The 53,123-nt window shown below is 38.7% G+C and carries 54 protein-coding genes and 1 pseudogene; 10 read left to right on the forward strand and 45 right to left on the reverse strand.

Translation table 11 applies throughout. The features are described 5' to 3' along the window. Nucleotides 1–227 precede the first annotated feature (227 nt). Nucleotides 228–842: an HD domain-containing protein gene (locus tag EP58_RS08825; RefSeq protein WP_036092574.1), complete on the reverse strand. Its 615-nt coding sequence runs from the start codon at nt 840–842 to the stop codon at nt 228–230. Nucleotides 843–930: 88 nt separating this feature from the next. Between EP58_RS08825 and EP58_RS08830 the strand changes: the two genes are divergently transcribed. Next, the gene (locus EP58_RS08830; protein WP_036092577.1) at nt 931–1,704 is read left to right on the forward strand and encodes an ABC transporter ATP-binding protein; all 774 of its coding nucleotides are present in this window, start codon (nt 931–933) and stop codon (nt 1,702–1,704) included. Nucleotides 1,705–1,763: 59 nt separating this feature from the next. On the opposite strand, the gene pepT is transcribed toward EP58_RS08830, so the two are convergent. Beyond that, nucleotides 1,764–2,996, reverse strand: a complete 1,233-nt coding sequence (gene pepT, locus EP58_RS08835; RefSeq protein WP_036092579.1) for a peptidase T — start codon at nt 2,994–2,996, stop codon at nt 1,764–1,766. A gap of 13 nt (nt 2,997–3,009) precedes the next feature. Further along, nucleotides 3,010–3,537: a DUF1697 domain-containing protein gene (locus EP58_RS08840; RefSeq protein ID WP_036092582.1), complete on the reverse strand. Its 528-nt coding sequence runs from the start codon at nt 3,535–3,537 to the stop codon at nt 3,010–3,012. A gap of 75 nt (nt 3,538–3,612) precedes the next feature. Here EP58_RS08840 and EP58_RS08845 point away from each other — a divergent pair, with 75 nt between their 5' ends. Further along, on the forward strand, nt 3,613–4,368 hold the full coding sequence (locus EP58_RS08845; protein ID WP_036092686.1) for an exodeoxyribonuclease III: 756 nt from the start codon (nt 3,613–3,615) through the stop codon (nt 4,366–4,368). A 101-nt stretch (nt 4,369–4,469) separates the two neighbouring features. On the opposite strand, the gene EP58_RS08850 is transcribed toward EP58_RS08845, so the two are convergent. The 7 genes and pseudogenes from EP58_RS08850 to EP58_RS08870 all read right to left on the reverse strand — a co-directional run bounded on the left by EP58_RS08850 (nt 4,470) and on the right by EP58_RS08870 (nt 8,885). After that, on the reverse strand, nt 4,470–5,537 hold the full coding sequence (locus tag EP58_RS08850) for a glucosaminidase domain-containing protein (RefSeq protein WP_052171411.1): 1,068 nt from the start codon (nt 5,535–5,537) through the stop codon (nt 4,470–4,472). Nucleotides 5,538–5,757: 220 nt separating this feature from the next. Further along, nucleotides 5,758–6,057: a GW domain-containing glycosaminoglycan-binding protein gene (locus EP58_RS17805; RefSeq protein ID WP_273625648.1), complete on the reverse strand. Its 300-nt coding sequence runs from the start codon at nt 6,055–6,057 to the stop codon at nt 5,758–5,760. Further along, nucleotides 6,046–6,339, reverse strand: a pseudogene (locus EP58_RS17810) (glycoside hydrolase family 73 protein); the annotation flags it as partial. The pseudogene EP58_RS17810 and the gene EP58_RS17805, both read right to left, overlap by 12 nt. A gap of 12 nt (nt 6,340–6,351) precedes the next feature. Continuing rightward, the gene (locus EP58_RS16990; RefSeq protein WP_052171413.1) at nt 6,352–6,609 is read right to left on the reverse strand and encodes a glucosaminidase domain-containing protein; all 258 of its coding nucleotides are present in this window, start codon (nt 6,607–6,609) and stop codon (nt 6,352–6,354) included. A gap of 94 nt (nt 6,610–6,703) precedes the next feature. After that, on the reverse strand, nt 6,704–7,252 hold the full coding sequence (locus EP58_RS08860) for a DUF3267 domain-containing protein (protein WP_036092586.1): 549 nt from the start codon (nt 7,250–7,252) through the stop codon (nt 6,704–6,706). A 195-nt stretch (nt 7,253–7,447) separates the two neighbouring features. Next, nucleotides 7,448–8,062: a GyrI-like domain-containing protein gene (locus tag EP58_RS08865; RefSeq protein ID WP_036092589.1), complete on the reverse strand. Its 615-nt coding sequence runs from the start codon at nt 8,060–8,062 to the stop codon at nt 7,448–7,450. Next, complete coding sequence (locus EP58_RS08870) at nt 8,052–8,885, reverse strand: MerR family transcriptional regulator (RefSeq protein WP_036092591.1); 834 nt, start codon at nt 8,883–8,885, stop codon at nt 8,052–8,054. The genes EP58_RS08865 and EP58_RS08870 overlap by 11 nt, the downstream gene beginning before the upstream one ends. A gap of 202 nt (nt 8,886–9,087) precedes the next feature. Between EP58_RS08870 and EP58_RS08875 the strand changes: the two genes are divergently transcribed. Then, nucleotides 9,088–11,049, forward strand: coding sequence for an endo-beta-N-acetylglucosaminidase (locus EP58_RS08875; protein ID WP_052171414.1), 1,962 nt, complete (start codon nt 9,088–9,090; stop codon nt 11,047–11,049). Nucleotides 11,050–11,436: 387 nt separating this feature from the next. On the opposite strand, the gene EP58_RS08880 is transcribed toward EP58_RS08875, so the two are convergent. Then, on the reverse strand, nt 11,437–11,634 hold the full coding sequence (locus EP58_RS08880) for a hypothetical protein (protein WP_036081825.1): 198 nt from the start codon (nt 11,632–11,634) through the stop codon (nt 11,437–11,439). A gap of 69 nt (nt 11,635–11,703) precedes the next feature. Here EP58_RS08880 and EP58_RS08885 point away from each other — a divergent pair, with 69 nt between their 5' ends. The 4 genes from EP58_RS08885 (at nt 11,704) to EP58_RS08900 (ending at nt 14,329) form a co-directional block, all read left to right on the forward strand. Next, a complete protein-coding gene (locus EP58_RS08885) occupies nt 11,704–12,345 on the forward strand; it encodes a uracil-DNA glycosylase (protein ID WP_036092593.1) in 642 nt (213 codons plus the stop codon). A 39-nt stretch (nt 12,346–12,384) separates the two neighbouring features. After that, nucleotides 12,385–12,855: a DMT family transporter gene (locus tag EP58_RS08890; RefSeq protein ID WP_373862724.1), complete on the forward strand. Its 471-nt coding sequence runs from the start codon at nt 12,385–12,387 to the stop codon at nt 12,853–12,855. A 13-nt stretch (nt 12,856–12,868) separates the two neighbouring features. Beyond that, nucleotides 12,869–13,336: a DMT family transporter gene (locus EP58_RS08895; RefSeq protein ID WP_036092597.1), complete on the forward strand. Its 468-nt coding sequence runs from the start codon at nt 12,869–12,871 to the stop codon at nt 13,334–13,336. 84 nt (nt 13,337–13,420) lie between these two features. Continuing rightward, nucleotides 13,421–14,329, forward strand: a complete 909-nt coding sequence (locus tag EP58_RS08900; protein ID WP_036092598.1) for a magnesium transporter CorA family protein — start codon at nt 13,421–13,423, stop codon at nt 14,327–14,329. Between the two features lie 45 nt (nt 14,330–14,374). Here EP58_RS08900 and EP58_RS08905 read toward each other — a convergent pair whose 3' ends face one another. From EP58_RS08905 to EP58_RS17590, 6 genes are all read right to left on the reverse strand, one after another. Beyond that, the gene (locus EP58_RS08905; protein WP_036092600.1) at nt 14,375–15,175 is read right to left on the reverse strand and encodes a Cof-type HAD-IIB family hydrolase; all 801 of its coding nucleotides are present in this window, start codon (nt 15,173–15,175) and stop codon (nt 14,375–14,377) included. A gap of 246 nt (nt 15,176–15,421) precedes the next feature. Then, nucleotides 15,422–17,509, reverse strand: a complete 2,088-nt coding sequence (locus EP58_RS08910) for a DEAD/DEAH box helicase (protein WP_036092602.1) — start codon at nt 17,507–17,509, stop codon at nt 15,422–15,424. Beyond that, the gene (locus EP58_RS08915) at nt 17,502–18,647 is read right to left on the reverse strand and encodes a Hachiman antiphage defense system protein HamA (RefSeq protein WP_036092605.1); all 1,146 of its coding nucleotides are present in this window, start codon (nt 18,645–18,647) and stop codon (nt 17,502–17,504) included. The genes EP58_RS08910 and EP58_RS08915 overlap by 8 nt, the downstream gene beginning before the upstream one ends. A gap of 301 nt (nt 18,648–18,948) precedes the next feature. Then, complete coding sequence (locus EP58_RS08920; protein WP_036092608.1) at nt 18,949–19,209, reverse strand: hypothetical protein; 261 nt, start codon at nt 19,207–19,209, stop codon at nt 18,949–18,951. Then, a complete protein-coding gene (locus EP58_RS08925) occupies nt 19,209–19,505 on the reverse strand; it encodes a hypothetical protein (RefSeq protein WP_036092611.1) in 297 nt (98 codons plus the stop codon). Before EP58_RS08925 ends, EP58_RS08920 begins: the two co-directional genes overlap by 1 nt. Beyond that, nucleotides 19,495–19,671 carry a hypothetical protein gene (locus tag EP58_RS17590; protein ID WP_167333279.1) on the reverse strand — a complete coding sequence of 59 codons (177 nt, stop codon included), beginning with the start codon at nt 19,669–19,671 and terminating at the stop codon, nt 19,495–19,497. Before EP58_RS17590 ends, EP58_RS08925 begins: the two co-directional genes overlap by 11 nt. Before the next feature lie 136 nt (nt 19,672–19,807). Here EP58_RS17590 and EP58_RS08935 point away from each other — a divergent pair, with 136 nt between their 5' ends. Then, complete coding sequence (locus EP58_RS08935) at nt 19,808–20,050, forward strand: helix-turn-helix domain-containing protein (RefSeq protein ID WP_036092617.1); 243 nt, start codon at nt 19,808–19,810, stop codon at nt 20,048–20,050. A 185-nt stretch (nt 20,051–20,235) separates the two neighbouring features. Here the strand turns inward: EP58_RS08935 and EP58_RS08940 are convergent, their stop codons facing one another. The 9 genes from EP58_RS08940 to EP58_RS08980 all read right to left on the reverse strand — a co-directional run bounded on the left by EP58_RS08940 (nt 20,236) and on the right by EP58_RS08980 (nt 28,496). Beyond that, entirely contained in the window at nt 20,236–22,026 is a 1,791-nt protein-coding gene (locus EP58_RS08940; RefSeq protein WP_036092619.1) for an ATP-binding protein, read from the reverse strand. After that, nucleotides 22,019–23,425, reverse strand: coding sequence for an SIR2 family protein (locus EP58_RS08945; RefSeq protein WP_052171415.1), 1,407 nt, complete (start codon nt 23,423–23,425; stop codon nt 22,019–22,021). Before EP58_RS08945 ends, EP58_RS08940 begins: the two co-directional genes overlap by 8 nt. Before the next feature lie 86 nt (nt 23,426–23,511). Further along, a complete protein-coding gene (locus EP58_RS08950) occupies nt 23,512–24,228 on the reverse strand; it encodes a helix-turn-helix transcriptional regulator (RefSeq protein ID WP_036092622.1) in 717 nt (238 codons plus the stop codon). Then, nucleotides 24,213–24,890, reverse strand: a complete 678-nt coding sequence (locus EP58_RS08955; protein ID WP_036092623.1) for a helix-turn-helix domain-containing protein — start codon at nt 24,888–24,890, stop codon at nt 24,213–24,215. The genes EP58_RS08950 and EP58_RS08955 overlap by 16 nt, the downstream gene beginning before the upstream one ends. A 215-nt stretch (nt 24,891–25,105) precedes the next feature. After that, the gene (locus tag EP58_RS08960) at nt 25,106–26,428 is read right to left on the reverse strand and encodes a relaxase/mobilization nuclease domain-containing protein (RefSeq protein WP_036092625.1); all 1,323 of its coding nucleotides are present in this window, start codon (nt 26,426–26,428) and stop codon (nt 25,106–25,108) included. Next, nucleotides 26,377–26,718: a plasmid mobilization protein gene (locus tag EP58_RS08965; protein ID WP_036092628.1), complete on the reverse strand. Its 342-nt coding sequence runs from the start codon at nt 26,716–26,718 to the stop codon at nt 26,377–26,379. The genes EP58_RS08960 and EP58_RS08965 overlap by 52 nt, the downstream gene beginning before the upstream one ends. A 186-nt stretch (nt 26,719–26,904) precedes the next feature. After that, on the reverse strand, nt 26,905–27,219 hold the full coding sequence (locus EP58_RS08970; RefSeq protein WP_036063424.1) for a plasmid mobilization protein: 315 nt from the start codon (nt 27,217–27,219) through the stop codon (nt 26,905–26,907). Nucleotides 27,220–27,221: 2 nt separating this feature from the next. After that, a complete protein-coding gene (locus EP58_RS08975; protein ID WP_036092631.1) occupies nt 27,222–28,301 on the reverse strand; it encodes a site-specific integrase in 1,080 nt (359 codons plus the stop codon). 18 nt (nt 28,302–28,319) lie between these two features. Beyond that, the gene (locus EP58_RS08980; protein ID WP_003736261.1) at nt 28,320–28,496 is read right to left on the reverse strand and encodes a phage-related protein; all 177 of its coding nucleotides are present in this window, start codon (nt 28,494–28,496) and stop codon (nt 28,320–28,322) included. Between the two features lie 179 nt (nt 28,497–28,675). On the opposite strand from EP58_RS08980, the gene EP58_RS08985 reads away from it, so the two are divergent. Next, nucleotides 28,676–29,179 (forward strand): helix-turn-helix domain-containing protein, encoded by a 504-nt coding sequence (locus EP58_RS08985; RefSeq protein WP_036092632.1) that lies wholly within the window; start codon nt 28,676–28,678, stop codon nt 29,177–29,179. A gap of 74 nt (nt 29,180–29,253) precedes the next feature. Here EP58_RS08985 and guaA read toward each other — a convergent pair whose 3' ends face one another. The 15 genes from guaA to EP58_RS09060 all read right to left on the reverse strand — a co-directional run bounded on the left by guaA (nt 29,254) and on the right by EP58_RS09060 (nt 45,386). After that, nucleotides 29,254–30,798 (reverse strand): glutamine-hydrolyzing GMP synthase, encoded by a 1,545-nt coding sequence (gene guaA, locus EP58_RS08990; protein WP_036092633.1) that lies wholly within the window; start codon nt 30,796–30,798, stop codon nt 29,254–29,256. A 64-nt stretch (nt 30,799–30,862) separates the two neighbouring features. Next, the gene (locus EP58_RS08995; RefSeq protein ID WP_052165083.1) at nt 30,863–31,285 is read right to left on the reverse strand and encodes a PTS sugar transporter subunit IIB; all 423 of its coding nucleotides are present in this window, start codon (nt 31,283–31,285) and stop codon (nt 30,863–30,865) included. Nucleotides 31,286–31,342: 57 nt separating this feature from the next. Further along, entirely contained in the window at nt 31,343–31,651 is a 309-nt protein-coding gene (locus tag EP58_RS09000; RefSeq protein ID WP_036092636.1) for a putative quinol monooxygenase, read from the reverse strand. A 19-nt stretch (nt 31,652–31,670) separates the two neighbouring features. After that, nucleotides 31,671–32,498 carry an ammonia-dependent NAD(+) synthetase gene (gene nadE / locus EP58_RS09005; protein WP_036092638.1) on the reverse strand — a complete coding sequence of 276 codons (828 nt, stop codon included), beginning with the start codon at nt 32,496–32,498 and terminating at the stop codon, nt 31,671–31,673. 21 nt (nt 32,499–32,519) lie between these two features. After that, nucleotides 32,520–34,007, reverse strand: coding sequence for a nicotinate phosphoribosyltransferase (locus tag EP58_RS09010; protein WP_036092641.1), 1,488 nt, complete (start codon nt 34,005–34,007; stop codon nt 32,520–32,522). A 169-nt stretch (nt 34,008–34,176) separates the two neighbouring features. Then, nucleotides 34,177–34,869: a response regulator transcription factor gene (locus EP58_RS09015; RefSeq protein WP_036092644.1), complete on the reverse strand. Its 693-nt coding sequence runs from the start codon at nt 34,867–34,869 to the stop codon at nt 34,177–34,179. After that, nucleotides 34,866–36,317 carry a sensor histidine kinase gene (locus EP58_RS09020; RefSeq protein ID WP_036092646.1) on the reverse strand — a complete coding sequence of 484 codons (1,452 nt, stop codon included), beginning with the start codon at nt 36,315–36,317 and terminating at the stop codon, nt 34,866–34,868. The genes EP58_RS09015 and EP58_RS09020 overlap by 4 nt, the downstream gene beginning before the upstream one ends. A gap of 155 nt (nt 36,318–36,472) precedes the next feature. After that, nucleotides 36,473–36,856, reverse strand: a complete 384-nt coding sequence (gene tagD, locus EP58_RS09025; protein WP_036092650.1) for a glycerol-3-phosphate cytidylyltransferase — start codon at nt 36,854–36,856, stop codon at nt 36,473–36,475. A 56-nt stretch (nt 36,857–36,912) separates the two neighbouring features. Beyond that, nucleotides 36,913–38,067, reverse strand: coding sequence for a CDP-glycerol glycerophosphotransferase family protein (locus EP58_RS09030; protein ID WP_036092653.1), 1,155 nt, complete (start codon nt 38,065–38,067; stop codon nt 36,913–36,915). A 9-nt stretch (nt 38,068–38,076) separates the two neighbouring features. Then, a complete protein-coding gene (locus EP58_RS09035) occupies nt 38,077–39,231 on the reverse strand; it encodes a CDP-glycerol glycerophosphotransferase family protein (protein WP_036092655.1) in 1,155 nt (384 codons plus the stop codon). Between the two features lie 18 nt (nt 39,232–39,249). After that, nucleotides 39,250–40,629, reverse strand: a complete 1,380-nt coding sequence (locus EP58_RS09040) for a glycosyltransferase family A protein (RefSeq protein WP_036092657.1) — start codon at nt 40,627–40,629, stop codon at nt 39,250–39,252. Between the two features lie 364 nt (nt 40,630–40,993). Beyond that, nucleotides 40,994–41,140, reverse strand: a complete 147-nt coding sequence (locus tag EP58_RS17515) for a hypothetical protein (protein ID WP_159106218.1) — start codon at nt 41,138–41,140, stop codon at nt 40,994–40,996. 105 nt (nt 41,141–41,245) lie between these two features. After that, nucleotides 41,246–42,271, reverse strand: a complete 1,026-nt coding sequence (locus EP58_RS09050) for a ribitol-5-phosphate dehydrogenase (RefSeq protein WP_036092668.1) — start codon at nt 42,269–42,271, stop codon at nt 41,246–41,248. After that, the gene (locus EP58_RS09055) at nt 42,264–42,977 is read right to left on the reverse strand and encodes an IspD/TarI family cytidylyltransferase (RefSeq protein ID WP_036092674.1); all 714 of its coding nucleotides are present in this window, start codon (nt 42,975–42,977) and stop codon (nt 42,264–42,266) included. The genes EP58_RS09050 and EP58_RS09055 overlap by 8 nt, the downstream gene beginning before the upstream one ends. 57 nt (nt 42,978–43,034) lie before the next feature. Then, entirely contained in the window at nt 43,035–45,386 is a 2,352-nt protein-coding gene (locus tag EP58_RS09060) for a bifunctional glycosyltransferase/CDP-glycerol:glycerophosphate glycerophosphotransferase (RefSeq protein ID WP_036092675.1), read from the reverse strand. A gap of 208 nt (nt 45,387–45,594) precedes the next feature. Between EP58_RS09060 and galU the strand changes: the two genes are divergently transcribed. Continuing rightward, complete coding sequence (gene galU / locus EP58_RS09065) at nt 45,595–46,491, forward strand: UTP--glucose-1-phosphate uridylyltransferase GalU (protein WP_036092676.1); 897 nt, start codon at nt 45,595–45,597, stop codon at nt 46,489–46,491. A gap of 49 nt (nt 46,492–46,540) precedes the next feature. On the opposite strand, the gene EP58_RS16995 is transcribed toward galU, so the two are convergent. The 4 genes from EP58_RS16995 to EP58_RS09085 form a co-directional block, all read right to left on the reverse strand. After that, on the reverse strand, nt 46,541–49,789 hold the full coding sequence (locus EP58_RS16995) for a PA14 domain-containing protein (protein ID WP_052171416.1): 3,249 nt from the start codon (nt 49,787–49,789) through the stop codon (nt 46,541–46,543). Between the two features lie 101 nt (nt 49,790–49,890). After that, nucleotides 49,891–51,381 (reverse strand): DUF6056 family protein, encoded by a 1,491-nt coding sequence (locus EP58_RS09075; RefSeq protein ID WP_036092679.1) that lies wholly within the window; start codon nt 51,379–51,381, stop codon nt 49,891–49,893. A 15-nt stretch (nt 51,382–51,396) separates the two neighbouring features. After that, nucleotides 51,397–51,834 carry a GtrA family protein gene (locus tag EP58_RS09080; RefSeq protein WP_036092682.1) on the reverse strand — a complete coding sequence of 146 codons (438 nt, stop codon included), beginning with the start codon at nt 51,832–51,834 and terminating at the stop codon, nt 51,397–51,399. Continuing rightward, the gene (locus EP58_RS09085; RefSeq protein ID WP_036092684.1) at nt 51,831–52,778 is read right to left on the reverse strand and encodes a glycosyltransferase family 2 protein; all 948 of its coding nucleotides are present in this window, start codon (nt 52,776–52,778) and stop codon (nt 51,831–51,833) included. The genes EP58_RS09080 and EP58_RS09085 overlap by 4 nt, the downstream gene beginning before the upstream one ends. Nucleotides 52,779–53,123 lie beyond the last annotated feature (345 nt).

Below are 53,123 nucleotides of genomic sequence, written 5' to 3' on the forward strand. Positions count from 1 at the left end.
CGCCCTGCGATTCTTACCTAGAAACATCACTGTCTCTATTGGTTTTATCTTTGTTTCTGTTCAGTTTTCAAAGGTCAGTACTTTGTTCAACACAACTTTTATATCTTATCATATAGCATATTAGCGTGTCAACAACTTATTTTATTAATATTTTCGCGCTCTCAACTCGAGAACTTTTTAAGTATATAATATATGTTCATAAAAAGCAACTGTTTTGTTTTAATTCATTAAAATTGTATATTGCATTCATTTTCAATGCTATCCAAGAAGCCCACCAGTGCCTCATGTCTTTTGTTTGCTATCGGTCTAGCTGTATCTGTCTGGATTTTATCCTTAATCAATAAAAGCTTATCGTAAAAATGCTGTATGCTGCTTCCTTCCATGTTTTCAAGATTATATATATATCTCCCTTTAGCTCCGCCATAGGTAAAACACCTTGCTATTCCTATCGCCCCAATTGCATCTAACCTGTCTGCATCCTGCACGATTTTGCTTTCTAAGCTTAATTTAGTCTGTCCGCTTCCGCCATGACTAAAAGATACATTCTCAATAATTGATGAGATATCTTGAATTTCATCTTCAGTTAGACCGTGACTTCTAAACCAGCCTTCCATGACTTGTTCTGCCTGTACAGGATCACTATTCAATTTTGTATCCGTAAAATCATGAAATAAAGCAGCCATCTTAATAAGTAATAGATTGCCACCTTCTTTACTTTGGAGATGGACTGCCATTTTATAAACTCGGTCAATATGATACCAGTCATGCCCTGTCTTTTCATTTGCGAACTTCTTTTGTACATATGCTTTAGCTTGTTCTAAAATTTGATTGTCCATTTCCATCTATACCTCACTTTATATTATCTAATTTTCTTGTTTTTATGTAAAATAGATTCAAAGACTCTATATCTTACTTAGGAGGAATTTCTATATGTTCGAATTCAATAAAGTATTTTTAAAACGTGATGGGAAAATTTTATTAGATTCTATTGATTGGTCTGTTAAGAATAAAGAAAATTGGGCGGTGCTTGGACTAAATGGTTCTGGAAAAACTACTTTGCTGAAATTATTGAATGGCTATCTTTGGCCTACTTCTGGATCACTTAACGTTTTAGGTCGCCAATTTGGGAAGACGTCACTCCCAGAATTGCGGAAGTCTATTGGTTGGGTTAGTTCTTCTTTGCAACAGCAACTACGGGAATATGACCTAGCTGAGTCTATCGTTGTTAGCGGGAAATTTGCTAGTATCGGCTTGTATCAAGAAACTACTATTGAAGAACAAGAATCTGCTCGTGCAATTTTGATAGAATGTGGGGGCGAAGAATTAATTGGTAAGCGGTATGCTGTTTTATCACAAGGAGAACGACAGATTGTGCTTATCGCTAGAGCTCTTATGGCCAAACCTGCACTATTGATTCTTGATGAGCCCTGTACTGGCCTTGATATTTTCGCAAAGAAGCGTTTGCTAGACCGGATTGGAATGATTGCCAAACTTCCCACCGCTCCCACTATGCTTTATGTAACACACCATACAGAAGAGATATTACCATGTTTTAGTCACACACTATTACTTAGAGATGGGAAAAAATATGATGCAGGCCCTACCCAAACTATGCTCACTAGAGAAACGCTATCTCCCTTCTATTGTCATGGAGTAGATGTCGTTACTTTAGATAATGGTCAAATATCTGTTTTCCCTAGATAGAAAAATATTGCTTATGAGAATGTCTCCAAATAGATTTATTCTCATAAGCAATATTACTATTAAGCCTCCTGCTCGAACAGACGTGCTATCTCAATGATGACCTGTGTTGCCTTAAGCATGCTTTCCACAGATACATATTCAAATTTGCCATGATAGTTCTCCCCACCTGTAAAGATATTCGGTGTTGGCAAACCTTTAAAAGATAATTGTGACCCATCTGTTCCGCCTCTAATCGGACGAATATCTGGTTCAATATCTAAATTCTTCATAGCTCTGTAGGCTATATCAACAATTTCTTTGACTGGTTCAATTTTTTCTTTCATATTATAATATTGATCGTTCATTTCTAATACAATATTATCTTCACCATATTTCGCTTGCAGCTCTTTTACTATTTCAGAAACTTTAGCTTTTCTCATAATGAATGCATCATGATCAAAATCCCGGATAATATAGTAGGACTTGGCAAGCTCCACATCACCATTTAACGAGATTAAGTGGTAGAAGCCCTCGTAACCATCTGTTTTTTCTGGTACTTCTTCTTGTGGTAAGTAATTATGAAACTCCATTGCCATTTTATTTGCGTTGATCATCTTATCTTTAGCTGTCCCTGGGTGCACACTATTACCTTTAAATATGATTCGAGCAGCGGCAGCATTAAAACTCTCATACTCTAATTCTCCAAGCGGCCCCCCGTCCATAGTATACGCGAATTCAGCATCGAATGCTTTTACATCAAAGTTATGTGGGCCACGTCCGATTTCCTCATCTGGTGTGAAAGCTACACGGATTCGTCCGTGTTTAATCTCTGGGTGTTTCAATAAATAGTTCATCGCAACCATTATCTCAGTCATGCCAGCCTTGTCATCCGCACCCAGAAGTGTTGTCCCATCTGTTGTGATTAGCGTCTGACCTTTGTATGTAGGCAATTCTGGAAACGCTTCTGGTGAAAGAACAATTCCTAGCTCTTTATTTAGCACGATAGCTTTCCCGTCAAAATTTTCATGGATTTGTGGAGATACATTTTTACCAGTTAAATCTGTTGCTGTATCAATATGTGCTAGAAAACCTACGGTTGCCATATCTTTGGTGGTATTGCTTGGGAGGGTAGCCATTACATAGCCGTTCTGATCTATCGTTACTTCTTCCATTCCAATTTCCTTTAATTCTTTCACCAATATGTTCCCTAATTCTAGTTGTCCTTGTGTTGTTGGCACCGATGAACTTGCCTCGCTTGATTGCGTGTCTACTTTTACATATTTTGTGAACCGTTCTATTATTTCGTTTTTCATTGCTTTTTCCTCCCTAATTCTTATTTACTTTCTCTGCCATCTTCAAAACTGTGTTCCAGTTTCTTGCAGTCGCTTTTACTTGCAATACTTTTTCGACGAACTTGTTTGAATATACGCTATCCGATACGCCTGCGGTTAAAGAAATGTATAAAAATCTCCCCACAAGTAAGCTCTTATCTTGATTAGCTTGGCTTAATTGCTCTAATTTATGGATCATAGCTTGTTCAGGTATCCTATCTAGAAAATGAACCATCAACTTATCTGCGTTGAAAGGATTTCGCTTTAATACCTCTTCGTATTCGGGCACATTAAATGCTACAGCTGGGACATCAAAACCAAAATGTTTCTTGATTAATGCTTCTACTTTGCTCTGGATGGTCTCGTGGTCTGTCTCTTCTCGCTCTGCTATAACATTTCCGCTCTGAATATAGGTCGTAATATTCTGATAGCCTTCGCTTTGGAACGCTTCTTTCAATTCTGCCATCTTTATCTTGCGGTTACCTCCTACGTTAATTGCTCTCAAGAATATAATATACTTCATGTTCTACCTCCCGCTTACCATTATACCTAATAATTATTGTGAGGTATAATGGTAGATATCGAAGGAGTGATGGAATTGAAATTAATTTCTTGGAACGTCAATGGTCTCAGGGCTGCAGAAAAGAAGGGCTTCATGGATTATTTTAGAGAGGTAGATGCTGATATTTTTTGTCTGCAAGAAACCAAGCTTCAACAGGGTCAAATTGACTTAGATTTGTCAGGCTACTATGATTACTGGAACTACGCCGTCAAAAAAGGGTATTCTGGTACCGCTATTTTCTCTAAGTCTGAGCCGCTTTCTGTGCAGTATGGTTTAGATATTGAAGTTCATGACCAAGAAGGACGGGTGATTACGCTTGAGTTTCCCGAATTCTATATGATTACAGTCTATACGCCCAATTCGCAAAATGAATTGAAGCGTCTCGATTATCGAATGGACTGGGAAGATGCCTTCTTGGCACACCTAAAAAAGTTGGATCAAGCCAAGCCAGTCATTGTGTGCGGTGATTTGAATGTAGCTCATCAAGAAATCGATTTGAAAAACCCTAAAACGAATCGCAAGAATGCAGGGTTTTCAGATGAGGAACGTGGTAAATTTACTAACCTACTTGCAAGTGGGTTTACAGATTCTTTCCGGTACTTGTATCCTGAACTTGAAGGAGCCTATTCATGGTGGTCGTATCGTATGAATGCGCGCGCCCGAAACACAGGATGGCGCATCGATTACTTTGTTGTATCTAATCGCATCGCTGAGAATATTGAGGAAGCTTCAATACATGCAGACGTGATGGGATCAGACCATTGTCCTGTGGAGCTAGAGATTCGTATTTAGAGGTTATAGTATTCTTATTCGACAAACTTCTATAAAACCCTTTAAATTTCAAGAAAAAACGCGTATCCGGATATTACTGGATACGCGTTTTTCTAACTTATTTATTTTAATGTTGGAGATTCAACCCAACCAAGTCGTTTACCGCCATCATTGACACGGTACCAAATTTTATTATTCACTACTGCTTGGCTGTCTACATGTACTTCTTCCAGACTAGCAAGCGTGCCTCTAATAGTGCTATTGTCTATGACCGGGAAAGCATAAATTTTACCCGCTTCATTTTCAACGCCTCTGATTAGATTTACTTCTTGTTCCATCGACGTTGTGTAAGTCAGATTTAAATGATTCGCCTTGATCCAACCGATTTTTTGACCGTTTAAAGTCGCTTCATACCAAGTGGATCCATCGCTTACGTTAGCTCGGTTAACGAGCCGTAAATTCTTACCATTATAGCTCGTTAAATTGGCTTTTTTTGTTGCATTTTTCATTGTTTCGGGAACGCTCCACGCCGTTGCTGACGTGTTTGGCTTCACCTGTCCGTATGCGTAAATGCCTGTTTTAGCGGTTATTGTATCGTATACTTGGTCGTATTTCGCAAGGTTGTATGTTTCTACGGTTTCGATAAGTTGTTCCGCATAGTTAGGATCTGTTGCGTAGCCGCCATCTTCAATGATTTGGGCTGTTTTCTTGTAGTCCTCTTCGCCAACTAAGCCTGCATATTTATTCGGATTCCATGAAGGTCCATTAACAAATAGTAAAGCGTGGTCTTCTAGTGACTCATAATAGCTTGGATACGCGCGGAATGGAGCATCTATCGTCGTCCATTTATTATCGAAAAATTCTTTCGTGTTCATCGTGATGGATTGACCTTCGTAACTACCTTTAATTCCGAATAGGTTATTAGCTTGTTGTGTTAAGCCGCTTTTCCCCCATCCTGATTCTAAAATAGCCTGGGCAATCGTTACACTTGTTAAAACGCCATGCTCGCGTTGTAGTTTCTGTGCATCTGGCACTATTTTATCTAGAAAATTCTGCTGGGAATTGGTGTAGCTTATCGTTGAATTATTTTCTCGTTCTGCCGCATATGTGCTAACTGGAATACCAATTGTGCCCATCATCATCCCAATGGTTCCTAAAATAGCTACGCTGCGTTTGACTGATTTTTTCATTCGGTTTATTCTACACTTCTTTCTGATTTTTTTATAGTATTTTTGTTTTCATGTATCTTTTCAAATCAACAGGGTTCATTCTAGCAAAAATAGTGTTGCATTTAGGTTACAGGAATGTGTCATTTCTGTTTATAATATTACATAATGTGTCTAGACCGCTATTCATAGCCAGTTTCCAGATATGTTTTATTTTTGAACACATCAAAAAAACGCCATAAATTTATAGCGTTTTAATGCGAATCACATCTTTTTTTACCCAGCCCAACATTTTTGAACCGGTTTTTATTTGGTACCAACTGCCATTTTCAGTCCTCATTTCTTGGACGATTTCTACTTTTCCCGTTCCATATTTCGCCAAATCATTTGTCTTTTTAGACCCTTTTGTTCTGGGTGGACTAGACCAAATAGTAGTATCTTTTGTAAGCACTGGCGAACCTACTTTTTGGATGTTTTTTCTGAAAATAATCGTGTCGTAAATTTTATCGTAGGCTTGTAAATTTCTTTGCTCGATTAGGTCAATTAGTTTAGCAGCGTAACCTGGATCTGTTGCATAGCCCGATTTTTGTAGCGCATTGGCCGCTGTACGGTGGTCTTTTGCCTGTACAACTTCGCGATATTTGTCTTTATCCCAAGAAGTTCCTTTCAAAAATAGACTGGCGTGGTCGTCGAGTGATTCAAACCATGTTGGATATTTTCGAAATGCGGCATCAACAGTGACCCACGTATCGTTTTCGTATTCTTGTGTTGGCATTGTTACGGAATCGTTTTGATAACGACCTTTGATGCCGAACAAATTCCGTCCATCTGTTGCTAGTCAACTGTTCCCCCAGTCAGACTCTAAAATGGCTTGGGCCAAGGTAATACTAGTCAAAATGCCGTCTTTTTCTTGTATTTGTTGTGCATGTCCAGCTAGTAGTTCAATGAATTCTTGTTTTGGATCGACACGCGTTACTTCTACTGGCTCGTCTTCTGTAAAAAACAATTTATCTGCTACGAAAAAAGCCAAACCGCCGAGTAAAACGACTGCAAGTAAAATTCCAATAAGAAGTGGTGTTTTCTTCCGACGTCTCATTTTTGTAAAACCTACTTTCTGTACCTTGATGCCCTTTTTACCCTATTGTCTTATTGTATCCGAAAAGCAGTATATTTTGCAACCATCCTAAGGCTTAGAAATTATTTTTTGATTCCATGATTATACCATCTTCTGTATCTCTTATTTTCGCTTTTTTGGGGGCAGAAGATACGATTTTCATAGTGTACATATCTGCCATACATAAGGCCGAATGCGCTACAATCAGTAAGTAAATGGCTACTAAATCGCCTGGAAATTCCAATGCTAAAATAACGAGAATCAGGGTTAATAAAACACATGGTCCGATGCTGATAATGTTGAATTGCCATTTTGTGAATAATTGATTGGGGCAGTTAAAATAAAGCATACCTTTTTTCAAGCTTATTTTTAGTTTACCGTTGCCAAGTACCCAAAAAAGTAGTCCGTGGATGAGTTCATGAATAGTGAAAACAATGTATAGCGCGATGCAAAATAGAATAATGCCTGTTACAGTGAAGTTGACTGGTACGGATTCGCGTAGAGCCAGTACGACGCCGACCATTAACATAATCACGGTTATAGCTGTGGCCATTATTTTAATGGTTTGCATTCTTTTTTTGTCGTTAACGATGTTGTATTCCTTCGACAGTGCTTGTGTTCTCATAACAATCTTGACCTCATTTCTTACAATCCTTGCTAACACAAAATACTCCCGTTTCCCTTCCATCCATTATAGTATGAAAAATGGGTAGAAAACAATTATTATGTAAAAAAATCGACTTTCTTCTATATAAATGTTTATATCTGGGCAAAAAAATCTCAACCTAGTTTCACAGTAGATCGAGATTTTCAAATTTTATTATTTATATTTTATTTCGAATCGCAGTGTTGTCTTGAGTTTGTCTGGTGCTACTTTTTTGAAATCGGATAAATAAATTTCTTTGTGGTTTTTGCTTGTTCTTTCTATATTATTCTCTTCGCAGTATGCTTCCATTTTTGCAAACGATGCTGGTTCGTCGTCAAAGCTTCCCACGTGTAGCATTTGCAAATTTAGTCCTTCTGTTATTTCTTCTAGCTTTAATTGATTCAGGTATTCTTCGGAAACTTTTTTAGCGGCTTTTTCTTTGGCCATTTTGAACAGTTCTGGTGTGATAAAGTCTGGTTGGCGTAGCATGATTTTGTATGTGAGTTTGTCTTTATCAAAGGCTAGACTTCCGGGTTCTAAACTCCAGAATCCTTCTAGTGGGAATACCGTGTAATCATAGTATCCTTCAGGGGTTACCCCTTTTTTCGGCATCATTTTTATCGCGTAGGACGTGGCGTATAATGCCGTGACTAATTCTGAAAACAGTGGATTATTCGGATTGCCTTTTCCGCGTATTGTGATGTATTTCATTGGTCCGAGGTCGATTATTTCTGGATTTGCTTTTGGTAAGTAGATTTTTTTGTCTTGTTTTCGCCATTCATATTTCATGGTTTTCCTCCTTTATTGGGAAACATGCTTCGGTTACCCAGTTTTCTTGATTGGGTTCGGTCGCGATGGAGACGTGATAAATATTGAACATCGGGCCGCTTAATTGATAATTATGATTTTCTAGCCAAATCGCGACGGTTTCAGTCACGGCTGTCATTTGTTCATAGCTCCCATTTATTATAACAGAAGCGACAGTTACTGCGGAGGCTTCTTTGAAAAATATACCGTTTCTTGACTCGTAGTCTGCGGTTTTAATGGCAACTTGAACCTCAACATCGACATCTGCCTCACGATAAGCTTCATCATGAAAAATGGCCATGCTGTAGGGCTCTTTCGCAAAGTGGACTTGCTGCGGAATAATTTCTGCGTACAGTCGTTCCCAAAGCAAACCTTCACTCGCAAAAGCCGGAATCGTGTCTCGAATACTGGCAACAAAGCGTTCTGGAATCTCTTTTTTGATAATATGATAGTTCCATTTGGCGCTGTCTTCTTTTAGAACGGCTAGCGAACTTTCTAGAAGCAGGCTTTGTTGCTTGATTGTCTCCAACTCTTCTTGTAATTCCAGTTCACGAATCGCAAAGTGGGATTGGATGGTTTTGGCGTCGGATCCGGATGTTAGAATTTCGTTGATGACGGAGAGGCTGAGCCCGATTTCTTTTAGTTTCTGGATTTTATTGATGGTTTGTAGTTGCTTCGCTGAATAATAACGATAATTGGTTTCTGTGTTAATTTTTTCTGGGATGAGTAAGCCGATTTTATCATAGTGGCGCAAAGATCGGATGCTTACGTTTGCTAGTTTGGAAAATTCGCCGATTTGGAACATGTTGTGCCTCCTTGTTAAGCTTTGATACCTTTATTTTAAACGATGACATAGGTGGAGAGTCAAGCGCATAACTAAGATTAGTCTATTAATCTTTAAATCAGCTACTTTTTTATTGGAAATTTTTGTAGTAGGCTTGAGACAGCATCTTGTTTTTGTTGGCATAAATGTAAGCGCATTATTATTTTTAGAAAGGGAGAGACGTATGAAAAAACTGAAAATGTTAACTGCTTTACTTAGTTTGTCACTTTTGGCCTCATTACTAGCTCCATCTTTAGGCGCGTATGCGATGACCTCGGAGGATAAGGAGACGCAAGCGAAGACGGGACAGCCGTTTGCCTCTTACTGGTTCCCAAATGAACTGCTAAAATGGAGTCCAAAAACAGATCCAGATGCACCGTTTAATAAAGGCACGATTCCTTTGAAAAAACGAGTGACATCAGCTAAATCTAACGCTACGCAAACGAGCAAAGGGGAACTGATGTCGCTTGATATTATCAATCAGCATACAGCGGGAACGCCTTCGCAAGGTTTTAAGAGTATTCAGGTGTACAATCCGACGCAATGGCAATATATTGATGTGCTCGTTGCTTGGGCTGGTTCTTCTGGTGAAGGGATTATTATTCCGCCGAGCGCCGACACGATTGATATGGCGCATAAAAACGGCGTGCCTGTAGTCGGGACTGTCTTTTTCCCGCCGAATGTGTATGGTGGAAAGACCGAATGGGTGAAGCAGTTTATTACGAAGGATGCGAATGGGCGGTATCCTGTGGCTGATAAATTGCTGGAGGTCGCGAATTATTACGGTTTCGATGGCTGGTTTATCAATCAGGAAACGACTGGTTTTACAACGGCTGATTCCGTTGCTATGCAAAATGTACTGAAGTATATGCAAGCTAAAAAAGGCGCGAATCAGCAAATCATTTGGTACGACTCGATGACGACGACTGGCGAAATTGATTGGCAAGGTGCTTTGAACGAGAAGAATAGTCCTTTCTTAACGCAGAATAAAAAAGCGGTTTCGAATGGGATGTTTATTGACTTTCGCTGGAATCCGGACCGTCTTGCTGCCTCTAATAAAAATGCGGCCGCGCTCGGTGTGAATCCGCATAAATTATATGCTGGCGTCGATGTTCAATCCAATGGCTATACTAGTAATGTCAATTGGGGCGCGATTTTCCCTCCAGCTGGGCAAGCGCCGATTGTTTCGCTCGGCCTCTATATTCCTGGCTGGGTTTACTACAATTCGACGAGTGAGGCTGATTTTGTAGCAAAAGAAAATAAGTTTTGGAATGGCAATAAAGTCGATCCGCGTTATCCTGAAAATGTGACTGGCGCAAAGGATTGGCAAGGTATCGCAAAATATTTCCCAGAGAAATCCGGTATTTCAGCACTCCCGCTCAAAACCAATTTTAATACTGGGAAAGGAACCTTTTTCAATAAGAATGGCGTTCGGTTGCAAACTGGCGAATGGAATCAGCGTGGGATGCAAGATGTGATGCCGACCTATCGCTTTATTTTGGATAATAAAGGTGGCAATAAATTAGCGGCTAGCATTGCTTCGGATGACGCTTACACTGGCGCTTCTTCCCTACTTTTATCTGGAAATACGGTGAAAAATGGGACGACAACGACGAAATTGTTCGCAACGGATGTCAAAGTAAAGCGCGACACAACTTTTTCGATGAAGGTGAAAGGTACTGGAAATGCACATAAACTCGTGTTGCAATTTGCAGGTGAGAAAAATCCTCGTAAAGTCGCGTTGAAGGCTTCAAGCACCGGCTGGGTCAACTGGGCAACGACGCTCAGTCCTTACTACGGCAAAACGATTAAAGAAATTTCGCTTGAAACAACAACGACCGCAACACAATCTAATGCAAAAATTCGAATCGGTGAAATTGCGCTTCAAGGCAAAACAGATATTGGCTACGTCGGCGCGGTGAAGAACGTCAAAGTAGCTGAGAAAGTAACACCAGAACGCAAAACAAACGCTCGTATCACTTGGGATAAAGCGCTTGGCAACGTTCGCTATTATGAAATTTATCAAAAAAATGCTAAAGGAGCACAAGAATTAATTGGTACAACGCCTTCTAGTGCCTTCTTTGCAACCGACGTCTATACTGTGAAAGGCAAAGCTCAAATTACAGTGAAAGCCGTCGGGTATTAAACTTAAAAGAGTTTGGTGCATAACCGAAATAAATCGGCGACAAGCGCTCGCATTGTTGGGGCTGTTCGAAATGAAATGAGTTACAGCCCCAATATGCCTATGAGCATCGCGAATAGGCGGTCCATCAGGAGGTTTAGAACAAGAATGCGATACATCTCTACGGTTCTGCTACACAAGAGCAGTTTCGCTTAACTTCTCGCATGGTCGGGGATACGACTCCCTTCCTGCTTTCAGTCATCACGTACAGTCGTACGCTCCGCTTCCGGCTTCCACCAAATCCCCTGAATACAAACGCTTTCGCTCAATTTGTGTAAAGCTTAATCTTCGTCTTACCCAAAATATGGGCGAGGCGATTTTTTCTTATTTGGCGTTTGTCCCGACCTCTTCCTATTTCTGGCGTTTGTCGATAAACCAGCTTCCGAGCGCACCGACTAGAAGAATTCCTAGCGATGGTATCGAGTAATCGACGAAGAAAGTGGTGAACTCGATTCCCGCGAATTGCAATGCGACCGTCACTAATCTGGCGACCAATAAAATAAGCCCAATAATGACCAAGGCATTAAAAAATAATTTCAAAAAATGCATCCCTTCTCCTCCTGTCTCTCTTCCATGTTATAATTTAATAGAAGAAAGTTCAAGTTTGGGAGTGATAATATGACCTATCCGCGCGATTTAATCGATCCAATTATCCTTAAAAATAGAGAATTTGACTTGGAGGGTTTCGTATTTGGTAATGGCGATTTTTCACCTGATATTATGTTGATTGGTGAGGCTCCTGGTGAAGTCGAGATTAGAACTGGAGTCCCATTTACTGGGCGTTCTGGCAAGGAACTCGATAAAACGCTTGCTATCGCTGGTTTAACACGCGATCAAGTTTATATTACAAGCATCGTTCGAAGTCGCCCATTTGGCAGGAAAACAATCATCGATAAAACTGGGCAGAAAATCGAGAAACGTCCGAATCGAATGCCAAAACAAAAAGAAATCCTGTTACACGCCCCGCTTCTTGATTATGAAATTGCGCAAGTCCAGCCGAAATTAATCATCGCTTTGGGTGGCTGTTCCTTGAAGCGCCTCATCGATAATAACATGAAGATTTCTGAGTCGCATGGCACTATTTGGCATGGGAAGATCAAACAGCTTGGCGCCGATTCTAATTATGTCCCCTCTCAGCAAGCATACGATGTTTTTCCGATATTCCATCCTGCCGCTATTTTCTACAATCGTAAAATAGAACCACAACTCATTGCGGATTGGGAGAAGTTGAAAGAAATTTTAGAGGCGAAAGCAATATAAACGACAGATCCGCACGTTTGTTCTATAATGATACTACTAATGAAAAAGGGGGATTGTTTGATGACACTATTATTGATGTTGGCTGGGCTGATGGCGGGGATGACTATTCCTGTTCAAACTGCGGTCAATTCACGACTACGCGGCTATACAAAATCGCCTTTTATCGCCTCTTGGGTGTCTTTTTTGATTGGAAGTATTATTTTGATCGCACTGGCACTCGTTTTTGAGCACAGTTGGACGTTTGATGTACATATACTGGCGGTTAATCCTTGGTGGATTTGGTTCGGCGGTGGCGCGCTTGGTGTGTTCTTTTTAACGTCAAATATTTTATTAATGCCGCGACTCGGCTCGGCTTTGACCGTCGTGATTACGCTTTGTGGCCAAATGGTGATGGCACTTTTGATTGACCATTTCGGCTGGTTTGGCGTGCCGATTCATGAGCTTAATTTGCCACGAGTTATCGGAATCGCAATGATGTTTTTCGGCGTTATTCTGATGCAGCGTTATTAAAGGAGGATTTTTTATGACAACAAAACGATCTAAATCGATGATCGCATTTATGTGCATGGGGCTTGTGGCGGGCATGATGTCGCCGATTCAGACGTCCATTAATAGCCGATTGCGGATTGCGGTGGATTCGCCGATTATTGCTTCGATGATTTCATTTCTGGTCGGGATGACGCTACTCCTACTCATATCACTAATTGTCGAACGCAGACTGACATTTCAACTGCGCGGCGTTGGTCGAATTCCGTGGTGGATTTTCACTGGTGGCGCACTCGGCGTTATTTTTGTTACGTCGAATATTTTACTGCTACCGCTACTCGGCTCGGCGCTGACCGTTGTTTTGGCGCTTTGCGGGCAGATGATTATTGCGCTGACGATTGACCATTTCGGCTGGTTCGGCATTATCCGGCATCCCATTAATCGTTACCGCGTACTCGGCGTGCTTTCGATGGTTGGCGGTGTTCTGCTGATTCAATGGTTCTAAACTGACTCCGTTCGGGACTTCCTTTATTCAAAATTACTGCTATAATAATTAGAGGCTCAGTCAGAAAAAAAGGGAGATGAGGCAGTGATTACTAAAATACCTTTTAACAATGGGAAATATGATTGGATTAATATCAACATTGAGAACCCTACGGAATTAAAGAAGTTCTACGAGGAATATGAAATTGATGATGAAGTTGTGGCTTATTCGCTGGATAGAAACGAGCGCGCGCATTTGGAGTATGATTTAGCTACGAATACGTTTGTGCTGTTTTTCAACGTGCCGAACAATGAGAAAATTGATGATCATTATGAGACGATTCCGATGACGTTTTTGATTAAAGGCTCGCAATTTATTACGGTGACGAATGCGAAAAATCAATATGTGGCGGATAAAATGAAACGATATTTGGACAACAACGATGGAAAAACGATTTTTGAGTTCTTATTTAGTTCTTTATTTATGATTACCGATTCCTATTTTCCGTTCGTCGAGCAAATGGATGCCGATAGAAAAACGATTAATGACAAATTGAAGGAAAAAACGACGAAGCAAAATCTGCTTTCTCTATCTGATTTGGAGACTGGTATCGTTTACTTTGTTTCAGCATCGAAGCAAAATCTAGTTTTGTTGGAGCAGATTAAGACGCATATTATTTATCGGACGCTCGATGCGAATGAGAAAGAGCAGTTTGAAGATGCGGTGATTGAGGCAAAGCAGTTGGTTGAGATGACGCAATTATCATCGCAAATTTTGCAGCAGTTGTCGGGAACGTATAACAATATTTTGAATAATAATCTGAATGATACGATTAAAATTTTGACGGTGTTGTCGATTCTGCTAACGATTCCTACGATTATTACCGGATTTTTCGGGATGAACATGCCTTTGCCGCTGGAACACAATCCGTTTGGCTGGATCACTACGATTGCGATTAGTGTCGTTGTTTGGTTCGTGCTTTCCTATGTATTACGCAGATTGTTGAGACGGTGAAAAAGACCGAATACTAGGCCCAAAAAGCTCAGCGTTCGGTCTTTTTCAGTTAAATGGGTACTCTTTATTCAGAATAGCGTCGATCGTATTAAGTACGCCCTCTTCATTGTTCGAGTCGGTCATATAATTCGCAGCACTTTTGACCGGCTCCGTCGCATTTCCCATCGCAAAACCGTATGCCACATGATGCAGCATCTCGATATCATTACCACTATCTCCAAAAGCGACTGTTTCATGATCTTCAATATGACATAGCTCCTGAATCCGCTTCACGCCGTGCGCCTTATGTAAACCGGGAATAATCAAATCAATATACACATTTCCACTCGTGACTGGTGTAATAAAATCGCCAACGCTTTCATGCAATTTATCCAACACTTCTGGCACGTCCGATTCGTTAAACGTGAGCGCGAATTTGAAAATTGTATCGTTGATGGTATAGAGATCGTCCACGCGCTTTAATTTATGGTAGTATTTCAAGCTTTGATTGAAGTCCGCCTCGCCAACGTACGCACTATTCCGGCCACAAACAACAAGGCTACTGGGCTGGAAATCGCGAAGAATATCAAGGACCTTGCGCACCGTATTCTCACTCATTTCACCACAAAAAACTTCCTCATTGGAATGAACGATATACGCACCATTTTCAGCCACGAAAGAAATTTCGTCCACAAAATCTGGAAAGAATGATTTTAATTGATAATACTGATTTCCGCTTGCGACAACAAATCGGATACCACGCTTTTTTAATTCAGTGTATTGTTGGCGGAAACGTTCGCGGTTGTAATCTTGGTTGTTATTCAAGAATGTGCCGTCCATATCGACTGCGATTAGTTTTATTGGCATTTTGGGTTGGCTCCTTTTTGGGCTGTATTTAGCTCTATTATAACATTTCTAAGTACAAAAAAAGAGCCGAAACCCTATAAAAGGATTTCAAGCTCTTTGGAATTTACTCCCACTCGATTCTAACATCCAAATATTAAACATATTTGTTTATTTTAATGCCGTAAAAAGCCCTTTATTTATATATATTATCGCTATTATTTATGGTTTTCAAATTAATAGTATCAAAATAGTATCAGTAACTAAACATTAATCATGACTTCTCATTTTATTAATTATACCTTTCCCAAATGGAGATAGTTGGTTAAATACCGTTCTATCTTTTTTTAGTTTAATTAACTTATTCTCAGTTCCGTTAGTATCAACATACCTAACTATTTTGTTACTAATTAAATTTATATCTTCTTTAGGAAATCCTAGATCAACCAAAATTCTTTCATATCCATCTTCTGAATCAGAATAAGCTTTTATCATATTCATACTTTGTATAAATGCCCTATTTTGTTCTCTATTAAATATCCCTTTCTCATCAAATAATTCATAAATGGTAATTATTTTCATCATCTTAAACTTTATGAACTCATCAATTTGAAATAACGTATCGATAAATAGATTTATATCTTCTGTTGTATATTCACTGTATGTCTTGATAAATTTATCAATTACAAATTTCATTCCTTTAGTAGAAACAAGCATATTGTATACAGGATCAAATGAAATATATTTTTCCTCGCTATTTTGATTATAAAACGAATATGTTTTTAATTTTGTTCCATTTAAATACTTATTATCCACATTCAATATTTTGAATTTGATATCTGATATTACCCTAATTTCCTTTTCATGATTAGTTATCCCATCAAAATTGTCTATGAATCTATCCAATATCTTAAATTCAATACCAGCTTCTATAATTTCGGCATATCTAATACCAAACTTTTCATCAAGTCTATTAGATAAACTATCTACACTCTCTTGCGCCTCCTGTGGTAATTCTTTATCCAAGTATAAGCATTCATCTTCAATACTATCAGTGCTTATTTCAGAACTTTCGAATAATATTTTCAAATCGATCCAATCATCAGGATTATACATCTCATAGGTCTCTTTATTTGTTATATATACTTCTCCACGTTTTGGATTTTCTATATTTAATCTACCTACTCTTCCAATAAGATTATTTAATTCAAAAACATTTCGAGGTTTGTCTACAATCACTAAATTATTAGTTGGAGTATTTATTCCCTCAACTAAAGTACTGGTACACAGTATAGTATGTATACATCCATCTAATTTGGCATATTCATTTTCTATATATTTTCTTAAAAAAATAGGGGTCTTTCCATGATGAATTCCAATTCCTTGCTTTAGGTATTCAACGTAATACCATTCAGGATGTATGTTTTCCGAAATCCATTCAATTATTTCATCATCGTAACCTTCATATTCGAAATTCATATGACTATTATTCTCCAAAAAACGTTTTATACGCCCTGGAGTTAAAAAGTACACAAATCTTTTTTCATCACTCTCTCCAAAGTAGTTCATCAACTCAGGGGTATAATTTATCTTATTATATACAATATTTAAATTTGTTATGAATTTTTCAATCTTTATGTTAGATCTGTCAAAACTAACACTCTTTATGAATGGTCCTAATAATAATATTTTATTGGCTCTATGAATTAGATACTTATATATGTAATTCATCTTAATTAATCTACTGTGCTCATTTCTTTTATCACTCTTTTCAGCAGAATCAATTGAATTAAGTTTATATATCTCATCATAAACCAACAAGTCTATCTTGTTTGCACTTAAATATTGCTGGAATAATCTTGTACTAATCCGCTCTGGTACAACTATTATTATTTTTTTTGAAGTATCATAATACTGTTTTAGTTCCGCATCAGACGTTATCAATGTATAGATTCTACCAAAATAAGAGAAACATTTTTCCCTTATTTCATTCATCAATGCAATAGTTGGTACAACAAAAACTACATCATCAATTTTCGAGGTATTACGCATGATGTATTCTAAAGCGATAAATGTTTTCCCGAAACTAGTTGGAGCGCTTATAAAGAGATTTCCTTTTTGAAGTAACTGTAAACATTGTTCTTGTTCACTTGTCATGGTTATATTTTTGTTAATCAAAGATTGCCTAGCTGCTTTATTCACTTTAGTAAAAAAGCTGTCACTTGTAGAATAAATATCTAAATCAGTAATGCCTAATAATGCTTCATCAACAAATTCGTCGTTGTATACTTGTCTTATTACCTTAATTCTAAGATTTTTCATACTTTTATCTAAATATTTCTGTTCATTCTCATTCATAATATTCTTTCCCTTCTAACATAGATTGGGCTTGAAAGAATTCTAAAAAATCATTTTTATCTAAGATTGGTAGTACAAATACTAAGGTTTCAAATTTTTCTTTAAGTTCTAAAAAATTACTGTTTTTTTCAATCATATTTTTTACTTCGTCTTCTTTATAAATATCATCACATATTAAAAAAATAATTAGTTTTTCTGTTACATCATCTGTTATTTCAACCAATTCATTTGTTCTATTAGTTTTAATATTTCTAAAAAGTTCAGCACTATAATTCATATCCTCATGCAAATCATCATTATGTTTTTCAAGTGAGTCTACAGCCTTATTTATTGCTTGATTCAAACTACTATAAAATTTTGCTTCTAAATAATATATTTCTTTTTTTTCTGGTATATATATTGAACCATCATTTCCATATACAGCCATTGAAGGGCTAGTTTTAAATATAAGCTTAGGATATATATATTTATCACCAATACTTTCAATAAACTCACTTACTAAAGTGTGCATAAGAAATTCACCTATATCTCCATGTAGCACTGTATGATTAATGTTTATTCCATCTTCGCTTATAAATCCTATATTTTGTAAAGCACTAAAATATTTTTTTGTAATTAAAGCTTGACTATATGTTAAATCAGGATTATAGGTACTTGCTAACTTTATAACATTATCTTTATTAAAAATGATATCTGATATTTTTTTGAACAAAATCTCATTATTCGATATTAACTCTTTCCAAGTAAAATATTTAAGTCTTATTTTACTTGAATATCTATCTAAGTTCTTATTCCTAAATTCTAGCTTGTTTTCAATCCGTAATACCTTGTAAAAAACACCTAGATCATATGTATTACTATTCCTAATGCCCAACTCTTCTATAAGAATATTCGATAATTCTTTAGCAACTTTATTAAAAATAAAGCTGTCATTAATAGCCGTAATTTTCCCTACCCTATAATCAACTTTTGAATTATTAGTAAAAGATATAATAAGAAATAAATTTTCTTGAGTTCTATGATATCGTTCATAATAATTTTTCACCTCTTCAATGCGATCTTGATACGTAATCTCTCCAGAAGCTTTAAATGTATTAAATACAAATTCCTGTGTCGTATAATGCACTAGTATCATCATTTTCCTTCAATCCCCTTATGATTAAAATATGGCTTATATACTATTGGCTTAAATTTGAATTGAATTATATTCTTGACTCCATACTATCACAAAATATCCTAAATTTAAACAATTTACTAATTCCCTCGTACATTAGAAGAATAATATTGTGAAATTCATTGATAAAATGAGAATCCGCCTTTATTGAATAATTTATAACGACAAAAATCCCTCAGGCTCTATCAACATAGCGAAAGGGATTTATCTGCCTTAAATTGTTATCTATCAGTAACATATAAATTTTTATAGAATGATTACTGCTTTATCTTTTTCGAAAAAAATCTACGCCTTCTTTAAATGCTTCTCTATAGATATAAAGAAAGGCTTCAACTTGATATTTTTCCAAAGCATCCAGATAAACAATTATTTCTGGATTCCATAATTCTTCTAACTGATCCCGCATTTGATAATAATATTTACTGTTTTCTTGGAACGCTTCATGATTACTGTCTGCCTCACAAATACCTTCTATACGTGCCAGACAAAACTGGTCAAAATCTTGTTCTATTGTTTGACTCTCCATCACATACTCACCTCTCTAGTAGTAAAATCAAAATAGCAGGTACTCCCTTGTAAACGAAAGTTGTTAGTTACCAATTGTAAATGATAAGTTGCTAAGATATCTTGTATTTCTAATTGTAAAATCGGCAATAACCTCTGCAAACGTTCCGTATCCTGAATATCAATCGAATAACTACAAGCTTTAGTCTGTACAACTAACTCTACCTTGTCAGTAACTCCATGTATACTTTGAAGGTGCACTGATAAATCTGGTTTTACTAATAATGAAAAACGGTCTGTCTTAATTTCAAATTTCATTCTCTTTCCCCTCCTCTTTAGCCACTATTGCATCAAAAGCTATTTGCATCCCTAACTTAAAACCATGTGTAAATGTTGCAACTAATTCAGTTAGCTGCTCCTCCGATTTTTGATGATATTGCTCTTTTATATAATTCTGTGCAGTATTTTCTATAAAATCACTCAAGATTTGCTCACCTCCTCCAAAAAAATTCTTCATAGCGAAATATTTCCCTATTACGAAACATTATAATGGAAATAGATAGTAAAATCAATATAATAATTCGTTATGACGAAATTATATGTAAGGTGGTGAAATTACGATGCAAAAGATAAGACCAGATATGGATATTGGAAAGAACATTCAACGACTAAGAAATGATTCCAAAATGACACAAGATCAAGTAGTAGCAAAGATGAATGTCATGGGATTAAATATTTCGAAAAGTACATATGCAAAATTAGAAACTAATCGCATGAATATACGTGTAAGTGAACTTGTTGCACTTAAAATAATTTTCAATGCTGAGTTTAATGATTTCTTTGAGGATTTGGTTTTGAAATAATACAAGTGAGTGCTGAGACATAGCTAAAATTCAGTATAAAAAAATGAGAATAGAAAAAGTAGGAAGCTTGTAACGCCATTTAACAAATGACGCATATACAAACTCCCTACTTATTTTTCATTTTGAGGCTCTTTTGTTTCAACTTTTTTTATTTAAATCTATACACAAAATGCAATGAATAAACACTAATCAGCATTTCGTTGTTTCCACAGCTCTATCAAATCAACATTATCGCTGTTGGGTCTATGACTCTTACAATCAATATAATCAATTTTAACCGTTAACGGAAGTTCAAATGAAGTTCCCGTTATTATACAACATCCTGATGATAAATTTGGAATATTTTGTCTTGATACTTTATCAAGTGTACTAATCGAAAATTCTATTAACCGCAAGTCATTATCATTTACTAATCTATGAATAAAATAATTGTGTAGTTGAGACATAATAGTTGGAGAAATGTCTGCTGGTCTCTGGCTTGCAATTGTTAAAAAATATCCAAACTTTCTTCCCTCTTTAATGATTTCTTCAAAAACCTCTAGTCTGTAGTCCTGCCATCCTTTATTTTCTGCCTTAGCAGAATCCGATAAAATGTTATGAGCTTCATCCACAATTAAATGAAAGGTTTTATTAATATTATCCTCATTAGCTACCTTATGCAACTCATAACTCATTTTTGCTAATAAAAGTGGTACTATTTTTTTTATATCTTGATTACAGTTTCTTAATGAAATTACAGTTAATAAGCTTTCAAAAGTATTATAGTTATCTTCTATTTCAATAATTCTATCGAATGATTTTTCGAGACTTTTTAAGCGAGATAACATAGGTTGAATATCATCCAACCTGTAATGACCATTATTTAATTCCTGTAGAAGAAAAATGTGCATAGCCGCTCTTAGTTTAGAAAGAAAAGGTAGTCCACTCTTTACTTTCATGTCTGAAATAGGATATTCATTACTATCAAAAGGTGCTATCTCATTTCCATAGTCTAATTTACGTTTTAATTCACCTTGTAATGACTCATACCTACCTTCTTCACTTCCTTCAATAAAGTCTTGCGATAAAATAGTAGCTAGTGATTTCACAGAATCGTGACTTGGTCGAGTATATGTTTTATTAATTTCCAAAGCTAGTATCTCATTAACAATACTTTCAAATTGATTATTAATACTTATTCGATCAATTATCCAACTTAAAAAAGGTTTTTGAGTTTTTTCAGTAGCAGAAAGTAATATACTTAAAATATCTTTATCCCATATTACTTTTTGATCAACAATCAATTTGTCGCCATTATCATTTCTAGTGTTTAGCGAAATAATTTCTTTTTCAGAACCCTTTAATAATTGTGCTCCAATATATTCACCATTAAAATCTAATAATAAAAAATTACTTTTCCCTTTAAAATCAAGATTGTTTTTATTGAATAATCCAGTATAAATTTTCGTTAAAGTATTTGATTTACCACTCCCCGTATTCCCAAAAATACCAATATGTGTATTGAATACAAGGCTCCAATCGAGCTTAAACTCTATTTCATCTATCAATGTTTGCCCAATTCTATAATTTTGATTATCATATTTTTTATTATTTTTCCCATTGGTTATAATATTTAAAATTTCGTCCTCATTTAGTAACACTACATCATTGTATATCAACGGATATGCAAGTATTCCAGCTATAAAAGCATCGTTGATAAAAGTACCGATAATTTTAATTTCAATTACTCGTTCAAACCTGTCCTTCTTGTAATGCATATCTTGAGAATCACTATACACATCACGAAGAAATTCTTTAACAACCTGCCCAACTATTTTATAGGGACCACGGATAATCCCAATAAAACTATTAATTGCGATACCTCTATATTTAAGTCCATTGTAAAAATAAGTAAACATATTCGAGTTTTCTTCCATCAAAACATTAACTTTAGTTCCTTCAATTTCTAATACTTTCCCTACTACTAAATCATTCATCTTCTTCACCATCAGACATTGGCGTTTGAGAACCCATTAAGGAATTTAAATAGTAAATATCTCCCTTAGGATAAGAAGTTTCAAAAAAATATTCATCTCCACTATCATCAATAATACAATAACTAGATATTTCAAAAGCATTAATACCTTCAGCAATTATTTCACTATCATCATTTTCATTTTCATTTTCAGAGCTTAGATATATATTATATTCCTTCCACAAAGGTAATTTGTACACTCTGTTACAACCATTTGAATCATACTCATATTCAGTAATTTCTTCATGATTAGAATTTGTAAATGTTAAAGACATATCTTCAATATCAAAAATGCTTACAAAAATTGTCTCAATCTTAGGTAATATTTCAATTTTATTATCTATAAATCCAGCAAACAATTCTTCAATTTTATGTCTTTGCCATAAATCATAACAAATAATATATACTTTTAAAAATGGGTTTGATAACGACCGTCCCACAATTTCTTTAATATGTTCATCTGCAAATGAAAATCCAACTACTATTAAGATAGTATTCTTTCTTTCTAATTCATAACTCAATAGACGCAGCATTTGATAATAATGCTGTTCAAATACTGTCTGAGAAAACTTATATTTTGTGGGATTTATTATTGCTAAGTCATTATAGTCTGAATGAAAATCCAGTAATAAGCTTTCTCCCACATCTGTTGCAAGATTGTTAATACGTTCTATCATCTCTTCCTTCGTGTTGCTAGTATCAATTATATTCTCTATTTGTTCAATATATATTTTTAATTCCTCATACTTTGCTAAAATATTTTCTTTATTATATTCAATTTTTATTCCTTGTGAAGTATCTTGCCAACTTACTGATCCATGCAGCTTAATTAAGTTGAAACTTGGTATCTCCTTCTTATAATTATCCTGAACGCCAGAGTGAGCAACATTTAAATGATAATTTTCAATATTAATATATTTGTCGATAAAGCCTCTACTTCCGTCATTAAAATAGTTCAATGGATTTTCTAATACAACATTATCAAACACACTCTCAAAAAACGTATCATAATTTGTTGTAAATATATTCATTCTTTTTGGTAATTGATACCCTTCTGTTCGCAATATATTTAGTCCGTTTCTAATAAAAATTTTATAGTTTTCGAATACTTGCTTATAATCTTCCGTTTTTTCATCATGCATAAACATTTTCACTATCCAGTTATGATAGTAAAAATAAAACAACATATATTTTGCGTTAGTATCAAGATTTGTGTCAGTCAACAAATCCTCTAAACTTGGTTTATTTTCTCCCAAAGATAAAGTTTTTATGAATGGGAAACTGGTTCCAGATCCGATTAAAAAATTTGTATTCTTTCCACTTATATCTTCATGAAATTTTATATAGCTTTCTTTTTTCATATATCATCCATCCTCTAGTATTTTTCTATTACATTATACCATAATTAAGCGCTTACTTTACGTGGTAATTTCGTTAAAATAGTATATTAATCATTCATTTGATAAATCTGTATATCTAAACTCTTATTAAACTCATATTCTCCCAGTAAAATCTCACTACTATTTATACCATACTCATTACATAGGTGTTTCTCCAAGCGTTTAATCATCAAATCTCGCAACAACATAACGGGTTGTTTTGAATACAAACCCTCTAACTCCTGCTTCAATTCTTCTTGTGAAAATAAAATAGCATTTATCCCTAAACTTATTGTACTTTGTTCCTTGGCTAGTAGAAATCTTGCTTTATTGAATTTATACCAACTGAGAATAAATTGTCTCATGTAATCTCTTAACTTTGTATTTTGCTCGTCTATATCTGTCCAGTCTAGCTCTTTCTTAACCATTTCCAAAAAATCTAGTCCTTGTCTACGAGGTATTGCAAGTATTTCTTCCTTTGATACAATACTATACTTTCGAAAAAAATCTACTGGATATTTTTCATCAACTAAATCCAAAATCCCCTTTCCAAGTGTCATATACTTAATTTGATTATCTCTAGTATCAATATCATCTTTTATCAAGTAATCTACCGTTATTTCAAATATTTTACATATGCGAATACAATTACTCAAAGTTGGTATCGCTTCTTGACGCTCCCATCTACCAATCATTTCTCGAGAAACCCCTATTTTTTCTGCTAATATATCTTGTGTCCAACTATTTCTTATACGTTCTTCTCTTAACTTTAAATGTAAAGCCATCTATTTACCTCCTTGTCATCGAAAATAGGCTTTTCTAAAACTGAAAAAAGGTCTTTACGTAATTTCTCAAGTTCATACATCACTTGGTTTATGCTGATTGGGTCACGTTTATCTGTTATACTCAACTTTCCAGAATCATCTATATGTAGAGCATCCATAATAGTTTCTGGCGATTTTACATTGTATGAATCCATCTCAACCATCCAAAAATGTAAATTAGATAGCGCTGCTTCACAACGATATGTATCTAGATCATATGCATCATCTTGTTTTAAGTGATCTTCATATGTTCGTGCAATAATATCGTATTTAGGAACAAAAATCCAATCTTTCTCATTAACAATATCATAAGTTTTCAAAAACTCAAATATATTCTCAACTTGACAGTAATCATAGATTTGTTTTCCAAATTGATAATACCTTTGATTTAAATCAAGGTCTGGATCTACATGGCTATCTAAAAAATCATCCGCTTTAATATTGTATAGGTTACATAAATATCTCAAGGAAGGAATATCAATTTCCGAGATGCCAAGTTCCCAATTCCGTATTCGCTCATCGGTTGTTACATTACCAGTATAATCTGTTATTTGCTTTGAAAGCTTTGTTAAGGTTAGACCACGTTTTTTTCTCTCTACTTCCAGTTGTTTATGAAACTCCATAAAACTACCTCCTCATTTCTATATTTATATCATATCAAAATAATGGTAATTCTTAAAGTAACCGTATACAGGTTTTTATCCCTTGTTTAAGTCTCTTTTGAGTTTTATTGCCTATTTAATATAGAAACATAACAAAATCGAAACAGTTGGCACAACTATTTCGGTTTTGTTATGGGAACAACTGAAACGAAGTGGAAGGCGTTAGCTCAATTACTTTAGTGTTCTATATCTGTATTCTTTGTATGATTCAACTTAAATACTTGCATCAAATTTTGTTCAATAATTCGATCCTGTTTTTGGACTTTCTTACACTCTTTATGCTTTTCATATAACTGTTCTCGCTGATTTCGCAAAGATTGTATTTGTCGATGTAGCTCATATTCCATCTGCTTACTTGGCTTTATATTAGCTTGTTTAAGCGTCTTAACAGCAGTTTTATATAATCGGTGTTCATTAGAGTTCAGCATTTGCTTATCCGTAGAATGATACGTCCCTTTTGTATTTTCATAAATATTGAGTTGCTTCAAAATAAATTGTGTATTAGCTAGTTTTATTTCAACCGCCTTCATTTCTGAAATATTAGCATTCATCATTTCTTGATTACTTATTTTTTTCCGTTCCCACTCTTCAAGAGAAGTAATCCCAAGATCCTTCAATAAATTTACCGTCTTCGCATTTTGTTTAAGGTTATGCAATTTCGCCCAATGTTCGTAGCCTTTACTTTCAATGACTTTCTTGTTATTTTCCAATGCAACCATAATACTAAGTGGCTCATTTTTCAGATTTATTTTCTTACCTTTTTTGATTGGCAGCTTATCTTTTTGTACGATACGTAATTTGATATTTTCTTCTGTATAGTTTTCGCCTAATTGCATCGCTCGTGTGAATCGTTTTTGTTTTTCAGCACGAAAAGCAATATGTTTTCCATATTTAATCTCATATCCTTGTGCTTGCATTTGGCTTGCGAAATCTTCGAATGTTCTACTACTTTGTATATACATATCAATGGCAGTTCTTAATTGTGTTTTCCAGCTGTTTCCTTGCTGATCCATTTGCCATTCATAGTGACTCTTGCCTTTATTTTGGTTTGGCGGAATCACAGAAAGTCCATGTTCTGCACACAATATATCGCTCGCCTCTCTCAGCTGATAATATGTTTTGGTACAATCATTATATTTTTTATGATCTACAAAGCTAGATGCGCAAAATATCACGTGATTATGGATATGTTCTTTATCTATATGTGTCGTTAGTATATATTCATATTTACCTTGCAAGTGTTGATCCAGTAATTGTTTACCGATTTCATGTGCTTGTTCTGGGCTTATTTCCTCTGGTTTAAAAGATTGAATAATATGATACGCTTTATTGCTACCTCCCGAACGATTATTTTGGTCTAAAGTTAATTCAAACTCTAAGTCGGCAGTTTCGGGTGCGCAGGCGTAACTATGAGCATATTTTGATTTGCTTGGGTCAAGAATATAATTTATTGCTTTATCAAGCGTTTTTTTGATAGACCATATCTTTGTAATCGCCATACTTTTTGCATCATCTCCTCTATTTTTTTGATATTCTCTTTTGAAATTTTATTATCTGTGTTTGCTACCCGTGCAATCTGGTTAATATTAATGCCAATTTTATTTAGCTCCATAGTAAGCTTTTTAGTTTCATCATAATTTGAAACAATAATCGCACCATCAATTGCCATCTTCCTTAGGTAAGCTTCACGATTTGTTATTCCTGCTTCTTTCATTTTCATTTCAATAAATGTTTTTTCTTCCTCATTAACTCTAAACTTTAAATCTATATTTCGATTTCTATTCGCCATTCTTTTATTTTCTTCCTTTCCAATTTTATTTTAAAAATAAGGGGTTTGGGGATTTCCCCAACAAGCAATTTCAAACACGAGTCGCGAATACGAAACGGGGTGAAATTTGGATATGGGGTACCATATCCAGTGCTTGCTTCTCTGTTACTTTTCAAATTTAAGTGATAATAAAAAGAAGAATGAAATTCACTCTTCTTCTCGAAATTTTTGAAGCAAGTCAATTGTGTAAGCAATAAGCTCTGCGGTTTCTTTATCAATTGATTGTGCGTTCTTCAATAGTTCATTAAACTCATTTATTTGATTTCTGAACGCTTTAAATACTCTTGGACTATAATTTACAGTTATTTCTTCTTTTAAAATCCTATGAATCAAATACTCTTGTTTATTGAGACCAGATAGTTTGACCAACTTATTCAAGTGCTCATTTTCTTCTGGTGATACTCTAAAGGCAACTATTTTATTTCTCCAACGTCCTTGTCTATCTAATGTTTTTACTGACATGATTAATTCCCTTCTTTCAAATTATTTAACGAATTAGCTATTTCATTTTGCTTCGTTGGGAAAAGATGAGCATAATGATACGTAATATCGATGCTTTCATGCCCAACTCGATCGGCAATTGCTACTGCTGAAAAACCCATATCAATGAGTAAAGATACGTGAGAATGACGCAAATCATGAATTCGTATTTTCTTGATGTTCTGTTCTGTGGCTCCTCGTCTCATTTCGCTATATAATACAGCTTTCGTGATAGGGAATATTCTGCTTTTTGGTTTGCAACCATATAATCGAGCAATATAATCCTGCATCTCATCAACTAGAAAATCAGGCATATTAATAATGCGCTTTCCTTTTTCAGTCTTTGGTGTTGTAATAATATCTTCCCCTTTAATTCGTTGATATGATTTAGTAATTGAAACTGTCCCGTCTTCAAAATTAAAGTCGGCTGGCGTTAAAGCCAATAACTCCCCTACACGAATGCCACACCAATATAAAATTTCAAAAGCATGGAAAGAAATATCTTTATCCATCATTGAATCTGAGAACTTGATATATTCTTCTTTTGTCCAAACAAGCATTTCTTTATCCGATTTTTTACTCCCCATACATCCTACAGTTCTTGCAGGATTAGATTTCAATTCATAAAAGCGAACTGCATGATTAAATATTGCTGTTAATTGATTATGAATTGTTTTCAAATACGTTGGTGAAAATCCTTTAGCTTTATCATTTCGATACCCAATCAATTCATTTTGCCATTGAATAATATCTGATGGTTTTATTTCGTTAATCTTTCGTTCACCAAAAGCAGGTATTATTTTTAGGTTTATGATATATTCTTTGCTAATCCATGTGTTGTACTTAACTCTAGTTTTTATATCGCTCTTATAAATATTCACAAAATCCTTAAACTTCATATTTAAGTTATTCTCACTTTGTAACTTAAAACTATTTTCCCATTCTTGTGCTTCTTTTTTCGTCTTGAATCCTCTTTTTAATTTTTTAACTCGTTTTCCCTTCCAATCTTGATAATAGAAAGAAGAAAACCAATTTCCTTTGTCTTCGTCTCGATATGCTGGCATTTATATTTCCTCCCTTCATTACATTCCATAAAATTGTTCTTCCAGATACTTTTTACTTACTTTGCCACGAATAGTACAGTAGCCTTTCTTTTCTAATTCCTTATTTAATTTTTGAATCAATTTATAAGCATAGGGCTTTGACATTCCAGTTATTTTTGCTACCTCACCCGCGCTAATAAATAAATCATTTGTCATCCATTCACCTCTCCCTTTGATTTATCTCTAAAATTATATTAAACATATTTGTTTATGTTTATTTATATATCATACTAAACTTTTTTGTTTAAGTCAACTAAAATTAAACAAATTTGTTTACTTATTTTTATTGCGATGATATAATGGCAATATAAGTTAGATAAGGGAGGCGCATAGCTATGTCAGTTGGCTCAAGAATTAGGCGCGTTAGAAAGTTTAGAGATATGACTCAAAAAGAATTGGGCATTGCATTAGGCTATGATGAAAAAAGTGCTGATGTTCGTATTACTCAATATGAAACTGGTACACGAACACCTAAAATAGATGTATTGAATGCAATGGCAGAAGTTTTGAATGTTAACGTATTATCTTTAAAAGAACCTACTCTTTATTCTGCCGAAGATATATTAAGTATCTTATTTGAAATAGATGAAGAAACGAATGTAAAACTTTTTGATATAGAAGATAATAGTGATTCATCCAATTCTGATACTAATATTGGTGTTGTTATTAATTATCGTGTACTTCAAGATTTTCTAAAAGAATGGAAGCTAAGAAAACAAGAACTAAGCGATGGAATAATTACAAAAAGTGAGTACACAGAATGGAAAATTAATTGGCCATATACTGCTGATGATTGCGGAAAAATTGAACCCAAAATACAATGGAAAAATAATAAATAGTATCAAAACAGTATCAGAGACTCCTATAGACGCAAAAAAAGCCCTAAAAATAAGGGCTTTTTTGGTTTTCTTATTTACTCCCACTCCACAGTCGCGGGCGGCTTACTCGTAATATCATAAACAACACGATTCACATGCGCTACTTCATTCACGATTCGCGTTGAGATCAACTCCAACACTTCCCATGGAATCCGTGCCCAGTCTGCTGTCATGCCATCAATCGAAGTTACCGCGCGGATAACAACTGTGTGGTCGTACGTACGGCCGTCGCCCATCACGCCTACGCTGCGGATGTTTGGTAGTGCCGTAAAGTATTGCCAAATTTCGCGGTCCAAGCCGGCATTCTTAATTTCTTCGCGTAAAATGTAGTCAGAATCGCGGACGATTTCTAGTTTCTCTTCCGTGATTTCGCCTAGTACGCGGATGCCTAGTCCTGGTCCTGGGAACGGTTGGCGCCACACGATTGCGTCAGGCATTCCTAACTCAAGTCCCAGTGCGCGAACTTCGTCTTTGAATAGTGTGTTTAGGGGCTCAATCAATTGGAACTGCATGTCTTCTGGCAAGCCGCCAACGTTATGATGGGACTTGATGGTTTGTGCTGTTGCTGTTCCGCTTTCGATAATATCGGTGTACAGTGTTCCTTGTGCTAGGAATTCAACGCCGTCAAGCTTGGTTGCTTCGTCGTCGAAAACGTAGATGAACTCATTACCGATTGTTTTACGTTTTTGCTCAGGGTCGGAAATACCGGCAAGTTTTGTCATGAAGCGTTCTTTGGCGTCGACTTTGATAATATTCATGTGGAAATCGCCGTATAGCGTCTCCATCACTTGTTCTGCTTCGCCTTTACGTAGCAAACCGTGATCGACAAAAATACATGTTAGCTGATCGCCAATTGCTTTGTGAATCAGGACGCCGACTACAGAGGAATCCACGCCGCCAGAAAGGGCTAGCAGGACTTTTTTATCGCCGACTTGTTCGCGGATTTTAGCAACTTCCACGTCAATGAAGTTCTCCATCGTCCAGTCGCCTTTACAGCCACAGATGTTTAACGCGAAGTTTTTCAGTAGTTCGTTGCCGTGAACGGAGTGTTGTACTTCTGGATGGAATTGCACGCCGTACATTTTGCGGTCTTCGTTTGTGATTGCCGCAATTGGACATGAAGCGCTGGTAGCAGTGACTTCAAAGCCTGCTGGTTCTGCAACGACTAGGTCACCGTGACTCATCCAAACAACTTGCTCGGTCGGTAGTGCTGCGAAAAGGCGGGACGGTTTCTCAACGTTGATGGTTGCTTTGCCGTACTCGCGGTCTTTTGCGGGCTCTACTTTTCCAGCGAAGTGGTTCGTCATCAGCTGCATGCCGTAACAAATGCCGAGGATTGGAACGCCCATCTCGAATAGGTCTTCGTCGCAACGGAACGCGCCTTCATCGTAGACACTGTTCGGGCCGCCGGAGAAAATAATTCCAGTTGGATTCAGTGCTTTCATTTCTTCCACCGTGATTGTGTGTGGGTGTAACTCACTGTACACGCCAAATTCACGGATACGACGCGTAATCAATTGGTTATACTGACTGCCAAAATCAAGAACGATAATTTTCTCTTGCTCTGTAAAATCTTTCATATTCCTTCACAAAACCCCTTTAAAATTTATTTATGTAAGTTGCGCGTGTTTCAAGTTCTTCTCTTTATTGTAACGTCTGGCCTGCATTCTTGCAACCGTAAAAATCGGGATTTATCAATGTCAGCGCTTGCTTTAAAATAATGTCTCCTCGCATCCTTCCAAATGCCAGAGAGTCCATATTCGCGCACGGGATTTCAAGCTCATTCAAGATAGCTTCGGCGTTTTTAAAAAGATATTTAACTTGCGGCGACACGAGAACGGCATCCACTTTTGCGTAGCCTTGAAGACGCGAGGTTGTCACCATGCCAATTGGCCCCATCACAACGACGAGATCTTTATCTTGGTGGGATTCGAAGCGATTGTATTTGAGATCTTCGGGAAATAAAAGTGCAGCGGTCATGCCCTGTTTCTCGGCTTCTTTGACAACATTTTGTGCCATCAAACTTGACGTCGCACCACCCGCACAAACGATGAGTAGTTTTTTCATTTGTAAACTCCTTTCATGCCAAAAACTGCTCTTGGATTCAAGAGCAGCTTTGTAAATTTATAGTCCTTTTCCGCCGACGACGTCCATGCTTACGCTTTTTTCGATGGATTCGATAAGTGGTTTTGCGCGTTCAATCACGGCTTTTACTTCTTCATTGTCGAGCGATGCTTTGTGATGTCCGGAATCTGTCCAAACCTCTGTCACAATCACCGTATCGGGGTCGTCTTCGTTCACGCTAACGACATATTGGATGCACGCGTTGTATTTATCAAGCCCAGTCGCTGCCTCCAGCAAAATATTGACGAGCGCTTTCCTGTTTCCTGGATGCGCTTTGAACTTTGTAATTAAGCCAAATGCGATTTTCATTGTCATCTCCTCCTCAAAACTAGTTTTTCCAAAAGTCATCAAAGATTGTGATTGCCATGTGGCGCTTATGTTGTGTTTTTAAATACCAATTTTCGATTTGAATCGCAATTTCTGTCGGGATTTTTTTGCCTTCTAGATAGTCGTCGATGTTGTCGTATGTGACACCGAGCGCGACTTCATCGGGTAAGGCTGGTTTATTTTCTTCAAGATCCGCGGTCGGTTTTTTCAGATAGAGATGTTCTGGGCAACCGAGCGTTTTGAGAAGCGCCTTGCCTTGGCGTTTGTTCAAGCGAAACAGTGGATTGATATCGGTTCCGCCATCGCCGTATTTCGTGTAAAAGCCTGTCACAGCCTCAGCGGAGTGATCCGTACCAACGACGGCGCCATGATTCATCGCCGCAATGCTGTACTGCGCCTTCATCCGTTCTCGTGCTTTTTCGTTGCCTTTCGCAAAATCAGAAAGTTCGATATCCGCGTCTCGCAATGTCGCCGCGCTCGCATCTACAGCCGCTTTAATATTGATGGTCACGACGCGATCTGGCTCGATAAAGTCAAGCGCGTCCTGACAATCCGCCTCGTCAAACTGCGTCCCGTATGGCAAGCGTACCGCGATAAATTGGTAGGACTCGTCTCCCGTGGCTTCGCGCAATTCGCTGATCGCCATTTGTGACAATTTCCCAGCAAGTGTGGAATCCTGACCTCCAGAAATGCCAAGTACGAGCGATTTGATAAATGGATACTTCGTCAAATATGCCTTTAAAAACTCCACACTTTGGCGAATTTCCGCGGTTTCATCAATTTTTGGTAACACATGCATTTCTGCAATAATCTGTTTTTGTAAACTCATTCTTTTGCCCCCTTCACTTGCTTAAAATGGAATATCAAAGTTGACCGGTGAATGTTTCTGTACGGTTTTGCGGACGTTTTCGATATTTTGCATTTTATTTTTCCAACATTTCACGCTTAAATCTACGGGGTATTGTTCCGGTCGAACTGTCCGTTGATATTCATCCCACAGCAAGGCTAAATTTTCTTCTTTGTATTGGCGCGTTTGTTCTAAAGTTGGCCTTTGATATACTAATTCCCCTTTTTCGTAAATTGGAACCAATAATTCTTTTGCGGTGAAATTTGTGACTTCTTTTGTGATGTATGTGTGGATTGGATGGAACATCGTTAATGTGTCGACGCCTTCCAATGACTCGTTTTCCAAGCAAATGTAGTCGCCTTCTGCTTTTGGTCCATCTTCGTTTGTGATGATGCGATAGACTTTTTTCTTCGCGGGTGTCGTGACTTTTTCGGTATTGCTGGAAAGTTTGATAGAGTCTTGTAAAACATCGTTCTCATCGGCGATTGCGACCAATTTATAGACCGCACCGAGCGCTGGTTGGTCGTATGCCGTAATCAGTTTCGTGCCCACGCCCCACGCGTCGATTTTCGCTTTTTGCGCTTTCAGGTGGAGGATCGTTGTTTCATCTAAATCACTCGACGCAAAAATTTTCGCATCAGGGAATCCCGCTTCATCCAACATTTGGCGCGCTTTTTTCGATAGGAAGGCCATGTCTCCGCTGTCCAAACGAATGCCGATAAAATTGATGTCATCGCCCATTTCTTGCGCCACTTTAATCGCGTTTGGAATGCCCGATTTCAGCGTATCATACGTATCTACAAGGAAAATCGAATCTTTATGCGTCTGGGCGTAGCGTTTGAAAGCATCGTATTCATCGCGATAAGCCTGAACCATCGCATGCGCCATCGTTCCCGAGATTGGAATCCCGAAAGTTTTGCCCGCGCGAATGTTACTTGTCGAATCACAGCCACCGATGTACGCCGCACGTGCGCCCCAAAGTGCTGCATCCATTTCTTGTGCGCGTCTCGTACCAAATTCAGCAAGCGGTTCGCCTTCCACGACATTTTTAATCCGCGCTGCTTTCGTCGCGATTAACGTTTGGAAATTCACAATGTTAAGTAGTGCCGTCTCGATTAATTGCGCCTCTGCAAGGTTCGCCTCGACTTGAATGATCGGTTCCGTTTTAAACACAAATTCGCCTTCCACAACCGAGCGAATCGTCCCAGTGAACCGTAAATTTTTCAGATAATCAATAAATTCCTCTTCAAAAGCCGTTTCTTCGCGTAAATAAGCAATATCTGTGTCGGTAAATCGCAAATTCTCCATATAGTCGATAATGCGCTCAAGCCCTGCAAAAACGCAGAAACCCGTGTCAAACGGCATATCGCGGAAAAAAACCTCAAAAACAGCGCGTCGTTCATGCATATTATCATCCCAATACGCCTTCATCATATTAATTTGATACAAATCAGTGTGTAACGTTTTACTATCATCTGGAAATAAAGTCATACTCCATACTCCTGTCTATGTTTTCTTATAAAACATCATAGCTTAAATTACGCAAAAAAGCGAACTAAAGGAGCTTGATTTAACTTTTCTTCTTCATGCAGCGTTTTGATCGGTAATTCAACAACAAAAACGCTGGTAGTCACATCCAAGCCCACCAGCGTCCCATTCCCTATAAGTTAAATCGATATCCCGCGCCCCAAATCGTTTCAATCGACTCAGAATGCGCGCCATGCGTCTCCAATTTCTCGCGGATTTTCCGAATATGCACAACAACAGTCGACACATCTCCCGCCGCTTGCATTCCCCATATTTGCTCAAAAAGTTGCTCTTTATTCCAAACCCGATTCGGCCGCTTCGCCAAAAAAACGAGCAAATCAAATTCCTTCGTTGTAAAAATAATTTCCTGATCCGCCACAAAAACTTTCCGACCATCCAAATCGAGCGTCAAGTCATGCACTTGCAAAATCTCATTTTGTGTCCCAATATTACTTTTTGCCAAGCGCTCATATCGTGCCAAATGCGCCTTCACACGCGCTACTAATTCGCTCGGACTAAACGGTTTCGTAATATAATCATCCGCGCCAAGCCCGAGCCCACGAACCTTGTCAATATCTTCCTTCCGCGCTGAAACGAGTAAAATAGGCACTTCCTTCTTCGCTCGAATTTCACGACAAATATCAAATCCACTCATATCTGGCAACATAATGTCCAGTATAATCAAGTCGAAATCCTCTCCCAGCGCCCGTTCCAGCCCCTTCAAACCATTGCTCTCAATCGTCACTTCCATGTCGCTAATCTCCAAATAATCACGCTCTAACTCCGCAATTTCCAACTCATCTTCCACCAATAAAATCCGTTTCACGCTTCATCCTCTTCTTTCTTTTTCAAGCTCAGTTTAATAGACACGCTCGTCCCGATACCCAGACTGCTTATCGCCCAAATCTCGCCGCCATGCTCTTCCACAATCTGTTTCGCAATCGACAAGCCCAGTCCACTTCCACCAGTCGTCGAATTCCGCGACACCTCTTCCCGGTAAAATCGGTCAAAAATCGCCTTCATCCCATTATCCGAAATACCTTTACCGTTATCATGAATCGTGATTATCGCATCCGTTTCGCGTTTTTCAAGCTGAATCCTGATATTTGCCTGCGCTTTATCCATATACTTGATACTATTTTGAATCAAATTCTCCAAAACCCGTTTCAATTTATCGCGATCAGCCACCGTTACAAGTTTTTCCTCAGGAATCACCAACTCAAAATTCGCTTTTGCAAAACTCAATTCCGACTCTTCGGCGACTTGTGCCAACAATGCATTCAAATCCACATTTCTAAAATAAAACGGTTCTTTATGCAAATCAAGCTTCGAAAATAAGAACAATTCATCAATCAAAGCATTCATGTCCTTCGCCTTCGCATGCGCGATTTCCAAATACTTCGCCTGTTTCTCCGGCGTGTTCGCGACACCATCTTGAATCCCTTCAATATAACCTACAATCGACGTAATTGGCGTTTTTAGATCGTGCGAAATATTCGATAATAGCTCTTTCCGGTTGTTTTCATATTGTTCTTGGACCTCTAGCGATTTTTTAAGCCTGATTCGCATTTTTTCAAACGTTGCAATCAGTGTCGAAATTTCATTTTTCCCTTTCGGCTCTTCCATTTCAAAATCGAGATTTCCCGCCTCAATCTTCTCCGCGCCTTCCTTGAGATGAACAATCGGCCGAATCACGCTTCTAGCAACAAAATAGCTAAGCAATCCAATCACCAAAACGCCGAATAACAAAATCGCACCAACTATCAAAGCGCCCCATTTTTGCAACACTTCCATATAGGAATTCTCCGGCTGAAGCACCATCACGCTTCCCTTCGAACCATCTGAATAAAGATAGTCAAACTTGATATAACGGAACAAATCGCCTTGATTATCAATCGTTCCGCGCATATTTAAGTTATTTAGCTCATAATCCGGCTGATGCACGAGCAGCGATTTCTTAGATAAATCCGAGGAAGAATACACAATCGTATCATTTTTTCGCACTACGATTTGCACATCACTTTTCTCCAACAGCTTAAAATTCTGATATTCTAATAACTGATCCGGCGTACTTTTTGCCATCATTTTCAGCTCTAAAAAAGCATTTTCTTCATCCGTTGAAAGCGGACGTTGAAGGGTTGCTGATTTATATAATTGTCCTGGTGAAGCCCCTGTTAGCGTGCATACACCCAGAAAAAAAGCCGAAATCAAAAAGGCTCCCGTCAAGATGATTACCGCGATATAAGATAGCATAAATCGTAATTTAATGGACATACTGTTTTCCTCATTTCGTCTTACTCTACAGCAAGCATATAGTGAAACGGCTTTTTTAACAAGGGATTTTGCGCTGATTTAAGGAAGTTTTAAGATTCTATACAAAAAGCTGCGAAAAACGGTTTTTGACGACACCATTTCTCGCAGCTCTTATTTCATCCTAAGTCATCTTTAATTTTCGACGTCGAAATGCCATTGGTTCTCGGCAAATAGACCACTTCGCAATAATCTTTCAGAAAGTCAAATTCACCTTTCCAATCATCACCCATCACAAAAATATCGATATCGTGATCCTTCACGTCTTGAATCTTCTGCTCCCAATCACTCTCAGGAATGACCTCATCGACATACCTAATCGCCTCTAAAATCAGCTTGCGATGCTCAAAACTATGATAAGCTTCTTTATGCTTAATCCGATTAAATTCATCCGTCGAAATCGCGACAACCAAATAATCACCTAGCGACTTCGCACGCTCAAGTAGCTTGATATGACCCCAATGCAGCAAGTCAAATGTGCCGTATGTAATCACTTTTTTCATGAAAACACCTACTTTCCTAGTCACTAGTATACCAAGAATAAGCCGTTTTCGCCAGCCTATTCTCGCTCCATTTCCTCTTGTAAAAATGCCACAAAACGCTTGCTCGATTCCCCGTCCGAATATTTATTCCAACGCGCACTGAACTCGCGTACCGCTTCTGTGTCCATCGCAGGATTTTGTATCGCGGTCACAACCTCCGCAGTCGTCTTGCAAAGCGGCCCTGGAATCTGCTCCAAATAGCCATCTGCCAAGCCTCGACTCGCATCATACGCCTCCAAATCATACGCAAAGAAAATCATCGGCTTCTCGAAAAAGGCAAATTCAAAAGGAATAGAAGAATAATCCGTAATCAGCACGTCCACCATTGGTAACAGCGCCTCAAGCTCCGTTTCTTTCTCCACATAAACACAAAAATCGTCGTCCTTCTTCGGCAAATCAGCCAACATCGACGGGTGCAATTTCAACAACAGTTTGTATTCCTTCCCAAACGCAATCTTCATCGCAGCAACGTCCAAATGCAACTTCGCCTCGGCCAGTTCCTCATCACGAAAAGTCGGCGCGTATAAAAGCACTTTCTTATCTTGAATCGCATATTTCGCAAGCCCAGCACGCTTATTCTGCGCTAAAGTCGCCTCGTCAAAATAATAATCCGTCCGCGGCACGCCCATCTTGAGCAGTCGCGAATCATCCACTAAAAACGAACGCTTGAAAAGCTCGCCCATCTCATACGATCCGATAACCACCTTCGAAAAAGTCTTATACACCGCTTGAAAACGTTTTTTATCCGAGTCCGAGCGTTTTTGCGCCGCTTTATCTTCCCAGCCAAACTTCTTCAACGCACCGTTCGCATGCCAAATTTGTACACATTCCATGGAATCCCGCCACTTCACAGCCGCTAATTCTGGAAAATAGTTATCCGTCACGACCACTTTTGCCGTGCTCAAATGAAACATCAAGCGAATCAGATTCCCGTTCGTTTTCGGCAATGAACGCATAAAATTACGCGCCATCCCATCCACATTTAAACGCGGATCATAAAAAACAATCGTTTCCGGCATAAAATGCGATTTCTCCATCTCACGCAATATCGCTCCTGGATTCTCCGGAAAACTAATCAACATCACCACTTTTTGCTGCACTGGGAAACGCCCAAACACAAAACCTAACACTCGAATCATCATCATATAAAGTTTTATTGCTACATTTTTCATTTCTGACACCTACTTTTTAAAGACGATTTTCACAGTTTTTTCCGCTGCGTGCCCGTCCTCCCATTCACAAAATTGCTGGAAGAATTGGCTATTACTCTTGGCTGGTTGCTCCAATATTGTTGCTATTTCATCCATCAGCTGCTCGCTTGTCTCCACTAACGGACCTGGTGCATTTTTCTCAAAATCAAAATAAAAACCTCGTAGCGTATCACGATATTCCGCCAAATCATACGTGAAGAAAATCATCGGCCGATCCAAATTCGCATAATCAAAAAAGACAGAAGAATAATCCGTAATCAGCATATCACTCACCAAATACAAATCGCGAATATCATCATAAGACGACGCGTCCCGAATGAAATCACCATACTGCGCAAAGTCAAACTGCTCCGCCACCAAATAATGCATCCGGACAAGCAACACGACATCCTCGCCGAATCGCGCCTTCATTTTTGCAACATCGAATTTCAAATCAAATTTATATTCACCAACTTTATGAAAATCATTATCTCGCCACGTCGGTGCGTACAAAACCACTTTTTTCCCAGCTGGAATCTCGAGTTTTTGACGAATCCCAGCAATCAACGCTTCCTTGTTCGGACTAAAAAGCACATCATTTCGCGGATATCCCGACTCGATCATCGCCCCATCGTACCCAAACGCACTACGAAAAATCTTGCTCGAATACGCATTCGGCGAAATCAGATAATCCCATTTTGCAGCTTCCCGCACGAAATCATCCTTATATTGTGCCGTCGTCTGACCAGGCATATGCACCTCGTCGATATCCACACCAAGCTTCTTAAGCGGCGTCCCGTGCCACGTTTGCACATATACCGTTTTCTTCGGCTTCGGCAATTCCAGCGGCAAACGACTATTCGAAATCCAGTACTTCGCCCGCCCCATCGTAAACAACCACTTCACCGAAAAGCGCGCCACATAAGGAACACCATGCTCCTCAAAAAGCTTCGTATAACGCGGATTCACACTCCATAACAACGTATACTCCGTTTCATGCTCCTTCATATACTCATAAATCGCTCGCGGATTACAGCTATATTGTTTACCCGAAAAACTCTCAAACATAACCAAATTCTGTTTTCGCGGTAGCAATCCCGCTAATCGAAATAAAAAATAATACACCGTTTGGATTAATTTTGCCATCTGTTGACCCTCTTATCTCTATTGATTCAGCGCTCGTTTTAGCTTTAGTCGCCGTTTTACTCTCTGTCTCAACTCAGCCGTTAAACGGAAATGCTCCAGCTCCACTTTCCGATTCTCGTTTTGATAAAACCACTTGCCGCGCAATTCCCAAGGCCTCAAGCGAATTTTAGCCGTTCGAATCGTTCCTGCAGGTCGCACAACAACGTCCCAAATCAATTGGTCCTCCGACCGTTTCACGACCACTGCTTTTTTAGTTGAAAATAATGTTTTTGCGGCGAAGAAACTCTTTTCTGGCAAAGTAACACGCGATTCCTCGATATCAGAAAAAAGTTCCGCATGCCCATTCGGACGCCATTTTTTGTGTAGTGTAACGGCCGGAATATCCACAAGCGGCGCCGTTTCAAATCGAACTGGCCAGCCATTTTTGCGGAGCGACAACATCATTTCCTTCACCGGTTGCGCCGTATCAAGTTCCCACACATAACGCTCCTCAATCTCACTAAAAATTCGCTGAAAAACAGTCACAAAAGCCGTCTGCTCCTCGTCCGTCAGCACCTCACGAAAATACACATGCTCTTTATAAAAATACAATTTCGCGTGATAACTAATCAAATATTGCACATACGGAATGACCGCCCCAAACTTCGCCTTCGAATCACGCAAATACGTCTGATAAACAGCCTCCAAAAACGGCTGATAACGCGACTTATCCTGCCACGACTTATTCACGAGCGACCCCTTCTCTTTCATATCTCGATAGTAAAAATAACCAACATTCGCAACCACGCCATAAGCCTCATCATCCAGCAACAATTTCGTAATCAGCAGCTGATCCTCGCCAAAATGAAGCGATTCATCAAACGCCAATTGCTTCAGCCTATCGAAACGCAAAAAAGTTCCACCGATATAAAAATGGATCGCCTTATAGTCCTCTAAAATATTAACGACGCGGCTCCCCTGCTCAAATCGCGTGTTCAACTTATGCGCACCGATTTTTTTGCGAGTTCCCCAATCATCTAAATAATAAAACGGTGGGACCATCATATTGACCTGCGGATGCGTTTCCGCAAAATGAGCCATTTCACGTATCATATGTAACGAATATACATCATCCGCATCTAAAAAGCCAACGAAATCAATATCGTTTCTGACATGCATCAAGCCAATATTACGCGCACGAGCCGGCCCACCATTTTTGATATGAATTTGATAGATATTTTTCGGATGTTTTCTGACTAATGCATCTGCAATGTTCCCACTTTTGTCAGTACTACCATCGTTGACAAGGAGGATTTGAATATTTTCGGTAAACCCGTATGATTGTTTAATGATACTTTCCACCGATGTTTCCAAGCGATTCTCGGCGTTGTAGAACGGTATTATTATCGCAAATTTCATTTAATCACCCCATTTAGAATAGGGTTATATCCTTTGGAGAAGAGATATAACCCTGGAAAAGACTGTTGTTGTTGCGATTCTTATGAAGCGTTTTCTGCTGAATTAGAACCGCAATATGAGTGTGAGCGCAGCGAGCATTCGTTCCTTGCCCTGCTTCACACCCAAGTGCCTACGAGCCTGGCTCTATTAAGGCCGCGTTGTTTAGCAATATGCAGTGGAATGAAGTGAGACTGCCTTCCTTGCCCTGCATCATGCTCCGGCGTCTCCGAATCCGGCTTTGTTGTGGTTCTTGAAAAGCGTCGTTTGCTTTTTTAGAACCTCAATATGCAGCGGAATGGAATGAGGCTGCCTTCCTTGCTCTGCGTCACGCTCCGGCGTCTCCGAATCCGGCTTTGTTGTGGTTCTTGAAAAGCGTCGTTTGCTTTTTTAGAACCTCAATATGCAGTGGAATGGAGTGAGACTGCCTTCCTTGCTCTGCGTCATGCTCCGGCGTCTCCGAATCCGGCTTCAACAGCCAGCCTCTCGGAAATTTCGTGGCCTCCGCAAAAGTCAAAAGAGGACTTTTACTGCGCCCCCTAACAATTTCTGTCGAGGCTAAACGGGCTGTTTCAGCACTTTAGATTCCCCATTCCATCACGCTCTTACCCCACGGACTGCGTAAATCGGCTTCGAATGCTTCAATCACGTCTTGTATACACTTCACTTGGTGTACTTCACCAACTAAGTTTTGCAAATACTCTACAGCTCGTTTATTTTCTGTCAAGAATTCTACTGTCTTCTCGAAATCAACGCGGCCGCTGCGACTGCTTCCATAAACCGTCAAGCCTTTTTCAAGCACCATGCGTGAGTTGAACTCAATCGGATACTCAGAAACGCCCAATAGCGAAATCGTGCCTTCTGGTTTGATCAAATCGATAATCTGGCTCACAGCGTATTGGCTTCCACGTCCGCCCGCACATTCAAAGGCTTGATCGATTACCAAATCAACTGGAATATTATCAATCGAAAACGCTCCGTCAACGAACGAGAAGAAATCTAATTTATACGGTGTTTTCCCAAAAATGTACACTTTACTTTCAGGATACCAATTTTTCAAGATTAATGCGGTGATAAATCCTAAATTTCCGTCGCCCCAAACGCCGAACGATTCGCGGTTTTCATTCGCTTTTTGATCAAAACGTAGAATCGCGTGCACAGCAACCGAAATCAACTCGGAGAACGCGGCCACTTTTGGATTGACGTCATCTGGTAATACAACAACACGATCGCGACGCATAAACACGTAATCTTGCATCAAGCCATCATAGCCACTCGAACGGAACTTACTTGTTCGCAAATAGTTCTCATCGATGACAGGATCGGTCTCCATTGGCGTATTTGGAATCATGACTACTTTTGTGCCTGGTTTAAATTCTTTCGTTGCGTCATACACGATTTCGCCGATTCCTTCGTGAATAAGCGCCATCGGTAACTTCTTCGAGAGCATTTCTTTTCCGCGAGAACCGGTATAATAGCGTTGGTCTGCCGCACAAATCGATAAATACGTCGGACGAACAACGACTACTTCTTCATTCAAAGACTCATCCACATTGGCAACTTCGAATTGTCGCTCCGATACTAGTCGGTATACTTGATTAATCATTGGCGATACGCTCCTGAATGATCGCATTTGCCACTTTTAGGTCATACGGTGTTGTAATCTTAATATTGAAGATTTCGCCCTTCACGAGCTTCACACGGTCTCCTGCGAGCAAGCAAATCTTACAAGCGTCCGTCAAAATTTGTTTCTCGTCTGCAGACAAGTCTTGATAATGGCTATATAGCTTCTTAATATTAAAACTTTGTGGCGTTTGGCCTTGGTACATGTGGTCACGAACTGGAATATCCGTAATAAAATCATGATTCGACGACTCCACAATCGTGTCAATCGCTTCAATGACCGTATCCACCGCGCCAGTTTCCAGCGCCGCATCAATATTTTCTTCAATAATCCGGTGCGTCAAAAACGGGCGAACAGCGTCATGGGTAATAATAACGTCATCATCCGTTAAGCCAAAATTCGACTCAATATAACGAATCCCATTCATAATTGTTTCGTTGCGATCCGTGCCGCCTTCAATCACAACAACGCGATCATCCGAAATGTATTTCTTAATATTATCTTCCGCGTGATTGATCCATTCTTTTGGAGACGAAATAATAATCTTATCAAAGCGGTTATTTAAAATAAATTTCTCAACTGTGTGTACGATAATTGGCTTACCATTCAAGGATAGAAATTGTTTTGGCATGCTGACATTTCCCATCCGCGTACCTTTTCCTCCAGCTAAAATTTGAGCGTATATCATTCTCTAATCTCCTTTAACTGTTTTTTTATGTTCACAACTTTATTGTAACATAGATTGTTATTTGATTAAATCACGTACGATCCGCTCTGCCGCCTTGCCATCTAAATCGTCGAAAAAGCGTTCTTTAAAGGCACGTACTTTATCTAAATCAAATTCATTTGTCTCAATAGCGCTGATAATCTCGTCATTTGTACGGACAATCGGACCTGGAACGAATGCTTCATAATCGTAATAGAAATTACGCTCGCCAAGATAGTTCTCCAAATCGTAAGCGTAAAACAACACCGGTTTCTCCATAATCGAGAAATCAAACACAACCGACGAATAATCTGTAATCAAAATATCCGTATTAATCAGGACATCATTAATATCTTCACGGCTCATATTAAATGCAAATTCCTGCAAATCAAACGGCACACCAACACCTCGCGTCACCGATGGATGCATTTTCAAAATAAGCGCGTATTCATCACCAAGTTCCTCCGCTAAACGACGAATGTTCAAGTTCATCACAAAGTTTTGGCGCTCACCAGGTCCACCGCGGAAAGTCGGCGCGTACGTGATAATTTTCTTACCTTTCAAATGTGGGTATTTTCCTAAGAACGAAGCTTTGATAAAGGCTTTATAATCCTCATTGAAAAAGCGATCCGTTCTTGGTACACCTAAAGGCACGACATCGTTTTCAGGCACATCGAAGGCATCGGCATAAAACGGCACGATTTCACTAGACGAAACAACGACTTTCGTATAATTCTTATGCGCCCCACGTTCAAAACTCTCCGTATTACTGTCCGCATAACCAATCGAACTGAATCCGAATTTCTTAAACGCACCAGCCGCATGCCAAAGTTGAATAACTTCCGTGCCAGCACTTGTCGTCAAACCATACATTTGACGGTAATAATCATCTAAAAAGACATATTTTGCCGTTGCCACATCTTTATACAGCGACAAAAGCTCACGAAGCGAACGTTTCGGCTGTTTCAAATAACCAACCACTTCATAATCCGGCTTCTGCTTCAATACTTCATCGTAAACGGCCTTGAACGAATCCGCCAATACATCATGCTTATTCGTCAAAAAGACAATTTTATCTTGTTTTTGACCGAGTTTATAAACTGGGAAAGCGATGCGACGTGCGTAGAAATTACGCGCTATATCTTGCACCTTTTTCCAAGAGCCGACAACTACTTTTTTGTAGCCTGCGGAAATGACCGTTCCAGCTTTTCGAACAGCTAGGCGGTTATAGATTGGTTGAACCGAATTACGATTCGCTGCTTTTTGCCCCGCGCGAACTTCTTGCGGATACGCCGAGGAAAGCAATTTATTCATCGAACCTGGATCAAGCTTGCTGTAAGCCAACTTCAACACACGTAGATAATTTGGACGCGCTTTTTCCTTAATAAACGTATAGCGATTAATCGTCTCAAACGTAAGCAGGCGTTGCAACACACCGAGGCTATTGTAAAGGTTCAAATCCATCGAATCGACTAATTCATAGAAAGAATCGAACATCTTGACTTGCGTCCCAGCATTTCCTTCCATCATGATGCCTTTATATGCCGGCCAAATATCCGCCGACACAATCCGGTCATAGTAATCCGTACGAATTTTGCCAAGTGCAATCGGGTTCGTCACATATTTCTTGAACAATGGATCTGAGAGTTTCGTACTTTCGATAATATCTTTAAAACTCACGTATGGATCTGATTTCACGATTTGCGATAATGACACGTCGCCCTCGTCCTCACGCGCACGGTAATTGTAAATAATCTCGTCCACCGTGTACATGTCGCCGGATTTCAAATAAGCTTCCAATACAAACGGGTGATCCTCCGCAACTTTAATAGATGTAGGGAAACGTAAATCTTTCACCACATCCGCGCGATACATTTTATTACATGGCCCAAGCGTGTACAGCATCTCTGGGTTCTTCACAAGCGTTTTGTGACCTTTTTTGAAGACCCCTTTTTTGAAATGCCCGCCGATAAACCACGAACGGTTACTGTTGAAACTTACAGAAATACCTGTCACGACACCAACCTGTTCTGATTCTGCGGCATGATACATGATTTCCAATGCTTTCTCTGGTAAAACATCATCAGAGTCGACAAAACTAATATACTTCCCACGAGCAACAGCCAAACCGTTATTACGCGCCGTTCCTGGTCCCGCATTCGGCTCTTTGACAACACAAATATTCTCGTGTTCTCCCGCCAATTCGATAATTCTTTCTAAACTGCCATCCGAAGAGCCGTCGTCCACAAGCACGATTTCTACTTCTTTTAGCGTTTGGTTAAGTAAAGATTCAATGGTTTCATCAATGTAGCGAATAACATTATATACTGGAATAACGACCGATACTTTAGGTTCCGCTATTGCAGCTGGTTTTACGATTTCATAGAGCATTCTATTTCTCCCTTAAAACTTTTATTTATCATTTTCAATCTATTACAAATACCGCCAAATGTCAAGGAAGCCCCAATTTAAAAATAGCCATTTCTACTATCTAATAGCACTTTGTTAACTGCTTTACATGCAAAAACTTGTCACACCGTGCGTGCATACCGTATAATGGTTGCATATAGACGAATATATTTTGAAGGAGAATGCCATTATGAAAGTTAGAAAAGCGGTCATTCCTGCTGCGGGTCTTGGAACTCGTTTTTTACCAGCAACGAAGGCAATGCCAAAAGAAATTTTACCGATTGTAGATAAACCAACGATTCAATATATCGTCGAGGAAGCTGTAGCATCAGGAATTGAAGATATCTTGATCGTTACCGGTAAAGGAAAACGCGCGATTGAAGATCACTTCGACTCCGTGCCTGAACTAGAAAATAACCTACGCGAAAAAAATAAACTAGAATTGCTACATCTCATCGAAGAAACGACAAACATCAACTTGCATTTCATCCGCCAATCGAAGCCAAAAGGTCTCGGAGACGCGATTCTGCAAGCGAAAGGATTTGTTGGTAACGAGCCATTTATCGTTATGCTAGGCGATGATATCGTAGAATCTAAAACACCATGTGCGAAACAGCTCATCAACCAATATCAAAAAACACATAGTTCTGTGATTGGTGTGCAACATGTCCCGCACGAAGAAACGTATCGTTATGGTATTATCGATCCGCTAAACGAATATAGCAAAGGTCTTTACAATGTAAAAGGCTTCGTTGAGAAACCAGATCCAGCGAAAGCGCCGTCTGACTTAGCGATTCTAGGTCGTTACTTGTTAACACCGCAAATTTTTGATTTCTTAGAAACACAAGAACCTGGTGCTGGTGGCGAGATTCAATTAACAGATGCCATCAACCGCCTCAATGAAATTCAACGTGTATTCGCGTATGATTTTGAAGGGGAACGCTTTGATGTCGGTGATAAATTCGGCTTTATCAAAACAACGATGCAATTCGCGCTGAAACATCCTGAAATCAAGGATGAAGTTGCCATTTTGATTGACGAATTATACACAGAAATTCATAAAAAAGACGTGAAAAAGAAGAAATAACAAAAATGCTTGGCGGCTCAGATTTGATTCTGAAGCGCCAAGCATTTTTTTATTTATATTTTGGTATTTCGAAGTCTTGAATATAGCTTGTGAGTAAGTTATACATGTTATACATATTCGTTGTTTGACTCGTTGCCCATTTAATATCTGTTGCATATTGGTGAACGCCTGGGTTAGCAGGATTCCATCTCATTTTATAGATTGTGTCCTGCCCTTTCGCTACGTAGTTTTGAGCTACGAACTGTGCGCCACCGATGATTGCTTTTTCAGGTGTGTCCCAGCCTTGTTTGTAGGCATATTCGGAACCACCTTTCAACGGATTGCTATCCACAGCGCCGATTCCGTACATATTATACACAGTTTTTGGCGTTACTGGTTTGCCATCTACAGAACTTACTAATACGCCGTTTGCAAGCTGCGACGAACCATTTCCTGTTTCTAGAATCGAATGCGACATCAGATAAATTTCGTTAATCTGATACGTTTTCGCAGCCGTCCCGAAGCTTGCACCTTGCCCAGTTAAGATTCCTTTATTCACGAGAATTTTACTGTTCACTTCTGCCGTATTGATCCCTGCTGGTTTTGATAGCACAAGGAACTGCAAATACTCTTTCGAATCTTTCACAAAACTGTTCGGGTTCATATAAAACTGTACATCTTTTTGATACGCATTGACCCATGCGCGTGTGTAGTTGAATTTATACCATTTCGCGCCATCGGTTCCTGTAACAGTTCCCGTAATGGTGATCGTTAAATCTTTCGCGAGTGGTCCAACTAAAAAGGCATTCGGGTTTGCAGCATCGCGAACGCTCGTCGCTGCCGTTGTTTTCCCTGTTGCGCCACCAGCATTCAATGTGACAAAATTGCTACGAACGTAAGTGTTCGGCGGTTTGACGCTTGTTTGCGGTGGTGTGGAACCCTGCATTTGGATCGCTAGAGCTTGTGCCAACGTGGAAGTATACGATTGCGTGCGATAGTTCTTTTCGATGCCGGCTACGTAATTGATGTTGAACGATAGAGCCGCTGAGCCTGTGTCCTCCATATATTCAATGATGAATTTATGATTTCCTTTTGTGAGCGGGATGGCTTCTTTGTAATTGTTTAAGCCTGCTGTCCAATCTTCATAGACAACTTGGCCGTCCACTTTCACGCGGATGCGATCGTCAGCGCGACCCGATATTTCATAATTACCGTCTTTCGCCATGTTCAATGTTGCCTCATAGCGAGCCGTGAAGCGGTCATTTGGAATACTCGGATCTGGGCTACCTGCTCCCCAGTTATCATTAATACTACTCATTGTTTTGTAGACAGGACGTCCAGAGAAGCTGTCTGTTGGATAATATCGTGCCAACCACGTATTGCTCGGTAAAATATTAAAATCAACAGATGCCGCACCTGTACGCTCGACATACTCAACTTTCACATTATGCGTTCCTTGCGTTAAAGGGATCACATAATTTTCCTCTCGTACATAACTTAGGCCCCGGTTATCAAAAACCACTTTGCCGTCAATCGTTACGCGCATCCCATCGTCCGCACGCCCTACAATGTTGTAATTCCCTGTTTTAGGAGCGACGTATTGCTTTTCAATGACCGCTGAGAAATTATCGTTTGGAATCGCTGGATCTGGACTACCATACGCCCAGTTTTGATAAAATGCTGTTTGCGTGTCGTGGAGCTTAGCTACATAAGCACCCGTAAAATTGGTGTTTTTGTAGTAGCGCGCAAACCATTTATCTAGTTTTTCGATGTTCATGTTAATCGACGCTGCGCCGGTTTTGTGTTTGTAAACAATTGTAATCGCATGTTTTCCTTTTGGAACCCAGATTACTTGGTTGTATTGGCCGGAAACAGTGCCCATATTTTTGCCATCCATATAGATGATTGCTTCGTCTTTCACGTCGCCATAGAAACGATAGTGACTCGCTTCTGGGGCATCGATTTGACGGTGCATCCGTGCGGAGAAATGATCGTTTGGTACCGCACTATTTGGCGAACCTGTACCCCAATTCTTCGCAATCGTTGTCATACTCGTTACCTCGTCAAAGGCATACGGAAAGCCAGATACGGTTTCATTCGGATAATATTTAGCGTACCAAACATTGGCATCGATCACATTAAAGTTAAGATATGCCGTGCTAGTAGCTTCTTTAAATTTAACCCGAACATCATGTGTACCTTTTGATAAATAAACAACTGTATTAAACTCACCGCGTGTCGTTAAATTCGTCACCAGTTTGCCATCTACATAAATCGCCGCCGCATCGTCTACATTCCCGATAATTCGGTAATCTCGAGCCGTTGCTACTTCGATCTGTTTATCCATAATACCTGTAAAATTATCTTTGTTCACGCTAGCATGCGGTGAACCTGCGCCCCAATTGTGCATCAGTTTATTCGCTGTCGAACCAACTGCCGTGTGAATCGAGTTCAAGCCCCACGTCGTATTGTTGAAATACTGCTCATACCAAGCGTTTGCCTTCACGAGATTCATTTGCAAATGAGCCGCGCCAGACTTTTCACGATATTGCACGGTTACTTGGTGTTTACCTTTTGTCAAAGGAATCGTGACGTTTAGGTTATCCTGAAAAGAATCCCAACTGTTCACAATTGCTTTGCCATCCACGTAAATTCGCATGCCATCGTCTACTTTTCCAACAAAACGATAATTACCTGCTTCGGCAATGTCATACTGTTTCGAAAAGAATCCGCTAAAATTATCGACGCCAATACCCGCGCCAGGTGAGCCGTAACCCCAAACTTTATTCAGATACGTTTTATTGCCGATATTCTCCGTCAACTTCACGTTGCCTGTCATATTATTGTTTGGAAAGTATACCGCATTCCATTCATCCGCACGAACTAAATCCGCGGTAATGTATGCTGCGCCACCCGCTTCTAGATAATCGATTCTGATTTCATGTGTTCCCGCAGTTAACGGAATCGTCATGTTCAAGTTCGCCATGCTCGGTTTGAAATCGTCATACACAAGCTTGTTATCGACGTACACACGAATACCATCATCGGCGCGCCCAATTAAGCGATAATCTGTGGTGGTGCCAACTGTAATTGTTTTACGGAACGTCGCAGAAAAACCATCCACTGGTAGCGCTGCGCTTGGTGAACCGTAACCCCAATCCAGATGAAGATCCTTCTCCGTCCGCTTTAAGACCGGGGTACCAGATAGCGTCTTGTTGTTGTAATAGCTCGCTTCCCACGAACTTGGAGTTGCCGCATCCGCCTGCATCGGTTCCTTCATCACGAAAACCGCACACGTCGCAGCAAATCCTAACGCCATTATTACTATTTTTTTTCTGATTGACCTTTACCTCCTTGACATAAATTGCGTACGTCTCTATTATTTCATACTTGGAGGGTTTAAACAATATTACAATGGTGTCATTTTGTGGTTTTGTATGGAACTATTTTTAGGGTTACACCACTAGGTAATTTATAATACTCCGCAAAAATTGGTGCATGAGGACCATCTTGAATCGGCGTACTCATCCATAAATATTGTTGGTAAGGTAATCGTTTCACAACAATCACTTTCTCACCAGCTGCAGCTTGTGCTTTCATACTCTTTATTCGTGCATCATTCGCTTGACCAATTTGCGTAAATACATAGGAATACGCTAAAACAAATGCCATAACTAGAGCAAATAGAGGCAAGTAAAGCGCTCGTAAATTAAGATAGTTCTCTTCATGTAAAAATTGTACCGTTCGAACTGCAAAGAGCACAAAGAACATATAGCAAATTATAAAGTTACGTGGGCCAAATGGTGTAACAAAGAATAGCGGTGCCGCAAGTGTGACGACAGAAATAAGATAGAAAGTTAACTCTGCTTTCAAACCTGTTTTCGGAATGAACATCAACACCGTAGCCACCAGAACTAAGTAAAATAACAAAGATAAGTAAGCTTCAAAAGTCGTCGTTGTTTCCGATGAAATATCAAAGATTCCTTTTACAACTGGCTTATAAAGTGGGTAAATAGTTAAAATCATAATGAATAAACCTTTGAAAACCAATTGAACCATGGAGAGATTTTGTGCCACTTTTACTAAAACAAAAATCGCTATGAGTGCCAGAACAATATTCAACCCAACATTATTCATCACAAGATATTGATACAATGTCGTTTTAAAGGTGTCATACATTTTTGTGAAAATGCCCATGTCACTATCTACAGTACGATACTTGTCTTCCCCACTAAAAATCTTTGCATACGCCCCATTAGAGAACATGATGGCAGCTCCAATAATCACGGAAGCCAGATAAACAATGTGTAACAAGAAGAACTTGCGGAATCTAATAAATGCCCACACCATAATAAAAATAGCAGCAATAACATTATACAGCGTTGCATGTTCCACAAATAGCTGCGAAATAATGCCTAGCGGGACCATCAAGATAGTTAGCCAAATACTGTATTTAGGCGCCTTATCATAAAATACATTTTTCACTACAAGTAAAAAAATCAAGGTAAAAACAGCGGCTGTATTATAATTAGAAAATCCAGCTGCCCAACCATATGTCTGTGCAAACATATTCGCTGGTACCGTCAAAAATAGCAAAAAGCTAAGCAAGTATACACCTATCGAATTTGTTTTTGCAATTAACGCGGGCAACACGACCAATAAAGCTCCAAACAGCCCCATTATGAAAATACGAAACCAGTCTATACGCGTAATTAATAGCTCTGTGTAGTTTCCAAAATAACGACCATTGTAATCTTTAAACCCGTCATGGAAACGCTCCATACCCTTGACCATACCCCAAGTCCAATCATCATGCGTTAACGGGGTCCGAAATGCAATATATGAATAAAATAAAAACACTAAAAATCCTACTACACTTAATAACTTCCAATTTCTCTCTGTACGAATCATAATTAACCTACCTTTTTAATTCCTAATTTTAAATATTATCCACTTACTAAATACATAGTTCAACACAAGTACAATAACGTTCGTCAGAATTTTCGCCAACAGCGCGTTCGTGCCCAGTCCACTAATCAGAATGACCATAACCGCCAAATCGACCAAATACGTCAGAAAGCGAAAACCAAAGAATGATGATGCTTCACGCGCACGATCCTTCCAAGTCGGCGTATAGCTTTCAAACACATATCGTTTATTCGTCACATAGGCAAAAATCACCGACGCTACCCAAGAGACAGTATTTGACGTCACATAATCGATTCCAAGAACCGAATTACAGAGCCAGAACGACACAATATTCACGACTGTCGTAAAGCCACCCATGATGATATACATGATAATACTGTACAAATTGGCATGTTCTTTTCTAAAGTTGGCGATTAGTTCCTTTACCTTCTTCATTTTATCGGCTCTCTCTCATCGTTGTATTCTTCGACAAAGTATAACGGACGACCTTTCACTTCATTAAAAATCCGACCCAAATATTCTCCGATAATCCCAATCGAAATCAGCTGAATTCCACCTAAGAATAAAATAACTATCATCAGCGTTGGGAAACCTTCGACGGCATTCCCTGTTACAAGCGTTGCGATGAATATGTATATCATATAAATAAAAGCAGCGATCGATACGATAAATCCTAAGATGGAGGAAATTTTGAGCGGTGTTGTGGTGAATGATGTCATCCCTTCCAAAGCAAGGTTAAATAGCGAACCGTAGTTCCATTTTGTTTCGCCAGCTAGGCGTGGGGCAGCATCGAATTCAATTTCGACTTTCTTGAATCCCATCCAACTGTAGAGACCTTTAGAGTAGCGTTGTGTTTCCCGTAATTTTTTGAGCGCATCGATACAACGACGGTCAAGCAAGCGGAAATCACCAGCATCTGGAAGAACCGGGGTTTTCGACATTTTTTGAAGCAGTTGATAATATTTTTTCGAAGTATATTTTTTCAGCCATGTTTCGCCTTCACGAATTTTCCGTTTTGCGTAAACATCCTCATAGCCTTGTTCCCATAAAACCAACATTTCTGGAATCAGCTCCGGCGGATGTTGCAAATCAGCATCCATCGTCACCATCGCGTCGCCCTTCGCGTAATCAAATCCCGCAGCCATCGCGACTTCTTTCCCATAATTCCGAGCAAGATCCACGTAAGAAACCCGGGAATCCTTGGCACGCAATTCCTTCATAATCTGAACCGAATTATCCGAACTACCGTCATTGATGAACAGAAGCTCATAATCATAACGATCCGAAACCGTGGCCATAACTTCCTTTATGCGATCGTATAAATGTGGAAGTACCTCACTTTCGTTATAAGCAGGTACCGAGATTGTTATTAATTTCATATTTCACTACATCCTCATTGTTTTTTTACATACTTAATTAGTATAACAGAAAAGATTTATTCATAAAAGGAAAGACTTGAATTAGAGTGGATAAAAATAGGTTCCAACACGAGGGTGGAAAATCCGTTGATACTAATCAACTTTTGTCCCATCCTCTTCATGGCTAATAATATGCGGAAACTGGCACGCCTCGCGTGCCCAAAAGCAAAAAATACGCACCAAAAATCTGAATTTAGATTTTTGATGCGTATTTTTCTAAGTCAGAGAAGGGTTTGTCAAGAAAAGTGTGTAATTAAGAAATAGAAATATAATGCGACACACGATTCTCAAGGGAATCCAAAGGCT

The organism is Paenilisteria newyorkensis (assembly GCF_000766145.1).
Lineage (GTDB): Bacteria > Bacillota > Bacilli > Lactobacillales > Listeriaceae > Listeria_A > Listeria_A newyorkensis.

Bases quoted from the DNA above. Each gene is read 5' to 3' on its own strand.
- pepT (WP_036092579.1), bottom strand. From the start codon at position 2,996: ATGAAAAACGAAATAATAGAACGGTTCACAAAATATGTAAAAGTAGAC.
- EP58_RS08965 (WP_036092628.1), bottom strand. From the start codon at position 26,718: ATGGCGAATAGAAATCGAAATATAGATTTAAAGTTTAGAGTTAATGAG.
- EP58_RS08870 (WP_036092591.1), bottom strand. From the start codon at position 8,885: ATGTTCCAAATCGGCGAATTTTCCAAACTAGCAAACGTAAGCATCCGA.
- EP58_RS08935 (WP_036092617.1), top strand. From the start codon at position 19,808: ATGCAAAAGATAAGACCAGATATGGATATTGGAAAGAACATTCAACGA.
- EP58_RS08960 (WP_036092625.1), bottom strand. From the start codon at position 26,428: ATGGCGATTACAAAGATATGGTCTATCAAAAAAACGCTTGATAAAGCA.
- EP58_RS08895 (WP_036092597.1), top strand. From the start codon at position 12,869: ATGACAACAAAACGATCTAAATCGATGATCGCATTTATGTGCATGGGG.
- EP58_RS09050 (WP_036092668.1), bottom strand. From the start codon at position 42,271: ATGATTAATCAAGTATACCGACTAGTATCGGAGCGACAATTCGAAGTT.
- EP58_RS08840 (WP_036092582.1), bottom strand. From the start codon at position 3,537: ATGAAGTATATTATATTCTTGAGAGCAATTAACGTAGGAGGTAACCGC.
- EP58_RS09020 (WP_036092646.1), bottom strand. From the start codon at position 36,317: ATGTCCATTAAATTACGATTTATGCTATCTTATATCGCGGTAATCATC.
- guaA (WP_036092633.1), bottom strand. From the start codon at position 30,798: ATGAAAGATTTTACAGAGCAAGAGAAAATTATCGTTCTTGATTTTGGC.
- EP58_RS08885 (WP_036092593.1), top strand. From the start codon at position 11,704: ATGACCTATCCGCGCGATTTAATCGATCCAATTATCCTTAAAAATAGA.
- EP58_RS09060 (WP_036092675.1), bottom strand. From the start codon at position 45,386: ATGCTCTATGAAATCGTAAAACCAGCTGCAATAGCGGAACCTAAAGTA.
- EP58_RS08975 (WP_036092631.1), bottom strand. From the start codon at position 28,301: ATGCCAGCATATCGAGACGAAGACAAAGGAAATTGGTTTTCTTCTTTC.
- EP58_RS09075 (WP_036092679.1), bottom strand. From the start codon at position 51,381: ATGATTCGTACAGAGAGAAATTGGAAGTTATTAAGTGTAGTAGGATTT.
- EP58_RS08955 (WP_036092623.1), bottom strand. From the start codon at position 24,890: ATGGAGTTTCATAAACAACTGGAAGTAGAGAGAAAAAAACGTGGTCTA.
- EP58_RS08850 (WP_052171411.1), bottom strand. From the start codon at position 5,537: ATGAAAAAATCAGTCAAACGCAGCGTAGCTATTTTAGGAACCATTGGG.
- EP58_RS08880 (WP_036081825.1), bottom strand. From the start codon at position 11,634: ATGCATTTTTTGAAATTATTTTTTAATGCCTTGGTCATTATTGGGCTT.
- EP58_RS08910 (WP_036092602.1), bottom strand. From the start codon at position 17,509: ATGAATGAGAATGAACAGAAATATTTAGATAAAAGTATGAAAAATCTT.
- EP58_RS08985 (WP_036092632.1), top strand. From the start codon at position 28,676: ATGTCAGTTGGCTCAAGAATTAGGCGCGTTAGAAAGTTTAGAGATATG.
- EP58_RS08830 (WP_036092577.1), top strand. From the start codon at position 931: ATGTTCGAATTCAATAAAGTATTTTTAAAACGTGATGGGAAAATTTTA.
- EP58_RS09010 (WP_036092641.1), bottom strand. From the start codon at position 34,007: ATGACTTTATTTCCAGATGATAGTAAAACGTTACACACTGATTTGTAT.
- galU (WP_036092676.1), top strand. From the start codon at position 45,595: ATGAAAGTTAGAAAAGCGGTCATTCCTGCTGCGGGTCTTGGAACTCGT.
- EP58_RS08995 (WP_052165083.1), bottom strand. From the start codon at position 31,285: ATGAAAAAACTACTCATCGTTTGTGCGGGTGGTGCGACGTCAAGTTTG.
- EP58_RS09035 (WP_036092655.1), bottom strand. From the start codon at position 39,231: ATGGCAAAATTAATCCAAACGGTGTATTATTTTTTATTTCGATTAGCG.
- EP58_RS08905 (WP_036092600.1), bottom strand. From the start codon at position 15,175: ATGCCAATAAAACTAATCGCAGTCGATATGGACGGCACATTCTTGAAT.
- EP58_RS08890 (WP_373862724.1), top strand. From the start codon at position 12,385: ATGAAAAAGGGGGATTGTTTGATGACACTATTATTGATGTTGGCTGGG.
- EP58_RS08950 (WP_036092622.1), bottom strand. From the start codon at position 24,228: ATGGCTTTACATTTAAAGTTAAGAGAAGAACGTATAAGAAATAGTTGG.
- EP58_RS08925 (WP_036092611.1), bottom strand. From the start codon at position 19,505: ATGAAATTTGAAATTAAGACAGACCGTTTTTCATTATTAGTAAAACCA.
- EP58_RS09085 (WP_036092684.1), bottom strand. From the start codon at position 52,778: ATGAAATTAATAACAATCTCGGTACCTGCTTATAACGAAAGTGAGGTA.
- EP58_RS16995 (WP_052171416.1), bottom strand. From the start codon at position 49,789: ATGGCGTTAGGATTTGCTGCGACGTGTGCGGTTTTCGTGATGAAGGAA.
- EP58_RS08860 (WP_036092586.1), bottom strand. From the start codon at position 7,252: ATGAGAACACAAGCACTGTCGAAGGAATACAACATCGTTAACGACAAA.
- nadE (WP_036092638.1), bottom strand. From the start codon at position 32,498: ATGAGTTTACAAAAACAGATTATTGCAGAAATGCATGTGTTACCAAAA.
- EP58_RS08825 (WP_036092574.1), bottom strand. From the start codon at position 842: ATGGAAATGGACAATCAAATTTTAGAACAAGCTAAAGCATATGTACAA.
- EP58_RS08865 (WP_036092589.1), bottom strand. From the start codon at position 8,062: ATGAAATATGAATGGCGAAAACAAGACAAAAAAATCTACTTACCAAAA.
- EP58_RS08915 (WP_036092605.1), bottom strand. From the start codon at position 18,647: ATGATGATACTAGTGCATTATACGACACAGGAATTTGTATTTAATACA.
- EP58_RS08980 (WP_003736261.1), bottom strand. From the start codon at position 28,496: ATGACAAATGATTTATTTATTAGCGCGGGTGAGGTAGCAAAAATAACT.
- tagD (WP_036092650.1), bottom strand. From the start codon at position 36,856: ATGAAAAAAGTGATTACATACGGCACATTTGACTTGCTGCATTGGGGT.
- EP58_RS16990 (WP_052171413.1), bottom strand. From the start codon at position 6,609: ATGAGACGTCGGAAGAAAACACCACTTCTTATTGGAATTTTACTTGCA.
- EP58_RS08940 (WP_036092619.1), bottom strand. From the start codon at position 22,026: ATGAATGATTTAGTAGTAGGGAAAGTATTAGAAATTGAAGGAACTAAA.
- EP58_RS08970 (WP_036063424.1), bottom strand. From the start codon at position 27,219: ATGTCAGTAAAAACATTAGATAGACAAGGACGTTGGAGAAATAAAATA.
- EP58_RS09080 (WP_036092682.1), bottom strand. From the start codon at position 51,834: ATGAAGAAGGTAAAGGAACTAATCGCCAACTTTAGAAAAGAACATGCC.
- EP58_RS09055 (WP_036092674.1), bottom strand. From the start codon at position 42,977: ATGATATACGCTCAAATTTTAGCTGGAGGAAAAGGTACGCGGATGGGA.
- EP58_RS09040 (WP_036092657.1), bottom strand. From the start codon at position 40,629: ATGAAATTTGCGATAATAATACCGTTCTACAACGCCGAGAATCGCTTG.
- EP58_RS09030 (WP_036092653.1), bottom strand. From the start codon at position 38,067: ATGAAAAATGTAGCAATAAAACTTTATATGATGATGATTCGAGTGTTA.
- EP58_RS08920 (WP_036092608.1), bottom strand. From the start codon at position 19,209: ATGGAGAGTCAAACAATAGAACAAGATTTTGACCAGTTTTGTCTGGCA.
- EP58_RS08945 (WP_052171415.1), bottom strand. From the start codon at position 23,425: ATGAAAAAAGAAAGCTATATAAAATTTCATGAAGATATAAGTGGAAAG.
- EP58_RS08875 (WP_052171414.1), top strand. From the start codon at position 9,088: ATGAAAAAACTGAAAATGTTAACTGCTTTACTTAGTTTGTCACTTTTG.
- EP58_RS09000 (WP_036092636.1), bottom strand. From the start codon at position 31,651: ATGAAAATCGCATTTGGCTTAATTACAAAGTTCAAAGCGCATCCAGGA.